76 protein-coding genes and 2 pseudogenes (1 of these 78 running past the window's edge) are annotated in these 57671 nt (G+C 44.5%); 73 read left to right on the top strand and 5 right to left on the bottom strand.

The genetic code is table 11. The features are described from left to right. The first annotated feature begins 110 nt into the window (after positions 1 to 110). The 9 genes from RS881_RS30510 (at position 111) to RS881_RS30470 (ending at position 6321) form a co-directional block, all read left to right on the top strand. Positions 111 to 1007, top strand: a complete 897-nt coding sequence (locus RS881_RS30510; RefSeq protein WP_315814198.1) for an RHS repeat domain-containing protein — start codon at positions 111 to 113, stop codon at positions 1005 to 1007. Positions 1008 to 1375: 368 nt separating this feature from the next. Further along, positions 1376 to 1744 carry a hypothetical protein gene (locus RS881_RS30505; RefSeq protein WP_315814197.1) on the top strand — a complete coding sequence of 123 codons (369 nt, stop codon included), beginning with the start codon at positions 1376 to 1378 and terminating at the stop codon, positions 1742 to 1744. Between the two features lie 138 nt (positions 1745 to 1882). Then, entirely contained in the window at positions 1883 to 2092 is a 210-nt protein-coding gene (locus RS881_RS30500) for a hypothetical protein (RefSeq protein ID WP_315814196.1), read from the top strand. Positions 2093 to 2261: 169 nt separating this feature from the next. Further along, the gene (locus RS881_RS30495) at positions 2262 to 2507 is read left to right on the top strand and encodes a hypothetical protein (RefSeq protein ID WP_315814195.1); all 246 of its coding nucleotides are present in this window, start codon (positions 2262 to 2264) and stop codon (positions 2505 to 2507) included. 422 nt (positions 2508 to 2929) lie between these two features. Continuing rightward, positions 2930 to 3124: a hypothetical protein gene (locus RS881_RS30490; RefSeq protein ID WP_315814194.1), complete on the top strand. Its 195-nt coding sequence runs from the start codon at positions 2930 to 2932 to the stop codon at positions 3122 to 3124. Beyond that, complete coding sequence (locus RS881_RS30485) at positions 3121 to 3414, top strand: hypothetical protein (protein WP_315814193.1); 294 nt, start codon at positions 3121 to 3123, stop codon at positions 3412 to 3414. Before RS881_RS30490 ends, RS881_RS30485 begins: the two co-directional genes overlap by 4 nt. A gap of 668 nt (positions 3415 to 4082) precedes the next feature. Further along, a complete protein-coding gene (locus RS881_RS30480; RefSeq protein WP_315814192.1) occupies positions 4083 to 4439 on the top strand; it encodes an IS1 family transposase in 357 nt (118 codons plus the stop codon). Between the two features lie 118 nt (positions 4440 to 4557). Continuing rightward, positions 4558 to 5733 (top strand): RHS repeat-associated core domain-containing protein, encoded by a 1176-nt coding sequence (locus RS881_RS30475; protein WP_315814191.1) that lies wholly within the window; start codon positions 4558 to 4560, stop codon positions 5731 to 5733. A gap of 213 nt (positions 5734 to 5946) precedes the next feature. Then, a complete protein-coding gene (locus RS881_RS30470; protein WP_315814190.1) occupies positions 5947 to 6321 on the top strand; it encodes a hypothetical protein in 375 nt (124 codons plus the stop codon). 441 nt (positions 6322 to 6762) lie between these two features. On the opposite strand, the gene RS881_RS30465 is transcribed toward RS881_RS30470, so the two are convergent. Continuing rightward, a complete protein-coding gene (locus RS881_RS30465; RefSeq protein ID WP_315814189.1) occupies positions 6763 to 6933 on the bottom strand; it encodes a hypothetical protein in 171 nt (56 codons plus the stop codon). A 301-nt stretch (positions 6934 to 7234) separates the two neighbouring features. Between RS881_RS30465 and RS881_RS30460 the strand changes: the two genes are divergently transcribed. The 26 genes and pseudogenes from RS881_RS30460 (at position 7235) to RS881_RS30340 (ending at position 22028) form a co-directional block, all read left to right on the top strand. Then, positions 7235 to 7717, top strand: coding sequence for a hypothetical protein (locus tag RS881_RS30460; RefSeq protein ID WP_315814188.1), 483 nt, complete (start codon positions 7235 to 7237; stop codon positions 7715 to 7717). After that, positions 7666 to 8097 (top strand): RHS repeat-associated core domain-containing protein, encoded by a 432-nt coding sequence (locus RS881_RS30455; RefSeq protein WP_315814187.1) that lies wholly within the window; start codon positions 7666 to 7668, stop codon positions 8095 to 8097. The genes RS881_RS30460 and RS881_RS30455 overlap by 52 nt, the downstream gene beginning before the upstream one ends. Then, positions 8094 to 8696 (top strand): hypothetical protein, encoded by a 603-nt coding sequence (locus tag RS881_RS30450; protein WP_315814186.1) that lies wholly within the window; start codon positions 8094 to 8096, stop codon positions 8694 to 8696. Before RS881_RS30455 ends, RS881_RS30450 begins: the two co-directional genes overlap by 4 nt. A gap of 173 nt (positions 8697 to 8869) precedes the next feature. Next, on the top strand, positions 8870 to 9208 hold the full coding sequence (locus RS881_RS30445) for a hypothetical protein (protein WP_315814185.1): 339 nt from the start codon (positions 8870 to 8872) through the stop codon (positions 9206 to 9208). 192 nt (positions 9209 to 9400) lie between these two features. Continuing rightward, positions 9401 to 9748, top strand: a complete 348-nt coding sequence (locus RS881_RS30440; protein WP_315814184.1) for a hypothetical protein — start codon at positions 9401 to 9403, stop codon at positions 9746 to 9748. A gap of 292 nt (positions 9749 to 10040) precedes the next feature. Next, the gene (gene istA / locus RS881_RS30435) at positions 10041 to 11012 is read left to right on the top strand and encodes an IS21 family transposase (RefSeq protein WP_315814183.1); all 972 of its coding nucleotides are present in this window, start codon (positions 10041 to 10043) and stop codon (positions 11010 to 11012) included. Between the two features lie 19 nt (positions 11013 to 11031). After that, positions 11032 to 11592: a Mu transposase domain-containing protein gene (locus RS881_RS30430; protein ID WP_315814182.1), complete on the top strand. Its 561-nt coding sequence runs from the start codon at positions 11032 to 11034 to the stop codon at positions 11590 to 11592. Between the two features lie 177 nt (positions 11593 to 11769). Then, positions 11770 to 12437: pseudogene (gene istB, locus RS881_RS30425) on the top strand (IS21-like element helper ATPase IstB); the annotation flags it as partial. Positions 12438 to 12635: 198 nt separating this feature from the next. Further along, positions 12636 to 12938, top strand: coding sequence for a hypothetical protein (locus RS881_RS30420; RefSeq protein ID WP_315814180.1), 303 nt, complete (start codon positions 12636 to 12638; stop codon positions 12936 to 12938). Between the two features lie 26 nt (positions 12939 to 12964). Continuing rightward, positions 12965 to 13120, top strand: a complete 156-nt coding sequence (locus RS881_RS30415; RefSeq protein WP_315814179.1) for a hypothetical protein — start codon at positions 12965 to 12967, stop codon at positions 13118 to 13120. Positions 13121 to 13198: 78 nt separating this feature from the next. Then, positions 13199 to 13471 (top strand): hypothetical protein, encoded by a 273-nt coding sequence (locus RS881_RS30410; protein ID WP_315814178.1) that lies wholly within the window; start codon positions 13199 to 13201, stop codon positions 13469 to 13471. Positions 13472 to 13496: 25 nt separating this feature from the next. Continuing rightward, positions 13497 to 13754 carry a hypothetical protein gene (locus RS881_RS30405; RefSeq protein WP_315814177.1) on the top strand — a complete coding sequence of 86 codons (258 nt, stop codon included), beginning with the start codon at positions 13497 to 13499 and terminating at the stop codon, positions 13752 to 13754. A 172-nt stretch (positions 13755 to 13926) separates the two neighbouring features. Beyond that, entirely contained in the window at positions 13927 to 14433 is a 507-nt protein-coding gene (locus RS881_RS30400) for a hypothetical protein (protein ID WP_315814176.1), read from the top strand. Positions 14434 to 14535: 102 nt separating this feature from the next. Beyond that, complete coding sequence (locus tag RS881_RS30395) at positions 14536 to 14937, top strand: DUF6392 family protein (protein ID WP_315814175.1); 402 nt, start codon at positions 14536 to 14538, stop codon at positions 14935 to 14937. A gap of 501 nt (positions 14938 to 15438) precedes the next feature. Then, positions 15439 to 15714 (top strand): hypothetical protein, encoded by a 276-nt coding sequence (locus RS881_RS30390; RefSeq protein WP_315814174.1) that lies wholly within the window; start codon positions 15439 to 15441, stop codon positions 15712 to 15714. 69 nt (positions 15715 to 15783) lie between these two features. Next, positions 15784 to 16095, top strand: coding sequence for a tyrosine-type recombinase/integrase (locus RS881_RS30385; protein WP_315814173.1), 312 nt, complete (start codon positions 15784 to 15786; stop codon positions 16093 to 16095). Positions 16096 to 16145: 50 nt separating this feature from the next. Next, entirely contained in the window at positions 16146 to 16433 is a 288-nt protein-coding gene (locus RS881_RS30380) for a site-specific integrase (RefSeq protein WP_315814172.1), read from the top strand. Between the two features lie 290 nt (positions 16434 to 16723). Continuing rightward, positions 16724 to 16984, top strand: a complete 261-nt coding sequence (locus tag RS881_RS30375) for a hypothetical protein (RefSeq protein WP_315814171.1) — start codon at positions 16724 to 16726, stop codon at positions 16982 to 16984. A gap of 23 nt (positions 16985 to 17007) precedes the next feature. Then, positions 17008 to 17247 carry a hypothetical protein gene (locus tag RS881_RS30370; protein WP_315814170.1) on the top strand — a complete coding sequence of 80 codons (240 nt, stop codon included), beginning with the start codon at positions 17008 to 17010 and terminating at the stop codon, positions 17245 to 17247. Between the two features lie 2 nt (positions 17248 to 17249). Then, the gene (locus RS881_RS30365) at positions 17250 to 17525 is read left to right on the top strand and encodes a type II toxin-antitoxin system RelE/ParE family toxin (RefSeq protein ID WP_315814169.1); all 276 of its coding nucleotides are present in this window, start codon (positions 17250 to 17252) and stop codon (positions 17523 to 17525) included. Between the two features lie 176 nt (positions 17526 to 17701). Next, positions 17702 to 17923, top strand: coding sequence for a hypothetical protein (locus RS881_RS30360; RefSeq protein WP_315814168.1), 222 nt, complete (start codon positions 17702 to 17704; stop codon positions 17921 to 17923). Positions 17924 to 17952: 29 nt separating this feature from the next. Further along, entirely contained in the window at positions 17953 to 18120 is a 168-nt protein-coding gene (locus tag RS881_RS60135; RefSeq protein ID WP_350340262.1) for a hypothetical protein, read from the top strand. Between the two features lie 340 nt (positions 18121 to 18460). Further along, positions 18461 to 19045 carry a DUF2310 family Zn-ribbon-containing protein gene (locus tag RS881_RS30355; RefSeq protein WP_315814167.1) on the top strand — a complete coding sequence of 195 codons (585 nt, stop codon included), beginning with the start codon at positions 18461 to 18463 and terminating at the stop codon, positions 19043 to 19045. A 201-nt stretch (positions 19046 to 19246) separates the two neighbouring features. Continuing rightward, positions 19247 to 19540 carry a hypothetical protein gene (locus tag RS881_RS30350; RefSeq protein ID WP_315814166.1) on the top strand — a complete coding sequence of 98 codons (294 nt, stop codon included), beginning with the start codon at positions 19247 to 19249 and terminating at the stop codon, positions 19538 to 19540. Between the two features lie 1277 nt (positions 19541 to 20817). Then, positions 20818 to 21276, top strand: a complete 459-nt coding sequence (locus RS881_RS30345) for a hypothetical protein (protein WP_315814165.1) — start codon at positions 20818 to 20820, stop codon at positions 21274 to 21276. A 431-nt stretch (positions 21277 to 21707) separates the two neighbouring features. After that, the gene (locus RS881_RS30340) at positions 21708 to 22028 is read left to right on the top strand and encodes a hypothetical protein (RefSeq protein ID WP_315814164.1); all 321 of its coding nucleotides are present in this window, start codon (positions 21708 to 21710) and stop codon (positions 22026 to 22028) included. 930 nt (positions 22029 to 22958) lie between these two features. Here the strand turns inward: RS881_RS30340 and RS881_RS30335 are convergent. Beyond that, the gene (locus RS881_RS30335) at positions 22959 to 23405 is read right to left on the bottom strand and encodes a hypothetical protein (RefSeq protein WP_315814163.1); all 447 of its coding nucleotides are present in this window, start codon (positions 23403 to 23405) and stop codon (positions 22959 to 22961) included. Between the two features lie 468 nt (positions 23406 to 23873). On the opposite strand from RS881_RS30335, the gene RS881_RS30330 reads away from it, so the two are divergent. Continuing rightward, positions 23874 to 24605 (top strand): hypothetical protein, encoded by a 732-nt coding sequence (locus RS881_RS30330; protein ID WP_315814162.1) that lies wholly within the window; start codon positions 23874 to 23876, stop codon positions 24603 to 24605. Between the two features lie 338 nt (positions 24606 to 24943). Further along, positions 24944 to 25561, top strand: coding sequence for a hypothetical protein (locus tag RS881_RS30325; RefSeq protein WP_315814161.1), 618 nt, complete (start codon positions 24944 to 24946; stop codon positions 25559 to 25561). A 430-nt stretch (positions 25562 to 25991) separates the two neighbouring features. On the opposite strand, the gene RS881_RS30320 is transcribed toward RS881_RS30325, so the two are convergent. Then, positions 25992 to 26348, bottom strand: coding sequence for a hypothetical protein (locus tag RS881_RS30320; protein ID WP_315814160.1), 357 nt, complete (start codon positions 26346 to 26348; stop codon positions 25992 to 25994). A 2136-nt stretch (positions 26349 to 28484) separates the two neighbouring features. Continuing rightward, positions 28485 to 29809, bottom strand: a pseudogene (locus tag RS881_RS30315) (MFS transporter). A gap of 303 nt (positions 29810 to 30112) precedes the next feature. Here RS881_RS30315 and RS881_RS30310 point away from each other — a divergent pair. From RS881_RS30310 to RS881_RS30300, 3 genes are all read left to right on the top strand, one after another. Continuing rightward, on the top strand, positions 30113 to 30904 hold the full coding sequence (locus RS881_RS30310) for an AAA family ATPase (protein ID WP_315814159.1): 792 nt from the start codon (positions 30113 to 30115) through the stop codon (positions 30902 to 30904). A 211-nt stretch (positions 30905 to 31115) separates the two neighbouring features. Beyond that, positions 31116 to 31559, top strand: a complete 444-nt coding sequence (locus RS881_RS30305) for an SUKH-3 domain-containing protein (RefSeq protein WP_315814158.1) — start codon at positions 31116 to 31118, stop codon at positions 31557 to 31559. A 320-nt stretch (positions 31560 to 31879) separates the two neighbouring features. Beyond that, positions 31880 to 32257, top strand: coding sequence for a hypothetical protein (locus RS881_RS30300; protein WP_315814157.1), 378 nt, complete (start codon positions 31880 to 31882; stop codon positions 32255 to 32257). 177 nt (positions 32258 to 32434) lie between these two features. Here RS881_RS30300 and RS881_RS30295 read toward each other — a convergent pair whose 3' ends face one another. Next, positions 32435 to 33118 (bottom strand): hypothetical protein, encoded by a 684-nt coding sequence (locus tag RS881_RS30295; protein ID WP_315814156.1) that lies wholly within the window; start codon positions 33116 to 33118, stop codon positions 32435 to 32437. Positions 33119 to 33528: 410 nt separating this feature from the next. On the opposite strand from RS881_RS30295, the gene RS881_RS30290 reads away from it, so the two are divergent. From RS881_RS30290 to RS881_RS30130, 33 genes are all read left to right on the top strand, one after another. Continuing rightward, the gene (locus RS881_RS30290; RefSeq protein WP_315814155.1) at positions 33529 to 34458 is read left to right on the top strand and encodes a hypothetical protein; all 930 of its coding nucleotides are present in this window, start codon (positions 33529 to 33531) and stop codon (positions 34456 to 34458) included. A gap of 262 nt (positions 34459 to 34720) precedes the next feature. Continuing rightward, positions 34721 to 35497 (top strand): ligand-binding sensor domain-containing protein, encoded by a 777-nt coding sequence (locus RS881_RS30285; protein ID WP_315814154.1) that lies wholly within the window; start codon positions 34721 to 34723, stop codon positions 35495 to 35497. Continuing rightward, entirely contained in the window at positions 35464 to 36555 is a 1092-nt protein-coding gene (locus RS881_RS30280) for a ligand-binding sensor domain-containing protein (protein ID WP_315814153.1), read from the top strand. The genes RS881_RS30285 and RS881_RS30280 overlap by 34 nt, the downstream gene beginning before the upstream one ends. Next, positions 36500 to 36832 (top strand): two-component regulator propeller domain-containing protein, encoded by a 333-nt coding sequence (locus tag RS881_RS30275; protein ID WP_315814152.1) that lies wholly within the window; start codon positions 36500 to 36502, stop codon positions 36830 to 36832. The genes RS881_RS30280 and RS881_RS30275 overlap by 56 nt, the downstream gene beginning before the upstream one ends. After that, on the top strand, positions 36832 to 37203 hold the full coding sequence (locus RS881_RS30270; RefSeq protein WP_315814151.1) for a triple tyrosine motif-containing protein: 372 nt from the start codon (positions 36832 to 36834) through the stop codon (positions 37201 to 37203). Before RS881_RS30275 ends, RS881_RS30270 begins: the two co-directional genes overlap by 1 nt. 26 nt (positions 37204 to 37229) lie before the next feature. Continuing rightward, positions 37230 to 37409 (top strand): hypothetical protein, encoded by a 180-nt coding sequence (locus RS881_RS30265; RefSeq protein ID WP_315814150.1) that lies wholly within the window; start codon positions 37230 to 37232, stop codon positions 37407 to 37409. Continuing rightward, positions 37409 to 37948 (top strand): sensor histidine kinase, encoded by a 540-nt coding sequence (locus RS881_RS30260; protein WP_315814149.1) that lies wholly within the window; start codon positions 37409 to 37411, stop codon positions 37946 to 37948. The genes RS881_RS30265 and RS881_RS30260 overlap by 1 nt, the downstream gene beginning before the upstream one ends. 100 nt (positions 37949 to 38048) lie before the next feature. Continuing rightward, on the top strand, positions 38049 to 38891 hold the full coding sequence (locus RS881_RS30255) for a response regulator transcription factor (protein ID WP_315814148.1): 843 nt from the start codon (positions 38049 to 38051) through the stop codon (positions 38889 to 38891). 80 nt (positions 38892 to 38971) lie between these two features. Next, positions 38972 to 40036, top strand: a complete 1065-nt coding sequence (locus tag RS881_RS30250; protein ID WP_315814147.1) for a LacI family DNA-binding transcriptional regulator — start codon at positions 38972 to 38974, stop codon at positions 40034 to 40036. A 298-nt stretch (positions 40037 to 40334) separates the two neighbouring features. Further along, complete coding sequence (locus tag RS881_RS30245) at positions 40335 to 40646, top strand: hypothetical protein (RefSeq protein WP_315814146.1); 312 nt, start codon at positions 40335 to 40337, stop codon at positions 40644 to 40646. Continuing rightward, entirely contained in the window at positions 40631 to 41152 is a 522-nt protein-coding gene (locus RS881_RS30240) for a CHRD domain-containing protein (RefSeq protein ID WP_315814145.1), read from the top strand. The genes RS881_RS30245 and RS881_RS30240 overlap by 16 nt, the downstream gene beginning before the upstream one ends. A 33-nt stretch (positions 41153 to 41185) precedes the next feature. Beyond that, on the top strand, positions 41186 to 41509 hold the full coding sequence (locus tag RS881_RS30235; protein ID WP_315814144.1) for a hypothetical protein: 324 nt from the start codon (positions 41186 to 41188) through the stop codon (positions 41507 to 41509). Between the two features lie 5 nt (positions 41510 to 41514). After that, positions 41515 to 41946, top strand: coding sequence for a TonB-dependent receptor plug domain-containing protein (locus RS881_RS30230; RefSeq protein WP_315814143.1), 432 nt, complete (start codon positions 41515 to 41517; stop codon positions 41944 to 41946). Beyond that, positions 41928 to 42650, top strand: a complete 723-nt coding sequence (locus tag RS881_RS30225) for a SusC/RagA family TonB-linked outer membrane protein (RefSeq protein WP_315814142.1) — start codon at positions 41928 to 41930, stop codon at positions 42648 to 42650. Before RS881_RS30230 ends, RS881_RS30225 begins: the two co-directional genes overlap by 19 nt. Then, a complete protein-coding gene (locus RS881_RS30220; protein ID WP_315814141.1) occupies positions 42614 to 43078 on the top strand; it encodes a hypothetical protein in 465 nt (154 codons plus the stop codon). The genes RS881_RS30225 and RS881_RS30220 overlap by 37 nt, the downstream gene beginning before the upstream one ends. A gap of 5 nt (positions 43079 to 43083) precedes the next feature. Then, entirely contained in the window at positions 43084 to 44232 is a 1149-nt protein-coding gene (locus RS881_RS30215; RefSeq protein WP_315814140.1) for a SusC/RagA family TonB-linked outer membrane protein, read from the top strand. Positions 44233 to 44237: 5 nt separating this feature from the next. Further along, positions 44238 to 44393, top strand: a complete 156-nt coding sequence (locus RS881_RS30210) for a hypothetical protein (RefSeq protein ID WP_315814139.1) — start codon at positions 44238 to 44240, stop codon at positions 44391 to 44393. After that, the gene (locus RS881_RS30205; RefSeq protein ID WP_315814138.1) at positions 44393 to 45862 is read left to right on the top strand and encodes a RagB/SusD family nutrient uptake outer membrane protein; all 1470 of its coding nucleotides are present in this window, start codon (positions 44393 to 44395) and stop codon (positions 45860 to 45862) included. Before RS881_RS30210 ends, RS881_RS30205 begins: the two co-directional genes overlap by 1 nt. 3 nt (positions 45863 to 45865) lie before the next feature. Beyond that, positions 45866 to 46093: a hypothetical protein gene (locus tag RS881_RS30200; protein WP_315814137.1), complete on the top strand. Its 228-nt coding sequence runs from the start codon at positions 45866 to 45868 to the stop codon at positions 46091 to 46093. An 85-nt stretch (positions 46094 to 46178) separates the two neighbouring features. Next, positions 46179 to 46331: a hypothetical protein gene (locus tag RS881_RS30195; RefSeq protein WP_315814136.1), complete on the top strand. Its 153-nt coding sequence runs from the start codon at positions 46179 to 46181 to the stop codon at positions 46329 to 46331. A gap of 129 nt (positions 46332 to 46460) precedes the next feature. Then, positions 46461 to 49013, top strand: a complete 2553-nt coding sequence (locus tag RS881_RS30190) for a SusC/RagA family TonB-linked outer membrane protein (RefSeq protein WP_315814135.1) — start codon at positions 46461 to 46463, stop codon at positions 49011 to 49013. A gap of 12 nt (positions 49014 to 49025) precedes the next feature. After that, entirely contained in the window at positions 49026 to 49406 is a 381-nt protein-coding gene (locus tag RS881_RS30185; protein WP_315814134.1) for a hypothetical protein, read from the top strand. Positions 49407 to 49521: 115 nt separating this feature from the next. Further along, on the top strand, positions 49522 to 50754 hold the full coding sequence (locus tag RS881_RS30180; RefSeq protein ID WP_315814133.1) for a RagB/SusD family nutrient uptake outer membrane protein: 1233 nt from the start codon (positions 49522 to 49524) through the stop codon (positions 50752 to 50754). A 247-nt stretch (positions 50755 to 51001) separates the two neighbouring features. Continuing rightward, entirely contained in the window at positions 51002 to 51247 is a 246-nt protein-coding gene (locus RS881_RS30175) for a hypothetical protein (protein WP_315814132.1), read from the top strand. After that, positions 51178 to 51561, top strand: coding sequence for a sugar-binding domain-containing protein (locus RS881_RS30170; protein WP_315824657.1), 384 nt, complete (start codon positions 51178 to 51180; stop codon positions 51559 to 51561). The genes RS881_RS30175 and RS881_RS30170 overlap by 70 nt, the downstream gene beginning before the upstream one ends. 38 nt (positions 51562 to 51599) lie before the next feature. After that, the gene (locus tag RS881_RS30165) at positions 51600 to 52997 is read left to right on the top strand and encodes a glycoside hydrolase family 2 protein (RefSeq protein ID WP_315814131.1); all 1398 of its coding nucleotides are present in this window, start codon (positions 51600 to 51602) and stop codon (positions 52995 to 52997) included. A gap of 108 nt (positions 52998 to 53105) precedes the next feature. Then, the gene (locus RS881_RS30160; protein WP_315814130.1) at positions 53106 to 53924 is read left to right on the top strand and encodes an alpha-L-fucosidase; all 819 of its coding nucleotides are present in this window, start codon (positions 53106 to 53108) and stop codon (positions 53922 to 53924) included. Further along, positions 53924 to 54547, top strand: coding sequence for an alpha-L-fucosidase (locus RS881_RS30155; RefSeq protein WP_315814129.1), 624 nt, complete (start codon positions 53924 to 53926; stop codon positions 54545 to 54547). Before RS881_RS30160 ends, RS881_RS30155 begins: the two co-directional genes overlap by 1 nt. Positions 54548 to 54908: 361 nt before the next feature. Further along, entirely contained in the window at positions 54909 to 55331 is a 423-nt protein-coding gene (locus RS881_RS30150) for a hypothetical protein (protein ID WP_315814128.1), read from the top strand. Between the two features lie 347 nt (positions 55332 to 55678). After that, the gene (locus tag RS881_RS30145; protein ID WP_315814127.1) at positions 55679 to 56005 is read left to right on the top strand and encodes a hypothetical protein; all 327 of its coding nucleotides are present in this window, start codon (positions 55679 to 55681) and stop codon (positions 56003 to 56005) included. Further along, the gene (locus RS881_RS30140; RefSeq protein ID WP_315814126.1) at positions 55969 to 56592 is read left to right on the top strand and encodes an alpha/beta fold hydrolase; all 624 of its coding nucleotides are present in this window, start codon (positions 55969 to 55971) and stop codon (positions 56590 to 56592) included. The genes RS881_RS30145 and RS881_RS30140 overlap by 37 nt, the downstream gene beginning before the upstream one ends. Positions 56593 to 56659: 67 nt before the next feature. Continuing rightward, positions 56660 to 57547, top strand: coding sequence for a rhomboid family intramembrane serine protease (locus tag RS881_RS30135; protein ID WP_315814125.1), 888 nt, complete (start codon positions 56660 to 56662; stop codon positions 57545 to 57547). Further along, a protein-coding gene (locus RS881_RS30130) for a rhomboid family intramembrane serine protease (protein ID WP_315814124.1) crosses the window boundary here: on the top strand, positions 57535 to 57671 show its start. Its footprint extends 214 nt past the window's final position; only the first 137 of its 351 coding nucleotides appear in the window; it begins with the start codon at positions 57535 to 57537; its stop codon lies off the right edge, out of view. The genes RS881_RS30135 and RS881_RS30130 overlap by 13 nt, the downstream gene beginning before the upstream one ends.

Here is a 57671-nt window from a genome sequence, read left to right as displayed (position 1 = left end):
GCTTTGCTTAAAAAGTATAGCTGCCGCAGGAGGTTCTTTTATTTTGGGCAATCTGATGGGCCCTCACCACGATCAGCGACCGGAAAATTGGTGTATATTCGAATGGCTCTTTGACATTGCCAGGCGGATTTACGATCCCCGTAGTAGATTACTACGATCCCGAAATGCTGGCGGCTAATGACTATTATCCTTTGGGGATGTTGAGCAGGACTATTGGAAACTCGGCGAAGTACAAGTTTGGGTTTAATGGTAAGGAGAATGACAATGAGGTGAAGGGATTGGGTAGTCAGCAGGATTATGGAATGCGGGTGTATGATCCGAGGATTGGGAGGTTTTTGAGTGTGGATCCGTTGACTAAAGGGTATCCAATGTTAACACCATATCAATTTGCAAGCAACAGGCCGATTGATGGGGTCGATTTGGATGGCAAGGAGTGGAGTAAGACTGAGACTTATAATCCTGAGACAGGAGTTGTTAATGATCATTTTCAAGTGAAATTGAACATTCAAAATGAAAGTATGACAAAAAATTTGCCTTTAAAACAATTAGCTGAAGCGTTGGCCAAAGATTTTAAGCCAGCTGTTAATGTTTATGATGATAAGAGGAGAGTTCAGTATTCTGGCGATATTGAAATTACTTTTGGCACTCAAACTATCGATGGTTTTGGAATGAGACTAACTGACGATTATATGCCTTTTAGCAAAGCGAAATTCACGGGAACAACAACTGAAAGGAATTCTCAAGTCAACACGTCTTCGATTTACGCAAATATTTATAATAATAATTCAAAACAATATGTAGCTAGAAGCTCTGAAAAGATTTCAGGTACGATTCTTCACGAGATGTTTCACCAAGCATCAACAATGTCGCACCCTCAGGGGCCAGTTAATGAAGCTCCGGATGTAGACTTGGTTCCATTATATCTGGACTACAGGAAAGGTCTTAGACTTATAACTGATAATGATTTGGTGGATCCATGGAATCCTCCTAAAAGATCGAACTTTTAACTTATCTGCCAGCCGGGGAGCCGATATTAATATGATAATTAGGAATGTTTTAATGTACGGAAATGTTCCTGTAAACTATAAAAACCTGGTGATGCTAATTTGAACTTGGCGAGTCCTGATCAACTAAATATGGCAAGACAGAATATTGATAAGGACATACAGAATGGCAACAAATAATACTTAAACAAAATCTATGCTAAGGAAGTTATTTATAAGTCTGTTAGTTATTTTTATGTTCCTTAAAGGGTACACTCAAATTGGCAATGAATGTCGTCAAAAAATTGACAGCATGTCGAATGTGGTTATATCTCTAGTCTTGAGAAATGACGGAATGGCGCCGAAAACTGTTTTAGGAGAAGTAGTCCCATTTGAACAAAACAGCAAAGGTTCAATCTATACTGACAAAAAAGCAATGTGGGTTGTATGAAAATTCAAAGGAATATTTCAAAAGTAGTGATAGTGATTTTATCAATTTACAGATAAGGGATATGGCAGGCATTAAGTTAGAAATAGATCCTACTAAGTTTATAGATATTCGAATTATTGCTGATCCTGCGCATTATGATAATGGCTATTACGTTTTTTCACGGCCCATATTTTCAATGAATTTTAAGTTTGCTATTTTAAAAGTATGCTACTTTATGGGAGAGAATTTTCTCTGGGCAAAACATTATGTATACAAAATAGAAAGAAACAGTTTAAAGGAAATGAAGATATTTTGCCAATTAACAGGGTAGTGGGCAATGGGCAGTGTCCAACTTATCACCTGCTTAAATTTTAAATATCTAAAGGATTGGTTATTAGCCAGCCCTTTTTTTGTTACAACCATTGAAGGGAAGCTGAAATGTTTCCTTTTTTCATTTTAAACTGTAACCATGTCAACCAAAACTGAACTCAATACAGATAATCCTGAATACTTCACCTGTCAGTATGAACAACTGCAAATAGCAATCCTCGGAGGATTGAAAATAGAAGGGCTGGACAGGATGCGGGTAACCCTGAAGATACTTTTCAAAAAGGAAGGAGTGGAGGGGCAACGGACCACTTTTTACCTGAATGACAATGTATTCCCCAATCCATTTTAATAACTTCACCATATATGAGTCGCTTAATTTTTGAATCAAACAGATATTTTACCTTATTTGATGTTTATGTGAGCCATGGGCAGCTTTTATTGCGGGCACAGAAAAATGAAACGTATTCCCATAATATTGATATAGTTTTTTTAGCACAAGATATATTCAGCTGTACACTATGCTTTATGGTGTTTCTATAAGGGAAATAGATAAAAATGAAATCACTAGCTACAACTCAGTAACGGAATATCTAAGCTATGACAACAAGCATTTATTTGAAATATCGAGTGGGCAAGAAGTTTATTATTTAGCTGCGTCTTTTCTGAAGGTTTTTGAAAATGACTTAGACTTTAATGAAACAAGTCTTGGCGTTCTAGAGTACAAAGGGCGCGATAACGAAATAGCAACCAGTATTAAAAGCTAACGGCAGTGGGCAGGGCAACCTTCACGACCTTTTGATAAGCAGGCGCCCGAATCCCTATCTGGCGCAAGTATGCAGGGTCTAGCCTTGTGCGGCAGAGTACTTGTGCCTGGATAAATAGCTCGACCGCTGGTAGTAATATCAGCAGTCTTTTTTGTTACATAGATTTTGTTATTTTTATTAATAATCTCAATATCTATGTTCTCTAAATACAAGTTCCGGAACCACAGTAGGATATGCAGACATTAGAGGGATGACGTTTGGCCAGTTTGATGCTGGACATAGAGGGACAGCTTTTTTTAGGGATGAAATTCTTAAATTGCGGAGTTCAGGAGTTAATAACTGGAAGACGGTGTACTTTAATATAAATATTGGGGGTAAGGATCTATCAATTGGAATAAATCTTTGGACAAGAACTATTTTTCATGAAGGACCTGGAATATTTAGATAAAATAATGAACGAGAATATCATTGCAAACATTTATCGAGTTGGCTTATTGCTTGGATATTATTCTACAGAATCTATATCTCAATGGGCGGAATTAGAGGTTGTAAAAGGCAACCCCAATACAAACCTTATAGAACTCTTATTTGAAGGTAATCAACATCCCCAAAAATGATTAGTATACTAAGAGATATTGGCCAAAACAATTCCGAAATTGTCAATGAATTCTTTCTTGGCTTTTATAATTCTACCCTAACTAGCAATGAACACAATTGGTTTACAATTGCAGGTGAATTAATCAGATATTACAACTTAGATGAATTCTCTATTTCAGATTCAGGTAAACTATATATTAGTATTTTAACAGATGATTTGTCATTGCGAAAAGGAAAATTAGGAGCTCTACTTAATATGCCAGAGGATTTACAAGTCTTCTTAGGGGAGCATAAAAATTTGATGAAATAATAAACACCTATCATCTACCCCTACCAGTAATATCAGGGTAGGCAGTGTGCCGATTGGGCAGTGTCGGCAGTGTCCAACTTGTCACCTGTTTAAATTAAAAATATCTAAAGGATTGGTTAAAACCCGCTCCTTTTTGTTATCAACCAATTCGAATATCTTATACCCGAAGCGAAACTGTAACTCAAACCTCTTCATCTGGAACAAGAGGAGGTGTGTATGGATATGCGAGAGAAGAAGTAAAAATTATTCGATTACCATAACTAGTACACAATGATATTACTGTCAGGGTTTTCAGCCAGTGCAGCGATAGCAGTAATTGCTGTTTGTTTTATTTTTCAGCGATTGTCTATCTGGTTTTAATGGCTATATTAGTTCGCGTAAACTCGGTAAAATTGTTTCTAAAAGAACAGCGGAGTCAATCATTCATAAGGTATTTATGTATTTTGCTAACATTGTACTTGCTAACTACTGTGCTGGTTTGCGGCATATTGTTTTTGAAATATAGAATCTCAGGCAAGGGGCTACTTGAATAGGTTGCCAGGATACGGCAGTGTACCGATTTGCACCTGGCTATGAATTGTAACTATTGCGAAGGAAATTGTATCAAGAAAGGCTTTTGTAGATCGACACAGCGGTATCGATGCAAGCATTGTAAAAGATACCAGCAGATGAACTATCGCAATAAGAAATACAGCGCAAGTCTCGACGGCGAAATTGAAATAGTAAGTAAGGAAGGGGTTGGAATAAGTTCTATTGGCCGAATCTTATCACTTCCGATAGCTTCTGTTCAAAGACAATTAGAAAAGAATGCCCTGAAAGCAACGGAGCCTGTATTTAATGAGACAAACCAGGTATATGAAGTAGATGAGTTGTATACCTTAATCGGCAGAAAGGATAAACCCTGTTATATCATGTATGCAATTAACCGGAGTACAAAGCAGGTGATCGGATTTATACGCGGAGCACGTACCAGGGAAAATATCAACAAAGTCATTCAAAAGCTAATTGGCCGCTCAACAGGCTAATGATCCGGTAAATGTCAGACCCGCAAAGTAAAAGACACTATTGGCTCAATAACTCAACATGACCGCAGATTGATTTTTAAATCAAAAAAAATTGGAGTAAGGGAACCACCTGGGCAATGTGCTGACCACCATCAGCGACCGGAAAATTGGTGTATATTCGTATGGCTCTTTGACATTGCCTGGCGGATTTACCATACCAGTGGTCAATTACTATGAACCCGAAATGCTGGCGGCCAATGATTATTATCCTCTTGGGATGTTGAGCAGGACGATTGGCAGTTCAGCTAAGTACAAGTTTGGGTTTAACGGGAAAGAGAATGATAATGAGATTAAAGGAGAGGGGAATAGTATTGAGTTTGGTGCAAGAATGTACGACCCAAGAATAGGTAGATGGTTTTCTGTTGACCCATTAAGAGAAGTTTACACAAGTTTATCGCCCTACTCATACAGTGCTAACAATCCCGTTAATGTTCTTGACGATGAAGGAAACATTTTAAAAGATAAGAACGGTAATATTATTGCTACGAGTACAGGTACATTTTCTTCTTCTTCAATGGCTGTTGGATATAGTGTTGAAAAATCAACTGGAAATATTACAACCAAAGAAGTTTACCGAAAATATGAGGTAGTCAAAATTTATGCTGATGATGGCACACCAATAGAGGCTTTGAAATTAGTCGAATCTTACGTTGTTGTCTCCCAATATGATAAAAAGGGTAATCTTCTTTCTACTGCAAAAGATGACCTTGCGAAACATGGTTATGAAGCAGTATCTGATTGTCATGGATACACATTTGCTAAAGGTAAATTATGGATTAACGATGACCAAGTAAACACTTTGTTAGACCATGATGGATATTCAAGAAATGTAAGTGAAGGTTCAGCAGATGCAGCCATATTTAAGAAAGGTGGAGCTGTAGTACATTCTGCTGTTAGAAACAAAAATGGAACTTATTCTAACGATGCAGGAACTTTGACAGTTGAAAAGAATGTTTCTTTAGATAAATCTTCAAGAGGGTTAACAGACATCAAAGGAAAAGGAAATGTTGAATTTGTTGATAAGAAAGCAGCGGACAAACAAGTTGATATAAAATCAGGGACAGTTGACAATGGTGTTCGATATACAACAGAAGCAGAAGTCAAGAAAGCTCTAACCCCTTCTTCTGTTCCCGGTACTGCACCCAAGCCAACAACAAGTGTTCCTAAATTTGATTTCAAAATACCGCCTCAACGGGCAGCAGTAAATGCAACGTATGTTAAACCTCCTATTATAATACCTTTAAAGAAGCCATAAGATGAAGAATGTTTTAATAGTTTTAATATGCGTATTGAATTTAAATTGCGGCGGGCAGTCGCAAGAAAATATGCGTAAATATTTTACCAAAGAAAGTGTAAACTGCGATTTTCAAAACAATGAAGCAAAGAAGTATTGTAAGTTGATTTTTGCAAATGATAGTAATACTGTACTAAAATGTAATTATTTTTTTACTTTAGTAATTACAGTGATTTGGAAAAAGTTGAAATGATTGAAGAGTTACTAAGTTATGAAGGAGATACAAACTGGTGTTCGGTTAAACCAAAGTGTTATGATACCAAGCGGTCTCAAACTGTGCCTGCTCAAGCCAAAGTTTATTCAACCCAAATTGAGGCTTTATTTATTATTAATCATATTATTTTATCAAACCCTTATTCATTTTCTGCTTTTCCTATACTAAGAAATAGAGAAGGAACGTCAATCGAAACAGTTGATGGAGCATTAGTAAAACAGGCATACTCTCTATACAAGAAATGGCTATTGTTGGTTAAGGAAAACGGGCTGCGTAATGTTGTTAGTAAAGGCATTTTACCTTTAGACGATAGTGCGGAAGTGTTTTGGTTCTAATTGTGTGAAGGAGCCGCTTTCGCCGCCCCCTGTTATCATTAGTTTGTCGGCAACGAGAATCTGAAAGAATAAAAAAGATGAAACGTTGTGCTTCGTACCGTAGCAAGTCCGGTATTTGCAATTTGCAACGAAGCATCAGCTTCAAAGAAGCCCTGCAACCTTCACAACGTGTTGACGATTAGCGATCCGGATATCCGGATCGCGGAAAAATAAGATTTACACTGTAAGGTGCACTTAAAAAGGTGAACCTGTACAAAGAAACAGGCCAGCATATAGAGTTAACGAAGCTCTTTGTGTCGGTCTGTTTTATTTTCAACCGGCGGGTAAGACAAAGGAGTGTAATCTTGAACATCCTCTGATTAAGCTGGGTCTCAAAAGCACAAGCCGGGCTATTGATAAAAGAAGACCAGCCAGTAAAAAGTCTGCTTACAGTTGGCTTACTTAAAAGCCATAGCAACAAGCGGCTTTCTTGTTGGTGGCTGTCCGGCTGACCCTGGCAGTTGCAATCTGCTGATGGTATTGAGCAGGATCGTACTGTTGGCCGCCCAGGGCCTCGACAGCAGTAAGCCCCTTTAAAGCAGCTAATGGACGGCTGGCATAATCTTCGACCATTTTAGGCATATGTCGTCTCAATGCTTCGTGATCGGCTATAGGGTGATGGTAGAGGTAATGGTACCTGGCTTATTTATTGACAGACTCGCTCATGGGATTGGAAAACGCAATATCGCGATGCGCTGGGCTTTAACCTTAACTACTTCCACGGAGATTATAAGCCGATCAATGCGGGGTGACGCCATTCGCCAATTACCGGCCCAACGGTGGGGTAGGGCTGCCCGACAGTGTATACAGGCCCTTGTGCGATTGGCAACCTGGTAGCCGATAAGGCGGAAAGATTACGAGCATCAAGTGGAATGTGTATGGAAAGATCACGGAGATCAACCGGAATGTTACAGAAGCCGACCAGGTGACCATACAACGCAAGCGGTATACCTACGATGCGCAGGGCAACCAGATCAGCAAGGTTTTCAAATGGTACAACAAAAAACCAACCCCCAACCGGTGGGAACTGGATTATACCTGGTATGTACGGGATGCACAGGGTAATTTGTTGAGCACGTACACGACCGTTAATACAGATACGGCAGGCGGGAACCTGGAGGGCCTGTACCTGACACAGGCAGACGTACAGTTGTATGGCAGCAGCCGGCTGGGTAGCTTGTTCCCGCAAAACAGTCTTGTGGACAATGCCCAAACCAATAGCAGCCCCTGGATCAACCCGGATTACCGGGGCACGACGCACTACCGGGCAACCGGCAGTATGAATTATCGAACCACCTGGGCAATGTGCTCACCACCATCAGCGATAAAAAGTTTGGCGTATCTTCGGGAGGCGTAGGTTCTTTGATAGACTATTATGAGCCGGACATGGTGAGTGCCAATGACTACTATCCCTTTGGGATGCTAAGCAGAGTAGCTACTGCCAGTACGGGAACGAATTACCGTTTTGGGTTTAATGGCAAGGAGAATGACAATGAGGTGAAGGGACAGGGCAGTCAGCAAGATTATGGTATGCGGATTTATGATCCGAGGATTGGGAGGTTTTTGAGTGTTGATCCGTTGACAAAGGATTATCCCTGGTATACGCCATATCAATTTGCTGGTAACACTCCAATACAAGCAATTGATCTGGATGGATTAGAGCCTTGGTATCCTGGAGGAGGAGGATATGCCCCTGGACAAGAACACATTACAGAGCCTTTTTACCAAAATCGATGAAACACAAGCCTGGTGAGCTTTCTGCTTATTTAGATCGACTGAATCGCGCTATGATTCATATATCAGCAAAGGTAACTCCGTTAATTGTAATTGGTGCAATTGGACTTTGTAATCCTGCCGTAGGTATACCATTAGCACTTTCTTATTTAACTGGAATTCCAGTTCTTCCTGCTCCTCAAGCAATGACTGGTAGTGCAGGTGTAAGGGCAGCAATTGAAATGGAAGAGGCGCTGGCTGAATCACCTGCTATTGAAAATGCAGGAAGAGCCATGCAACAAGAAGCTAAGGCTACTTCTACTATAAATAATGTACAGAGACAGGCTGCCGCAGCTAATAGTAAAACAGCTATTCGTAAAGAATATGCTCAAAGTGTTTTTAAAGCAGCGGGAAAATCAGACAGAGATGTTAATAATCTCATGAATACAATTGATTATAATAAGACAGTCAAAGAAATTGTTTTAAACCCGGGAGATAAAGTATGGAAGTTCGAAAGGAGCAGGAGGGGTATAGAACCGGAAAAACACTTTTTACAGATGCTTATGGTGCTGATGCTGGGGCGACAGGCGTTGGCTTTGGAGATTTTTCAGGATATAAATTAGTAACTTACGAAGTGACTAAAAGAACTTCAGTAATGGATTCCACCATTCGATACACAAAAACTAAGCAATATTTCAGTACGGAATTACAAAATAATATTAAATCAATAGCTGAAGAATGATAGAAAATGATATAAAGTTGATAGATCAAACAATAAGTTTGATTAAAGACAAAAATGACAATCAAAGCTATTTTAGCCAAAGCAGCCTTCATAAGTTTGAGTTTCGTTTTTTTATGTATGGATATTGTAAGATTTGAGATTCAAACCACTGAAAGAATATCAGACCTGACTGCGGATGCAATAAGCCAGTTGTTTACGTTTGGTGCATTTGAGTACTATTATAGAGATTTTCGCAATATTCATGAGAAGTGTTCAGATTTGTTTCACGTATTGTCCAACTATAATGAGCAACTAAAGAATCATGATTTGCCAGGCTTGATTAGTATTCAAGATAGTAATTGGGTTGATTTTTTTAGTAAAAGTATAGCCCATTTAATTTCATCAAATAAGTAGGGCAGTGTACAACTTGTAACCCTGCAACCTCTACGATCTTTCTACAATAAAGCGTCCGGATATCCGGCAGTGTCCAACTTGTCAGCTGTTTAAATTTAAAATATCTAAAGGATTGGTTAAAAGCCAGTCCTTTTTGTTATAACCAATTCAAGGGAAGCAGTAATGTTTCCTTTTTCATTTTAAACTGTAACCATGTCAACAAAAACTGAACTCAATACTGATAATCCTGAATATTTTACATGGAATTATGAACAATTGCAAATTGGCATACTGGGAGGTCTAAAGATAGAAGGGCTGGACAGGATGCGGGTAACCTTGAAGATTGAATGGAAGCAACTGGCAGTAAGACATAACGTGGACTTGTACAATGATACTGCTTTGGAAAAACTGGTGAGGAAATGCGCAGAGCGGTTTTCTTTGGGCACTGCTTACATGGCAGAGGTGTTTGCAGCACTCATAACTACCGGCTTGGTGGGCTTAAAAAGCAGGTTAAAACGTGTAGATACCGGAGCATGGTACCCCCATTCCGTTTTATGGTAACCCCTCATTCCGGTGATGGTAACCCCACCCCTCGGCTTCGTTTTTATCCTCCTGGATTTTATATCTCCCGTAACTTTTTCCCCTCTTTTTTTGGTGCACTGTAATAATTTTTCTTTTCCCCGCACTGTCATTCCGGCACATGGTAACCCCTTTCGTTACCCACTTGCGTAATAGTCATTCCGGAGCATGGTAACCCCTTCAGCAGAAGCCTCCAAAGAGTCAGTGCTATTTGTATTCATTTGCCCTTTTTAAGACGATTAAACAGGGAAAATGGCTCAAAAAAGCAGTTGATATGAACCAGATAAAACAAGTCAAACAATTAAAGCAAGACGGCGTTCCCATAAAGGAAATAGTCCGTCGAACGGGTATCAGCCGTAAAACGGTTAAAAAATACTTGCGCAAAATGGAAGTCATCGATGATGATGATAGCCAATCATTATTAGCTAGTGATAAAGAGCTGGCAGCGGTTGTTTATAACAGCGATGATACAATCATCCGTGGTAAACGCTTCGAAGCCCTGCTGGCTCACGTTGAGCAGGCGCAGAAAGAACTACACAAAACCGGTGTTACCAAACAGTTGCTTTGGATAGAATATTGCCAGCAAAATGAAGAACCCTATCGCTATAGCCAGTATTGCTACCTGTTTAGAAAATATTTGAAAGACACTGACCCCGCTTTCCACTGGGAATATATTCCGGGAGAGTTCATGCAAGGTGATTTTGCCGGAAAGAAGCTCAGTTATGTAGACAGGCAAACTGGCGAAGTGATTGCCTGCGAAGTCTTTGTTGGTGTATTGCCCTTTAGCGGACTGATATTCTGCAAGGCTGTGCCATCACAAAAAACAGCCGACTTTGCCCATTGCATTAATGAGCACCTCAAGTACGTTGGTGGCGTTACCAAAACCATCCTGTGTGATAACTTCAAAACAGCCGTAAAACGCGCCGATAAATACGAGCCTGCCTTTACTGATCTTTGCAACCAGCTTTCTGAACACTACAATACCACGCTCAGCGCTACCCGCCCGAAAGAACCTACCGATAAGGGAATGGTGGAAAATGCAGTGAACATAGTCTATACACATATCTATGCCCGGTTGCGCAAAGACGTGTTCCATAGCATCGAATCGCTCAATCATCACATCCGCCTGCACCTGGATGTCCTTAATCGAAAACCATACAAGAACAGTTCGGAGAGCCGCATGGACATCTTTATGCGCCAGGAGCTTCCCGTGTTAAAACCGCTTCCCCGGAGCCATTCCGGGTGAAAAAGGCAAACAGGTAACGGTGCAATCAAACTATGCCATCCAACTCACCGATAACATGCATTATTACACGGTTCCATATCAATATGTCGGATACAAAGTATGGGTGAGCTATGATAGCAGGACAGTAGAAGTATTCTGTCAAAACGAACGCATTGCCTTCCATGTGCGCAGCAGCAACGAACCTAAGTTTAACCGTATCCATGAGCATATGCCTGCCAATCATCAGCATATGGTTGAGCTACGGGGATGGACGGTAGAGCAACTGCTTCAGAAAGCCGGATGGGTAGGCGAATATACCCGGCAGGCAGCCGACCGACTGCTGCATAGCAGCATATACCCGGAACAGAACTACAAGGCCTGTCACGCCATGATACGCCTGCAAGACGCATATGGGAAAGATCGTCTGGAAGCGGCCTGCCGCAGAGCAGCCAACGTTCCCAGGCCAACGCTGAAAATGATCCGTAATATCCTTGAAGCCGGACTGGATAAACAACCATTGCTTTTTGATGAAGAGCAGGACGAACAAAAAGAACAGTTGCCTGAACACGATAATATCCGAGGCCCTGAAAATTACAAATAGGGATCAAAACGATGATACAGCTATTACACACGCCAGCCCTCCGACGCCTGCCGCGGGCTTGCACTGTAGGAAGCATATGATTTTACTACCGGTATTGAATGAATGCTTTTATCAACCAATCATATGCTTCCTACAGCGCCAAACGATATTTTTAATCACTTATAAAAATCAACAACAATGAACACGACACAAACCCTTGAGCAAATGCAAGACTTAAAGTTAAACGGCATGGCAGCCAGTTACCGATGCCAATTGGAACTGCCGGTTAACCAGCAACTCGAAGGACACGAACTACTGGCTCATTTACTACAGGCTGAACAACTGCACCGTACCAACGAACGCATGGAATCCTTGTTAAAAGCCGCCAGGCTGCGTTTTAATGTCACGCCCCAGCAGATAGACTGTAGCCCTGAACGTAACCTCACAAAAGCCACCTGGAGCAGTTTACTGGAAGGCAACTACATCGGGGCCGGAGAAAATATACTGATTACGGGCGCTACCGGTTGCGGCAAAAGTGTAGTTGCCTGCGCCCTGGGACACCAGGCATGTATGATGGGCATTAAAACGCGCTATTTTAACATGAACCGGTTGATTGAAGCCATCCTCATGGCTAAAACTGAAGGAAGCTACGTAAAGCTGTTAAACCAATTGGAAAAGGTACCCCTGATCATTCTGGATGATTTTGGCTTACAGCATATCAACAAAAATATAAAGCTGGCATTACTTCAAATCATGGAGGACCGGTACGAAAAAAATCGCTCATCATTACCTCTCAATTACCTGTATCTGCATGGCATGATTACCTGGATGAACCCACCCTGGCAGATGCAATCCTTGACAGACTGACAGCCAGATGCCATCGAATTGAATTAAAAGGAGAATCACGCAGAAAGAAAAATAATAGTCCTTATCCCCCAAATCATATCTTTGAAATCTTCAAAATAGCTCTTTCTCTTTTGGGCCTTCTTGCAGGGGGGATCATGCCCGGAATGAGGGGTTACCATCAGCGGAATTTACAGGTTAAAACGGAAGCTAGGGAACCTATGAAGCCGGAGAGAAGGAGAGAAGTGGAGCGCTTTTTACAACAACCCGGATTACTTCAAAGAAGCAATGACCTAATAGGCCAGAGTGGGGTAATTGGAGAGGAAACCAACAGATTACTCATGTACCTGGTATTCACCAGCCGGAAAAGAGAGCAGCCTCTACACATTATCAGTTTAGGCAGCAGTGGAACAGGTAAAAGCCACTTGCAGGAGAAGGTAGGGGAACTTATGACTCCGGAAGATAAAATTGAGATCACAGCTTTGAGTGAGAATGTTTTTATTACTTCGGCAAGCAGGAGTTAAAGCATAAGCTGATACTGATTGAGGATTTGGATGGCGCACAGGAAGTACTATATCCCCTGCGGGAACTACAGAGCAAGAAGGTGATCAATAAAACCGTGGTGTTTAAAACAGCCAATGTAGAAGCCCAAACCACCACTTTAAGAGTAGAAGACCCTGTATGTGTAGCAGCATGTACTACTTAGGAGGCTGTATATGAAGACAATGCCAACAGGAGTTTCCTGATCTATTTGGATGAAAGTCAGCAGCAAAATAACCAGATTATGGACTATCAGCGTGAAAAGAGTGCTGGTAAGATCAATACAGCACAGGAGAACCAGGTAAAGCAGTTTTTACAGGATGTACAAAGGGTATTGCGGCCTGTAGCTGTCAGGAATCCCTATGCAGAGGATATACAGTTGCCGGTGAGTGTATTCAAACCCCGGAGGACAAATGCCCATTATCTGGTTTTTATAGAAGTCATTCTATCACCAGTTTCAACGGGAGCAAAAAACAGATGTACATATAAGAGAGGTTTATATCGAGACTACTCCTGATGATATACAGGAAGCCATTCAACTGATGGGGGAGATATTGCTACGCAAAAGTGATGACCTGTCAGGGACTTGCAGGAGTTATTTTGAAGCACTGAAAAGCTGGCTGGCAGATGCAGAATCCCCTACCTTTGCCAACAGGCAGGCCAACAAAGCCCTGCATATCTCTTTAAGCACTGTAAAACGTCATCATTTAACCCTACTCAATGCCGGGTACCTGCAAAAGACCTATGGGGAAGATAACAAGAGTTTCTCCTACACCGTAGCAGATCAGGGAACGCATTAGCACCGGGCGAAGCCAAAGTTTTTGATTTGCCAGCAGGTTTGGGGTAAGTACTTAAAAAGAATTCTGTTGGAGAGGTTGTAACTGAGGCTGCAACAAAAGTTTTGGTAGTGAGAGGCAGCCAAGAAGCAAAGGCATTCATTAAATCCGCGTATCCAGTAAATTAGCATATATTATGGAAATAACTATTGATCACTTAAAATTAATCCCAGATAGAGAGGATTATTCCGAGTATGAAGAGGATGATGTCGTGGGTGTTCTTTCAGATGCATGCTTATCAATAGACCAAAAGGGAATAGCTTTATTTTCTACTATTTTTTCCAAATGGGATGTCAGATTTAATAAGGTGGATTTTTCGTACGATTTTAATTCAGTTGCTTCAGACCTCGATTCATTATTACATTTTTTGGGACATAAAAAAAGTAAATTCATACTTCATTTTTATGAGCTTGATAGAAGAGTAGAATTGGAATTTCTGAAAGATAGGTTGGTATTTCAAATTACTCAATCAATTATTGATGATGTACTTTTTGCCGGAACGCTTGATTCATTTGATTTTGAAAAGAAAATAGAAAAAGTAATAGAGTCATTCAAGCTAATAATAACTAAATGCTTTCCCCAGGCATTAGAAAAATTCATAAAAACTGGTTTTTTATTTGGAGATGTGGATTGGCGGCAGTGATCGGCAACGGCAGTGTACCGATTTGCACCTGCTTAAAAATTAAAAATACGGCAGGATCAACAAATTCGTCTACGACAACAAATACAACAACAGGAATTTAATATGAAAATTATTAACTGGATTGAAAAAAAAATACCTGAATTAAGGACTGATCATGAGTTTAATGAATACTTTAATGGGAAAGATCTCGAAAAAGGTTTGGATGTGTATTTCTTATACAATCCAGAAAAAGGTATTGATCTCGTCATTGATATTGGTTTAAGTGTTACTACCATACACTTATTCTCTGGGAAAACCAACGACGGGAAATTGTATGCTGGCTTCATTCCTTATAATCTATTATTTAATATGTCCCAAAACGAAATCCGATTAACTTTTGGAACTCCAAACAGAAGTGGTGGGGGCGTAGATATAATTGATCCAATTCCTTTTGGGATAAATATTATTTTCAAAGTCATAGTTTACACATACAATATTCCTCCAACAAAGAAAGCATTGATATGATCACATTTGCTTCGCTAAGGCTAGAGCCTACTCTCAATGCCAAATTACAATAAGGCGAGAGGGGGCAGTGTTCCAACCGTCACCTGAACTATGAACTGCCAGTACTACAAAGGCATTTGTATCAAGAAAGGATTCTATAAGTCGGCTCAAAAGTATCGCTGTAACACCTGCAGCCTATACCACCGTAGTCAATACTTGTACAAAAAAACCACCTGGCAACCAATGAACAGGTAAAGCTCATCAATAGTGAAAGCATTGGAATAAGTTCCATCAGCCGGATAACAGGAATACCCAAAACATCCGTTCAAATGGGAGATAATCTTAAAACATTTAATAGACTCATAAAGGAAGGCGCGACAGAATCCGAGGCCGCGCTAGGTACTTTTACAGGAATAGCAGCAAAAGACTAAAGTTTTCCAATGCTAAAGTAGAAAACAAAGTATTAGGTGAAAATGGAGAATATATATCTGTTGACGTTATCTTTACAAAAACACAACAAAAATGGTTACAGAGGCAAAGTTGAAAGAGTTTGGGTTTACAAACTTTCTTCATCTTCAAAAAACTGCAAGAGATGGCAAAAGTCGCCTTATCTATACGACAAGTATAAGGTGTGGTTGTTTAACTGTACTTCTTGTTCAAAATTCTAACACTTGGACGATTGATAAAATAACTTTTGATGGCGATAAATTACTTTTCAAGGAAATCTTTCCCCTAAATCCATCACTGGAAGACATCTTTAACTTCTTAATTAAGCAAAGAGAACAAGATTCCGAATAGGGCAATGTACCAGTACATCAACAGCAGTGGTAAATATGTGCTGGACTATATAGGGAAAACAATGTGGCTATGGGGCAAAGGGACAGGGCTATTATTGCCGTATTCTATGGCTGTGGTCTGCGAAAGATGGAAGGCACTATGCTCAACCTCACAGATATTGACCTGCAAAAGAGACTGCTGTTTGTAAGGAAGGGCAAGGGCAATAAACAACGTTATGTGCCCATTGCTGCCAGGCATGCAGAAGATATACGGCGGTACCTGGAAGGCATTGAGAAGCAGTTTGGCCTGCATACTTTGAGGCATAGCATAGCTACCCATTTATCCCTTAGTGGTATCCCTATAGAAGAAATCGCCCGTTTTCTGGGGCATAGTAGCCTTTGACAGCACACAGATTTATGTCCACCTGGCTCATGAACTTAAAAACCAAAAGGATGGATCACTTTAAACAATACCTGCAAGCCAAGAGGCATACCCCGAGAACCATTGATGAACACCTGTTGAATGTAAGCCGGTTTATGGGCTGGCTAACAGAACAGCAGCATATAGAAGTACAGGAAATCAGGTACAATGATCTAATGACCTATATCCAGTATGAGAAAACAAAGGGCATCAGCATGGAGACCATCAACCTGCGACTCACCAGTATCCGTAAATACCTGGACTATCTGAAAGAGCAGGGAGAACTGGAAAAGAACCCTGCCAAAAACACTCCAGGTTAAGGGCGAACTGCAAAAGGTGATCAAAAATCCTTTAAGCAGGACAGAACTGGATAGCCTATACTACGGGTACAGCCAGCTAAAGAAAGAAACCCACCGGCAACAGCAGGCAGATCAGGCACATGGCAGGAACATTGTATTACTGGGTTTATTGGTATTTCAGGGGTACTGTTTACATCCCCTCCACCAGTCAGGGCAAGAACAGGGTATTGGAATTATCCTAAAAACAGATCATGCCCCTGCACCAGTATTTAAGCGTCATAAGAAGCCATTTAAAGCCCCTAGGAGAGGAATTGATGTCCGGAGGTGTCCGCAATACCATAGCCCATTTATTGCCGGAATTACAGGGTTTAAACCCCATTGCCACCAATGCCCTGCATATCCGGGGTTCAGTGATCATGAACTGGCTCAAAATCCACCCCAAAAGACAGGTGCAGTACATGGCTGGCCATAAGCATATTTCCAGTACTGGAAAATATGCTGCCAGGAGGTGGAGGATTTACAGGATGCCCTTGCAAAACACCATCCTTTTGGATAATCATTTAAAACCTTAAATTTGTTGAAAATGAGCATAGTTATGGAAGTCACAAATATCCGTCAGAAACTACATCAGTATGTAGACAAAGGTGATGAAAAGCTGTTGAAGCTACTGTATGCTATAGCTAAAGAATACACCGATGATGATGATTTTGAGTACGAGTTTACCGATGAAGAAATAAAGCTATTTGAGGAACGCAGAGCTAAGAGATTAAGCGGGGAAAGTAAAACTTATAGCTGGGAGGATGCTAAGGCCATCATTACTGGCAAAAAGAAGTAGTAATGAGTTATACGCTGGTATTACAGGCGGAAGCCATTATTGATATTCAAGAAGTTTATGAATGGTATGAAGAACAGAAGGCAGGGTTAGGAGATGAGTTTTTAGGTGAGTTGGAAGTCGGACAGAACAAAATATGTAATCATCCACAGTATTATTATTCGGTACATGAATACTTCCGGAGATTGAAGATAAACAGATTCCCTTATGTAATTGTGTATGAAATAGAAGAAGATACCATTATTGTGAATGCTGTAAGGCACACAAAAAAAGAAACCTAAATACTGATAACATAGGATATAAGCTTTAAACAAAAATCTACTATTCAAAAGATAGTAGATTTTTTCTTTGATGAAGCAAAGAAGTTCTTTGAAATTACTTGCACTTAAAGTTTTGGTATAACCGCAACTTGATTTTAATAATTAAAAAGGCGCAGTAAGGGAACCACCTGGGCAATGTGCTCACCAGCATCAGCGACCGGAAAATAGGTGTATATTCGAATGGCTCTTTGACATTGCCTGGCGGATTTACCATACCAGTGGTCAATTACTATGAACCCGAAATGCTGGCGGCCAATGATTATTATCCTCTTGGGATGTTGAGCAGGCAGATCAGCAATGTTAACGGGAAGGAGCATTGCCGGTTTGGATTTAATGGCAAGGAGATGACAATGAGGTAAAGGGATTGGTTAGTCAGCAGGATTATGGCATGCGGGTCTATGATCCGAGGATTGGGAGGTTTTTGAGTGTGGCCCCGCAACCCAAAAACTATGAAAGTCCATATATGGCATTTGCTAATAATCCAATTTGGATATTAGACCCAAATGGAGCCGATTCCATTTTTATAATCAAAATGGAACGGAAAATAGGCCTGTAAAAATGGCAGGCACCCATACATACTTTTAATGCATCCAAACGAAATCAATATGATGAACTACTTGAAAAAAAGTAAGGAATACAATGAAAAGTTGAAGAAAGCGAGAAAAGAAGCATTTGATGCAATAGAACAAGAAAGAGAGCAAGAAAAAGAAGCGGTGAGCTGCCCAAGGAATTTACATAAATTATACTATGAGTCATCGTATTGCAAGATTAAGGTTCGAGATTCCCAAAGATGCTCAACTTGATAGTGACATTATGTTGGATGTCCTTCGAGGCTTAAAAAGATAGTGGCCTATTAATTGATTTTTTTCGGGCATCCTATATATAATGGACAGTATGTGGAGTTTTATGGAGTGTTGATCGATGAGGAAGCGATGGCTGTGGGTCGATATGACAGGAATGTTCAATTATTATTGCAAGTATTAAAAGAAAAGTTAGATATCAAGTTCGATTATGTGATTGAGTCAATGATAGAAGGAGAGGTTGAAAAAGAGATAAGTAGGGTATCGGGTTATATCTTATATCAAGGTGGAGCTTCTCCTATAAGGTCCCTTGATAATTTCTTTCCGGTTCCTCTGTATTTATTGCCGCCCACATCAACAGATGGTACTAATTATTATAATTTTATTTCTTGGGTGAATGATTATGAAGCAGTATATCGATTATGGTTTAGAGGAAATTTTGATGATGTGTATTTTCTGAATTTGCTATCTAATTATGAAAGCTCACTATCTCATCACGGAATCACATTGTGTGAATTGGTGACAAGAATTACAGGTAAAAATTGCTATTATTATCTATTCAGATATGACGACAGTGACAAATTTAAAGGCTGCCCTAAATGTCATCGTTCTTGGAAATTAGATGAAAAGTTATTGGGCATGTTTGACTATAAGTGTGACCATTGCTTGTTTATATCATAAAGTAGCCCCAAAACGGCAGTGTACAACTTATCACCTGCTTAAATTTTATATGCTTAAAAGACTGATATTGAGCCAGCCTTTTTGTTTTTGGTGTAGTTTTATAACTGATATAGAAGCATGGCCAAGAGGTCTGGTGCAGTTCAATATTTTAACTGCATTTACCAAACAGTAGAATTATAATGTACATTAAATAAAATAGCCATGAGCTTAAAAAATGATTATCCCAGATTGTTCCAGTTTTTTGGAGGCTATTTTCCAGATGCGGACTTTGATGGAATTACTGATCAAGAGGTTGTAAACAATTATATTATAGAATTTAGCAAATCCGAAAAATTCAAACTTGAATTAGAGCAATTGAAAAAGGAATTGATAACCTTAATGAGCAATATTGAACCTTATTGGCAAGAAGTCAGCCAGGATGCTAATAGGTACTTTAGGAGTCCTGCTGATACTTTAGAATGGCTAGATATGATTAAAGGGGAATTATATAAGTAAGGTAAACAGTGTTACGATTGAAACCTGCTTAAAAATAAAATACGTAAAGGAGTTGAATAACAGTCAACTCCTTTGCTGTTTAAGGGTGAAAAAGGTGTGGATAGAAATGCTTAAAATGTGGTGGTCAGCTGAAAAACACCTCCTACATTGCGTCGTAAAATCTATCGTGTACCCATTGGAGCCTGATCTGGTTTAATAACAAGGAGAATGACAATGAAGTAAAGTGATTGAACAGTCAGCAGGATTATGGGATGAGGGTGTATAATCAGGTGTACGAAGTGGACGATCTTTACACGTTTATCGGCAGAAAAGATAAGCCCTGTTACTACAATAAAATCACTTCAAGTCCTGACTAATAGAGATACGAAATCCAATTTAAGAATGGCTACTCATTATGCACATAGATATTTTGCCCTTGGCCATGGCCACCAACGACACGATTTTACTAAAGGAGAATTATCTGACTGACAGGAACGGATAAGCTAGTAAACGCGCGGATATTATTCAATGACAACCTTAAATACTATACTGATGTATGTGTTCAATTAAATTAAAAATCTTATTCATTCTTATTATATCATTTACGGCATGTCGTGAACAATATAAAGAAAAACAATATTTGAAAGTGACCGATACAAAGCTATCTATCGATATAAAGAGATAGGAATCTTTAAGAATAGTTATTTCGTTTTAAAAAGAAAGATTGATCACAAGGAGAAGAAAATTAATTCAAACAATCATAGTTTATTTTTTGATGACGATTATTTATATTACTATTTAAATGGAAATCCTGGCAAGCCTCGCTGGGTCTATATTAAAAACTGTAAAAATAAAAATTATGAATTCGTTTACGACTCCATCCCTTCGCTAACTAAATTAAAAACAGAAGACTTAGAGGAAGGCCTGTACAATTTTCAATCTGACAACCTTGTGAAGATGTTTAATCTCACAGAGCTAAAAAGTCTTCATGAGTTAGAATCCGGATTTTATTTTATTACTTATCCTGGTATATTTTATTCCCAAAAGAAAGGCTTGAATATTTTATTGATTCTGTCGGTAAATAAGGGGACAGTGTGCGGCAGTGTACCGATTGAAATCTGCTAGAAAATAAAATATGTAAGGGGGATTACCAGGGCGCTACTTTTACCGGGGCAACCGGCAGTATGAATTATCGAACCACCTGGGCAATGTGCTGACCGTCATCAGCGACCGGAAAACTACCACTAAGAATACCTGATTAGTTGCTTACATTGAAAAATTATTTAAACTAAAATTGCATGTTAAAATCTTTTTATCTTTTAATTATCAAGAACACAATTGTAGGAATAACATTGTTGACTTTGCTTTTTGGATGCCAGGTAAGCCCTTTTGAATATCAAATAAGTGATTCCTATGCAGGGCCTTGTATTGTATTTGTAATGGAAAACGAAAAATACAATTCAATTAATGACAGTGTAATATTGGAAAATGGTTTAGGGGTAATAGGAGGTAACGTACTGGGGAGAAATTTTCTCTTTAAATCACTTGAAAAGGGCAATTTATTTGAAATAGTGGAAATCGGAGCCGAGAACAAAGTCACGGATAGTGGCCGCTATGTTTTCCAATTGGCTAAAGGATCAGAGAATAATAATTGTTCCAGCAACATTCGAACTGTTACCTTTTTGTCGGAAGTAAAACGGCATTTTTCAATTGGAGCGATAAACCTCGTGATGAGTTCTCATATTTTGATTCAATAGGAATTGATTTGTGTAATTATTATAAAAGCCACTTATAGGGGCAGTGTGGACAGTGTACCGATTTTCACCTGGCATACGGTTTCTTTTGCACATCCAATAACCAGGAAGATGGTGTCTCTTGATATTAAAGATAAGATTCAGATATTAAATTCTGGAGTTACTAAGAACAGAAATAAACAAGAAATTTCAGAGCAATTTGCTGAAAAACTAGAAAAGCTATTAGTAGTTTCTTTTTTTATTAATTAAGTAGTATGAAATTGACAGCCACCATTTTTTTTATTTTATTGCAAATTGGAGTTCTGCTATCTTGCTCTTCGGATAAGGCGATTTACCGTCAACGCTTTCCGGGAAACAAAAAACTATAGTAAAGGAAGGGGCTTATCGCGGGCTTGAGTATGTTAGTATAACTCAAAAAAGCCCGGGGTAAAGTTTTGCTAGAAATATTCATTGAATTTGGGTATAAAAATGATTCTTCTTTTGATATTAGAAAGCTGGAGCATAGTCGACTTGGTAAATATGTTAGGACTTGGCATACAGTAACTGACACAGCTGGAAGTCTTAAAATGTTGGAGAAGGAATTGATTCCAGCGTTGCAAACAAGGCGTGTTAAGCAAAGCTTTACTCCAATGGCAAATGAAGATGCTGAGCTATTGCAAAGCGTATTCACAGAGTTAAATAAAAAGGGGGCGCGTCATAAGATTAAATCGGAGTATATGTCTAGAATTATAGGCTGGGTAAATTCCGGTAACTAGAGGTGGTGGTGTAGAGAGAAGGTGGCGTATGATCCGTAGGGTGTTAAACCCTTTATCTGCGGCTTGGAAGTAGGGCAGTGGCAGGATCTCAGGCGTATACATTACCATCAGAACTTGGTTGGGATACAAAAGCCGATCAAAAGGCTATTCGTGAAGGGTTTCACTATAAGCCTATAACAAAATTTGCAACAAACGGAGGCGTGTTCCAAGGCAATAATGATGTAGAATTCCGTAGAAGTGAAGCTCGTACCGATAGGGATCATAGACGTAGAAGGAATAGGGATAAATAAAATATATTTAATAATATGTCTATAGATAACAGGTTATTGTGGTACAAAGACCGCTGGTTGCTTTTCAATAAGATTGTAATTAGCATTGGTTTTTGTTATTTGTGATATTGTTTGTACTCTCAGTTACAACAAAAAATCACTATAATTTTTCTTTCTATTACCGGTCTTGTTTTTATATGTCGGGCTTATTAACTTTTTTTTACTGGGGGGCAGGTTTGGCGTCTTATCTATTGGAGTCTGGTAATTATGTCTACAGCACTGATAGATTTAGATTGCTTGTTTTTCGATTAGCTATAATTGCAGTCATCCTTTTACATTTAGTTCTCTTTATGATATGCCTGGCTGAGTTTAGGATATGGCAGTGGTGGTGATGATCGGCAGTGCAACCTCTACAGCCTTTACACAATCAGGTGTCCGGATTTATACAAGAGGAGGGAGTTGGTTGGCCAGGCCACCCGGAGGGATCGGGCCTGGCTTGATTTTTATGTACTTCTGCATCAAGGCAAAAGAAAAGCCGCTCTGCCTGCCAAGGCACTTACCCGGCGTAAGTAGGTAGCGCTGGGGTAGTGTGCCTGGGTACTTGTGCCCTTAACTAAAAAAATGACCTTAAGCAGGTTGAGAATTGAACACGACCCTTATGTTACAAACTGTGCCCTGCATAGCTCAACCTGTTTAAGCGCCCATCGTATAAATCAAATATTACCCCTACTCCTTTCTTCGATCGAATAGTAAAATAATCCAGCTCTTTTGTATTACTGCATTCCCACAAAAGGGTTCTTGAATTTAGTAAGTATATAAACTCGTGGATCTGGGTATTGCCGTTTATTACAGCCGATTCGCCAAAATCATTTTCATCAATAAGGACATTTATCGTTTTATCCTTAAAAAAATTGATGGCGATTCCGTCAATAGTATTTTTGTAATACCCTAGCGATAGTATTCCATAAAAGAGGTATCCTATATTCTCGTCTCCTGTATTTTCATTCGGTATCCCCAAGGTATCCTTAACAGATGCTACCGACATGCCTATGTTGATTCCATGAATCACGCCTGTATTGAGAAAATTCAAAATATCATTACCAGTCATGAACAAATAATTAGTTGGATCAGCAATTTAATCATTTGAACTATTACTGCAGGTTATTACTAGCCATTTTGGCTCATTGCAATGCTTCAAAACCTTTGGAACAACTCCCATTTTCCTACCTGGCTGTCAATTTTATCATACCTATAAACCAGCTGCCTGCTCCGATAGACACAGCCCCCTTACCATTCCTGTTGCCTGTTACCGTGTAGTTTTATAATAATGGCTCCTGGCGGCAATGTACCGATTGAAACCTGCGAGAAAATAAAATATGTAATGGAGTTGATTAATAGTCAACTCCTTTGCTGTTTAAGGGTGAAAAAGGTGTGGATAGAAAGGCTTAAAATGTGGTGGTCAGCTGAAAAACGCCCCCTACATTGCGTCGTAAAATCTATCGTGTACCGATTGGAGCATGATCATATAAACAACCTTATTATGAGTCGAAGAAGGAAAATTAAGTCGAGGATATTTGTGATCTTATCAGTCCTCCTGAGTTTGAGTTGCAACGAAAATAGAAAACAAAATATTCTTGAAGTTAAAACAAATGAAGGGGTACTTGCCAAAGGTCCAACTTTAGGAGATTCAGCTTTTCATGGAATAGTAAATCATTATGATTCAGATACTAAAGAATTCATAGGATATTCCATTTACTCTTATGGCAAGGAAACAGGGCCATATGTGAAACAGCACAAAGGCAATACAATTGATAGTCTTTCTATTGACAATCTATCCAGAAGTGGGTACGAATATTTGTATGATTCAGTCGGTAAGTTAGTGTATAAATCTTATTCGCTTAATGGACGTGTAGTTGGTCCAGCATGGGATTATTCGGTGGTAAAAAAATGGCCAGACTTCTATTTTTATAACTTTGAAGGGGATATAATTTACGAGGCCAAATATGACAGTTTGGGCAAATATGAAAGAGGAGAGTTAATTAACATTAAAGTGCACGAAAGAAACGTTGACGGTAAAGATAGGTCTTTGCTTTTTTTGTACCTCATTTTGCCGAATGATAAAAATTTTTATGAATTGGCTGTTCTTGATAATCGACGAAAAACGGTTTCTGCCAGGAGAATAGCGCAAAAGGGCTTTTTCCTTGAATCAATATTAGAACCCTTAGATTCTAATCTCCATTATGCGGTTGTATATCATGAGTTTGATATAAAAGGGAATGAACATATAATTATCCAGGAAATTCTTTAATTTTTGGCAGTGTCGGCGGCAGTGATTGAAACAAATTATCTTTGAACGTGCCAAACAATAAATTACGAAGTGAATATTCATTGCTTGAATGGCAATGATTTGGATATCCAAAGTCATTACCGTCAAAAGAAGTATCGAGACGATATTGTTGTTGAAATAGATAGCGTCTATTTTGAAGTGTATTTTTCTTGCCGCATGCATTAGAATATGAAATGACAATCCAGGGATATTACTCCTTGCCTGGTCTAATTCTTCTTGATGATATAACTTTTGATAAGATCTGAAAAGCCATATCCAATCAATTTTGAAACGCAAAAAGCCATTCGGCCTCCAAAATAATGAAGAATAAGATTGAAAGAACTTTGTTCTGGTTTAAAGTTGACGAAGGGGAGTTGCTTCACTTAAATGAGAAATACTTTGCTATAGCTACCCTTTTAAATAGATTATTAAATGACAGGTATCGAAGTGATCCCATTAAGTTTATCAATATTTATTTTGCAAATAATAAATACTACGAAAAGTATCCAGCAATTCCATCGGACTATGTGCATTATTTCAAAAAAAATGGCGGGACACTTGCATACTATGGCTTATTTGATCTGACTAAATTCAATTCGCTTAGTGTTCAAAGACAAAATGACTATATTTGGGAAAAGGCCTGCAGATACTTAGAATATGCTGCTATTAGCATTAAAAATAATGATCTTATTGATGCTGTGAGGCATGCCTTCCAAGGAGGCAAGGAAATCCATTTAAATCCTGACTACAGATTGGTTGAATCCGAGGTCATAATTTATGGCCAACTGCTTAAAGCTGCAATTTGGGTTAATTTTAAAGCCGATGGGATGTATTCAAAAATGACATTGGAAAAAGGAGATCAAATCATTTTCGAGAAAAGCATAGACGAAACAAAAATGGGATTGAGTTTTTTTTTTTTGAAATGTATAAAAGTATAAGCGCAGATGGAGATATTATTATTATTCAAGGACATAAAGACATAGAATATCTTCCTATGCAAGTGCCTATCCCAAAGGAAGTGGTAGCCTAATTTCGGCAGTGTTCCGATCGTCACCTTCATTAATTTAAGATATGCAAAGGAGTTCATTAGCAGTGAGCTCCTTTACTTTTGAGGGTTGAGAGGGCAATGTAGAAAGGTATTTCAGTGCGGGCGATCCGGCAAAAATGTAAAGAAGGATGTTAATGGGAGCGCTGAAGGAGAAATGAATATTTTGAAGACAGGGCAGCGGCAGCTCTTTTTAAAGAGACTAGCTAATTATTCCAGGCAAGCACCCCACGCGCAGGGCCGGGCAGTTCCTTGCGCCACCTATTTTAATTTTTGGCAGGCACAAAAACCGGAACACTGCCCACTTTACCCTAAAGCCTGTTTTACTTTTGATAATCTTCAATTGATTTAATATTCTCTGTTTCCAAAATTGCCCCATCGTAGATCGATACCAGGTTAGAATAATTAGGATTATCTGCCAGTTTTGCAACAATAAGCCCTCTCATGCATCTGTCATCAAACATGCCACCTACATCTGCAGGGTTATAGGCAAATGGAGGATTGTTGAAAATTTCATCTATTGTTCTTAAGTTATTATATCTTTCGTAATAGGGTTTTGCTATTCTGTTGAAATACATTTCAATTGTTTCTGCTGCTGCATCAAGATCAATGTCTTCAATTAAGAGTATTTCCATTAAATTATGTACAACAATTTTTCCATCTGGACTATTAAACCCCAAGGGTATTTCCCATTGTAATCTCTGTTGAATTACTTTGGGTCTTTCTTAATTCCTTTTCCACCTCTTTTTGTCGAATATATATAAATACCTCAATTGAAAAATGATCACTTCGATTATGTAGTACAATATGAAAAATATTATCGTAGTCTCCTGTTGATTTTAGGTACCAGTTTTGGGATTTGCTATATGCAAACCCATTTTCGATAAACAGGGGATTCAATAAACTAGATACTATTTCCCTGATCTCTTTTGCTTTATATGTAATCAACTTCATCTTCCTGGTGTTAATCTTGGGTGTTATTAGTTATTGTAGTTTGCACATTTTTCCTCTCGGCTTTGCAACAGAACCGGGTGCTACTTTGTACGCGCCTTTATTAATTGATTCGTATCTTCTAGATCCACAAAATACTCATACTTGCCCAGGGCTCCAATTTTTAGAACTTTCACAATTGCTGGGACCGTCCCAGTTAGCCTAATGCTCATAACAGAAATTATCGGGGTTTTCTTTTTAATTTTATGCTATCATGTGCATCCTCCCAGGATGAGGACTTATCTGTTCCCTAATTGCCGCTTCGTCATAACCATGTTCATTCTTAACAAATTTAAGAAAAATGGCCCCGCTCTCACGAACGGGGCCATTGCATCATAACACCAGGTCAATACAGGTGATGGCATGCATTGCTGTATATACTTACCAAACATTGACATGTTGAAAATCAGGCTACCTAACCGTTAGCTCCTAACAGTTCAAGCCAAGGCCCTTGTCCCGGCCAAAACCTGCCTTCCACTCCCCGCTGCATCCGGACCCTTGTCCACGTTCCTGGCGCAAGTAGGCAGCCCCGTAACTGTACCAGGCGTACTTGTGCCGTCGAGCCCTGGTGGCTGGCTCACCAAAGCTTTTTAACAGATCACAGCAGCAAAATGAAAACCAGTGGCAATAGCCCTCAGCCGGTAGCCATCAACAAACTGCTAATGGCGAAACCTTAAGACCAACTGCTAAAACCCAACCGCTAATAGCCCAACCTGGCCGCTAAAAGCAAAAGCTAATAGCTGATACCTAAAACCTGACTGCTGACTCCTAAGGCTCACAGCTCGTAGCTCGTCGCTCCAAGCTGGTATTCCCAAGTGTTGCACAACACTCCTCGTACATCAACCGTGCTTAGGGGCCCCGTCCACACAGTCGATCAGCTTCTTTATTGATACTCCGCCAAACCCCTCAAAAGACATCCAGCGAAGCAAAAGTTCATAATCCGCGAAACCCACTTAATCCTTGCATCTGCGATTCAATCCGCGAAATCACTTTAATCCCTTAATCTGCGATTCTATCCGCGATTCTATCTTCGATTACAAACATACGACATCAGGATACCCGTTTCCAATACCCCATTGCCGGTTTATGTCGTTTCGGCTATAAATTGACTACAATGACGTCGATTTATAGCGCTTTCGACATAAAATAGCCGAAACGACAAAAACACATTTGAAATGGCCTGGCCTTTGTCGTACGTTTGCCCTGCAGTGTTACTGAAAAAGAAAAGAAAGCATAAGGACCAGAAGCAAAGAACAGAAAACAACAGTAAAGAATTTACAAAGATCAGAGTAATCAATAATCAGTAATCAATAACCCTTCCCTATAGCTACAGTATACCTTCCCTATGGATTGAGTATGCTTAAAGCACTAAACACAAAAACAGCCCATTTTTGCACCAAGTGGCAGGGAAGCTGGCGCCTCCCACCCAAAGCAACAATGGATGTAGATAGGTTGCACCGCGGGCAACCGTTTCACAAAGTTCTTTGATCCGGTGGTCTTTTGCACCGCGCTGCTAACTCACCAGGCTTTGCCGAAGGCGCCTTCCGTAAAGCCTCAAACGTTCAGCAGTGCACAGTGACAGAAAGACTGCCTGACCAAAGAACAGCAACCCACCTTTAAGAGGCAGCTTGCGCCAGGGGGTGAAAGGTTTGCCCCCAATATCGATCCGCCACCGTCCAGGATACGGGCAGGGTAAAATCTTTGTACAACAGCAAAGCGACGTTGACTGCAGCGCCTATGAAAATGAATGGACAGGCAAAAAGCCTTCACAAGGAGTGAAGACTTTTGCACCTGTCCAACTTTACAAACTACAAACGATCGTTGTATTACCTGGGTCGTTTTATGCCAATAACGGCAATCACTATCCCCAGGCCACTTACAACAGCGGCACTTAAAAAAGCAGTTTTGAATCCTGCATTGAGTGCTGCTGTTTCGGGTAATCCATTCAGGGCGGCGCTTTTGGTTACTGCAGCTGCGATCACGGCCACGATGGCCAATCCCAATGCCGATCCTACCTGGTAACTGGTATTTACAATACCGGAAGCCAATCCCGTTTCTTCTGGCCTGGCGCCGGCCATAGCAGCCATGGTACAAGGTATATAGGCAAGTGACATACCGAGGGCGCCCAATAGCGAGGCCGGTAAAATATGCACAATAAATGTACCCTTCTCCGGAACATTGCTAAACAACAATAACGATAATGTCAGCAATAGTAAACCGGCCAGTAGATTGGCTTTAACACCATATTTGGCCACCAGCTTGCCCGTTAGCCCCACCATTACGATCATAATGGCAAGAGTCATGGGCAACAAAGCCAATCCACTGTTGAAAGCATTTAATTGAAGCACCTGTTGTAAATACAGGTTCAGGAAAAACCACAAGGGGATCCAGGCGGCTGCCAATAATGCCATCACGCTATTGCCGGCAGATAGGTTGGGCGCCTTAAAAATGGGCAGCGGTAATAAGGGCTGTTTCTTTTTCCGTTGTATGGAAATAAACAGCACCATTAAGAGCATGGCTACGGCCAGCAATGCTATTGTTTGAAAAGATCCCCAGCCGGCATTTTCCGCTGATACAATAGCGTATACCAGCAGGATCAGGGAAGCCGTGGCCAGTATGGCTCCTGTCCAGTCAATTTTACCCCTGGATTTGCTGCCTGCCATTAAATAGGTTTTGCACAGCATTAGAACCAGTAAGCCTATGGGAATATTAATATAGAATACCCATCTCCAGTTCATCCATTCCGTGATGACGCCTCCCAGGAATACGCCCGCTGATCCGCCTGCGGCTGCCGAAGCCCCCAGAGGCCAAAAGCTTTGCCCAATTCTTTCGGATCGGTAAAGGTGGTCATCAACAGCGTCATCGCTGCGGGAGCGATCAATGCAGCGCCTAATCCCTGTATAGCCCTGCCTGTATTTAATGATCCGGGCGACCAGGCCGCACCGGCCAGTAAAGAGGCCCCCGTAAGGATAGCAAAACCCCACATAAATATTTTGCGGGCGCCCAACAGGTCCGATAACCTGCCACCTAATAATAAGATGCCGCCAAATAGTACTACATAAGCATTAAAGATCCACTGAAGACCACTTTGGGTATACCCAAGGTCGGTTTTGATGGCTGGCAATGCCACGCCAATGATGGAAGTATCCATGATGACCATAAACTGCGCCATACATAGCAGCGCAAGGGCAGTCCATCTTCTCTCGTAAGCGAGCTTTGAAACTGAGTTGGTTGTTTGCATAAATAGTTATTTTCGGATGCCATAGACATTGCAGCATCCTTCCGCTGATTTAATGATAAATTGAAAGATTGTATAATTTGATACTATACCCCCGCATTCCTTTTCGGCAGGTGAGCCGGCAGGCATCAAAAGTAGTATTGACAGTAAGGGGCATCCTTACACAATTGCGTATAAGATTTATATTATTTCCGGCGCAGAATATTACATTTGGGTATGCCGTTTATTAAGTCACTCACCATCGATGCCGGGAGACAGCACCCATTTCCTTATAATATACCCGCTATTCAATTCGCGCAACAAATAGCCTTCCATGACCGGATAACTATTTTTGTTGGCGATAATGGGACCGGCAAATCCACCTTGCTGGAAAGTATCGCCCTCAGCCTGAACCTTCCTTTGACAGGCGGAATGATTGGTGGGCATAAAGGCTTTGAAGCAGCCAGGATATTAAGACCATTTGTGAATTTTGAATGGAAAAAGCAAACCAACAATGGGTTTTTCTTCCGGGCAGAAGATTTCAGCGATTTCATCAATAGCGTAGAAAGGGAGCAGGAGAAGATCATGCGGGACCTGGATGAATTAAAAGGGAAGGTGGATGATGCCATTATTGAAAGAATGAGCGAAAGCATGAACTACTCTCTCCATGCCATGCGTGAAAAGTATGGCGAGAATATGCAGGCCTATTCACATGGAGAGGCCTACCTGACCATCCTGCAGGCAAGAATACTGGACAAAGGGATCTACCTGCTGGATGAACCCGAAGCTGCCCTCTCGCCTTTAAAACAACTGTCGCTGATGGCATTTATTCTCCAGGTTTTAAAAAGCAACAAGGTGCAATTTATCATTGCTACCCATTCACCTATTTTGATGGGCATACCGGAAGCTACGATCTATGAAATACGCGAAGACGGGATGCAGCAGGTGGGGTACAAGGAAACCGATCATTACAGGATCACTAAAACCTTTCTGGATAACCCCGCACATTACCTGCGGCATTTGGAGTAGGGCACTAACGTCCTGCATTCTTTCCTACATGGCGTGTACAGAGTAGAACAGTAGGAATACAATACAGCAGTCAACCTTAAACAAACAATATGCAGAAAAAAAAAGCAGATTATTTAAAGCACGTCGAGGCTGATCCAGAAGCTGAAGAAATAACACCACATTAGTGGAACCACACTTCAGGATATCTACTTTCACATAAAAACAAACAGCATTGGACGACACTATTTTATCTATATTAGATTCCGCAGGATGGTATGAGAATAGAAGTATCAATATAGCGTATGAAATTGATGACCTAAAATTAGAGGGATTCACACTCCCAAATGAAAATCTAATTTTACTTTGGAAGGAGTTTTGGAATTTGAGAATAGAATTTACTTTACCTACAGGAGAATTTAGCGATATCGAGCTTAGTATCGAAAAAGGTAGACGTTCACTCGACACTGACGATGTGAAAGCATACGAAAGGATTGTGAGCAAAACACTTATCCCGGCAGGGCTACTGCATTTTGGCAATGCACTTCTGCTCATTTCCTTAGACTTATGCTTTTATATGGTTATGGAGGAAGGAGTTTATCAAGTGGGTGAATCCTTTGAAGATTTCCTGGATGTAACCATAAACCGAAAACCTTTACTTAAGTTTCACTGGCAATAATGGCAATTGTGGAAATGTTGGTAGATTGAGCAGTATCTAGCTTTTCACCTTCAAAAATATTAGTTATACAAAGGAAGGGCACAAGCACCCAGGCACACCAATCCCGCACTTCATACTTGCCAGTATGGCGGATCATGCAATGGCCGATAAACAACCTGGGGCGCCTTTTTTACATTCCTGATGAACTTAAAAACATTCACACACCATCTAATAATGATGCACTCCATCAGGATATAATACCGAGAGACTCAAACACGACACAACAGCGATATCAAGAATTGTTAAAACAAATTATCACTGAACGCGCTAAATAACAAATTATGAAAGTGAATATCCACTGTTTAAATGGTAATGGTTTGGACATCGAAAATCATTACAATCAAAAAGAATATCGAGACGACATTGTTATTGAAATAGACGGCATGTATTTTGAAGTATATTTCTTCTTGCCGCATGCACTAGAATATGAAATGACAATCCAGGGATATTACTCCTTGCCTGGTCTAATTCTTCTTGATGATATAACATTTGATAAGATCTGCAGTGCTATTAATAAGTTACTCGACTTTAATTATTTTGATCAATTTAAAGGGTCTAGTAACGGTCCCGAATTTGATAGATTTTTCAGAAAATGGCTTAGCGACACTGGTTCCATTCCTAGAGAGGACCGTTCAGTTGTTTATGCGCTAAGAGAGTAGGGCAGTGCAGGCCCTGTACAACTTAGGCAGCGACCAACCTGTCACCTGTATAAAATTTAACTATCTAAAGGAAGGGCACAAATGCCCTGGCTCACAAATCCCACCCCGGGGCTTTACACCAACTAAAAAACCGGGCCTGCATGTACTGCCTGCCCGGTATGTAATCCTATCTTTCCGTTATAGTTTTACCGCCTTCAGGTAGTCTACTTTGTAAGTAGCTTCGGCAGCAACGCCCTTTACAATTTCAAAGCCCACCTTATCGAGGGTTTTAATAGGACCAGCCTCCATGGTGGCTACCAGGTTGTCGTTGATATAAAACTGCAACTTACCATCGGCCAGGGTAACCTTCAACTTATTGGATTCATTCAAGGCGCCTTTGATGTGCGCAGAAGTGGTCCAGGGAACCAGGTTGGTATTGGTGGTGTTCACTTTCTGATAAATCCGGAACTCTTTATTGCCCACCTGAAAGGCGAGGATATAATTTTCATCGGCTACCGCAAAGAGCAAACCTGCTTTGTCGTAATCATGGCCTTTTACGTGCGTTTGCTTAATTTCAATTGCCTGCCTGGTATGCGCAGCAGTAAAAACATTGGTACTAGCCCAGGTTTTAAAAATAGCCGCCGCACTACCGCTATGGGTCAATACAAAGTGACCATCCGCGATCGATTTTGTTACCTGACCACTGGTGCCTGCTTTCCAAATGGCAGTCGCTCCATTGTCAAAATTATCCTGAAATACTACTTCCTCGTTCTTGCCTCCGTCATCATCGCCTTTGTCTTTACTACAAGCGGAAATCAGCAATGCACTCATGGTAAAAACAGCGACCGAAAACTTGGAAATACTTGCGTGAAATCGATTCATACTAATAGTGTTTTGATCCCGTATTACCAGGATAGGTTTGGTTGGTATTTGATTAGAGCCACGCTTAGTCAATTTTAATGCCAGCTTTAATAACCCGGAAGAACAAACTGTTCATTTTATTAAAATACTCACTTACCATGAAGCGTGCGTTATTGACCGTGAGTATTGGTAGGAATGGTTGACAGGGATTGAGACATGGGTGCACTACTACAATGGGTGGTACTGTATACAGGCCTCCCTGTTCTCCGGCATTATGCTACAGCTGTCCAAAACACTTCCCGTCTTCCGGACTTTTCCGACTTGCGGACTGTTTTCTTCGGGTCTGGTTATTACCAAGCTCGTACCATGTTCGACCTTTCTTCGACCCAGCTCGTCGAAGCCGACCCTTAGTAAATGCGCATTAACCATTAATGAGTACCGAACATGGGGCGAACAAGGGCCTACCAAGTGGCGGCCAATGGCCTGGCCTTGACCGGATTTCAGGCTTCGGAGGGCTATTGTATATTATTTTTCGTAATTTCAGCGTATGGTCATCCGTCATGAAAAAGCGTTTACAACCTATTGATCTACCGCCACATTTGGAAGAATTCCGGAAGAACTACCTGGCCGCCACCGAGGTAGAAGCCACCTTGTGCGGTATCATTACCTGCTACAAGATGTATGGCGCTTATTTTATCCGCACCAAAAGCTCGCTCACGGGTAAAAGGGTCCAGCAAGACAAACGTTTTGCCCGCACCCGGCACAATGCCAGCATACTGGCCGAGGCATCGGCATGGGTTAGCCCGGTGTACAATAGCCTGACGGAAGACTGGCACTGCCACGACCTTTATCGTAAGTTGGTAGGACTGGGGGTAAAGCTGCTGCACCAGGGCGCCACGAAAGCAACCCTACAACAAACAGCCTGGGATGAACTGGCGCGACTGGGCTATAAAACGGTATGGCCGCAATGGGAGCTACCACCAGAGCTGGAGAAGTGGAGGGAGGAAGACCGAAAGTCCGGAAGTCGGGAAGACGGAAAGAAGTTGGAAAGTCGGGAAGACGGCCCTGATTGTTATGGGGAGGGAAGTCCGGAAGTTGGTGAACCTGTATTTGGAGAACAGCTTACCAAGGAAGGAAACCGGAGGGCTGAATATCTGTCTTCGGAAGATGAGGCTATAAGTGTAGCGCGCGGAATGGGGCATGAACAGCCGGTGCATAGATGGATAGTGAATGAGAAAGGTGAACTGGTGCAGGAAGTTGCTATGCCGCCACCAATGACATGGATTAATAAACACAGTAGGCTGAGTTCCGCGAATAGGGCAGGAAACCCTCTTCAACATCCCTTTGACAAGCTCGTTTAGAACAGGGTGAGCCGCTCTTGGAGAGCGACCCACCCTAAAGACGCCTTCGACAGGCTCCTTTAGACTACAATGTCAAGTTGAGCTTGTCAAAACCGCCTTAAGACGCCTTCGACGGGCTCAGGCTGACAGTCGACAAGTACTGGGTGACATTACTCCGCCTGACAGTCGCTAGGGTCACCCATTTACGCAATCGGTTGACCAGCTGAAAGGGCAAAATATTCCAGCTGCAACTACACATTCTGTTCTATCTTCCACCCGGTAAATGGATCAGTGGATCTTGAACCGGGGTATGGTAGTAACTGCTTACACACGATTATACACTGCTGCACTGCATTGTACAAACAAGTACAAGTGGCTGTTCTATATCCTCCTGCTTATAAGTAGCCTCCCCATCCAGGCGCAGGATGCCTCGCTCAAATTCAAACACCTCGGCATTGCCGATGGCCTCTCTCAAAGTTCCGCCTATTGCCTGTTTCAGGATAAGAAAGGTTTTATCTGGATCGGCACCACCGATGGCCTGAGCCGCTATGACGGCTACAACTTCCGCCATTTTAAATACGATCAGCACAATGCGCACAGTATTGGCAGCAATGAACTGCAGGCCCTGGGGCAAGACAGTGCCGGCAACCTGCTGGTAGGCACTTCCGTAGGGCTCGACCTGTTTGACCACCGCACAGAACAGTTTTACCCCATTGCCGTTAAAGGAGATGAAAAAGCCATCCGCTACATAAAAACCATTTTTACCGATAGCCGGGGTACCATTTGGGTGGGCACGGCACGCGGCCTGGCCACCTACGACCAGGCCAACAGGGTATTGGTACCTTATACACAGGCGGGCATTACCAACCGGCAGATTGTTTACTCCATTGTCGAAGATGCCCGGCGCAACCTTTGGTTTGCTGCCGGTACCGGCATCATACAGTATGATCCACTTAAAAAACAAGCGATCCCAATACCACCTGCCTTAACCAACTACCCCCTCTATAGAAAAAGCAGTGTATTTTTTTGGCCATCGATAGCGCACAAAACCTATGGATAGGTACCGAAAGGGAAGGGGCCCTTTGGCTCGATCTGAAAACCGGTGAAGTTGCCAGCCTGTCCACCGGCGATGGTCAACTGAAGGTGAGCAATGACATGATCAGGGCCATCGGCTTCTACAAAGGAAATACCTGGATCGGCTCGCGCAATGGGCTTTACATTGTCAATAGCCGGCGAGAGGTGATCAAACACTACCAGGTGAATCAGTATGATCCAACCTCCCTGTCGGGCAATTCAGTATTGTGTTTTATGCACGACAATGCCGGCAGCTTTTGGGTAGGTACTTTTGCCGGCGGCGTAAGCATTGTACAGCCGGGCAACAACAATTTCAGTTATATCAATGAACGCGTAGGCAAGGATGCGGGGCTCAACTATCCGGTAGTAAGCCGTATACTGGAAGACAAGAACAACCAGCTGTGGATTGCCACTGAAGGGGGCGGCGTTAATATATTCAACCGGCGTACCGGCCAGTTCAGCCACCTCCATGTAGATCCTGCCTCCAATCACCTGGTGAACCAGGAAACCATCAAGGCCATCCAGTTTGACGAAAAAGGCAACCTGTGGATTGGCACACTGGAAGGCTTGTTCTATTACGAACCTGCTGCCAGGCGTATGCAACGCATAGAGATACGCGAAAAGGAAAACCGGCGCCTGGATGAAATGATCTATGCACTGGGCTATTGGCAGGGAACATTGTGGATAGGCGCCAAGGGCGGACTGTTTAAGCGGCAAGCCGATGGAACACTGGTGCGGTACCGCCACCAGGCCAGGGACAGTACCAGCATTATCTCTGAAAATATCAATGCCCTTCTGGTAGACCATGCCGGCGGCGTATGGATCGGCACCGAGCTGGGGCTTTCCTGGCTGCCACCCGGCCAGGCCCGGTTTGTAAACTACCTGTATGAGTATGCCAAAGTGTTTAATAAAAATGCCATCCTGTGCATGTATGAAGATGCTCATGGCAATGTGTGGACAGGTACCCGGGGTGGGGGGAGTGAAGGTATTGAACCGGCAACAGCAACGTTTTTATACACTGGATACCCAATGGGGCCTGGCTGATGACATTGTACATGCGATCATGGAAGACCGGCAGGGCAATTTATGGATCAGTTACAACCAGGGCATTGCCCGCATTACGCCTGGGAAAACGGCCCCGCCCTATGATAAAGCAGGGATGCAGGTAACCAATTATTCCGTGAACAATGGGCTCGGCACGAATGAATTTGGTCCCGCCGCCATCCGCACCGCTTCGGGACAGATCATGTTTGGCGGCATGAAAGGGATCGTGGCTTTTCAACCCGAAGAAATGGTGCTGAACAAAGTACCGCCCCCGTAGTGATCACCGAACTGCTGATCAAGAACAACCCCGTGACCATTGGCGAAGCAACACCCCTGCAGCAGTCGATCACCTACACCGACCATATTACCTTGACCTACGACCAGGCCTATTTTACCCTGCACTTTGCGGCGCTCAATTATATCAACCCGCGCACCAACCAGTATGCCTATAAATTGGAAGGCCTGGACAACGATACCCAATGGCATGCCGTGGGCAACCAGCAGGCCGCCAGTTATACCAACCTGAGCGCCGGCAACTACACCTTTAAAGTAAAAGCCGCCAACAACGATGGGTATTGGAATGAACAATACACCACCTTGCACATTACGGTATTGCCCCCATTTGGAAAACCTGGTATGCTTATATAGCGTATACACTGATCATCGCCGGCTTATTGTACCTCTTCAATTTCTATTCAGTAAAAACCACGCGGCTGAAAAATGAGCTGGCCCTGCAGGAAGGCAACCGCCTCAAAGACCAGGAGCTGATGCAGCGCAAGCTGAGTTTCTTTACCAATATTTCGCATGAGATCAAAACACCGCTGACCCTGGTACTGGCCCCCTGGAAAAATTGATGGCGCTGGTACAGGGGCGCGACAAAGAAACAGCGCAACTGCAATTGATGCAGCGCAATGGTGAGCGCCTGTTGCGGCTCACCAACCAGTTGCTCGATTTCCGGCAATTTGAAGCAGGTGGCATGCCCCTGGAAGTGAGTGAAGGAAACATCACCGCTTTTATTCAGGAGATCCTGCAATCCTATGAAGGGTATGCCGCCCAACAGCAGATCGGCTTATCGTTGGAGACCAACACCACCAACGCGATGGTATGGTTTGATGGAGATAAGCTGGAAAAGATATTGTACAACCTGTTGTCCAACGCGTTTAAGTTTACCCCGGCCGGCGGTCTGATCAAAGTATCCTTACATACAACAGCCACGCATACTACTATTGAGGTGGAAGACAATGGGGCCGGCATTGCGCCGGACCGGCTGCCCAGCATTTTGATCCTTTTCACCATTACAATGATACCGGCCGCCAAATATCGGGTACAGGCATTGGCCTCACATTTACCAAAGCGCTGGTGGCCCTGCACCAGGGCACCATCGAGGTGGTGAGCCGGCAAGAAACAGTACAGCAAAAGGCAATACCCGCTTTACCATCAGCCTGCCCGCCGATGCTGCCCCCTATGCCCCTGCGGAAAGAAAACAACTGCGGGTGATTAGGGAAGCGCCAACCCCGGTACCGGTGATGACAACCGCTAATATATTGCCTTCACCTCAACAGGAAACGATGGACCAGCCGCCTGTGCTGCTGATCATAGAAGACAATGAAGAAGTGAACAGCTTGCTGCGCGATCATTTTGCCGGCCGGTTTACCATCCTGTATGCACTCCATGGTGAGGCAGGCTGGGAGATGGCTACAGAGTCAATGCCCGATCTCATCATCAGCGATGTGATGATGCCCGGCCTGAATGGCAATGAGCTCTGCCACCGCCTCAAAACCGACCTGCGTACCAGCCATATTCCCATCATCCTGCTCACGGCCCGAAGCGGATTGCAGGCGCAGCTGGAGGGATTGGAAACCGGAGCCGATGATTATATTACCAAACCCTTTCACCTGTCACTGATCGACGTGCGGGTGCAGAACCTCCTTCAATCGCGCCGCCTGCTGCGCGAACGGTATAGCCGCGACCTGACGCTGCAGCCATCGGCCCTGGCCATTACGCCGGCCGATACTATCTTCCTGGAAAAACTGATCAACTATATAGAAGACAACCTGATGGAACCCACCCTGCAGGTTGATGAACTGGGCAAAGTGGTGAACATGAGCCGCACCACACTGTACCGGAAATTAAAAGCGCTGACCGGCCTCTCGGCCATTGAATTTATCCGCGACATCAAACTGAAAAGAAGCGCGCAATTACTCCAACTAAAGGAATACACCGTTAATGAAGTGGCTTATATGGCCGGCTTTACCGATGTAGATTATTTCCGCAAATGTTTCAAACAGCAGTTCGGGAAGACGCCGTCGGCCTTTGTGCATGAGGCGGACAGTTGAAATGTACACCCACCACTAGCCTGATTTTCAGCGCATTTGCAACAAATGACCGGTATTTTTGCACGATTTGACCGGGTAGTTTGCCTGCTGCTAAGGGTATTTTTGGAGCGACCAAAACCCATTGCCATGGCATCCCCGCAGTAGCCACCATCAAAGACATCGCCCGCCAACTGAACGTCGCCACCTCTACAGTGTCGCGGGCCTTGCACAATAACCGGAGTATCGGCCTGCGCATGCGCCTCAAAGTGCAGCAGCTGGCCCGGGAACTGGAATACCAACCCAACCAACACGCCATTGCCTTTAGGGAACGCAAATCACATATCATCGGCCTCATCATCCCCAATCTGCGCGAGCATTTCTTTTCGGAAGCCATCAGTGCCGTTGAAAACCTGGCCATGCAACACCAGTACCAGGTGCTGATCGGTCAGTCGCACGATGAGGTGCTGCGCGAACAACGCATCGTAGAAGCCATGAAGAAACAGCGGGTCGATGGCCTCCTGGTTTCGCTGAGCAAACAAACCCTGCAATACGATCATTTCCTGGCCCTGCAAAACCTACAGATACCGGTGGTATTCTTTGACCGGGTGCCCAACCGGCCCGATGTACACAAAGTGTATTTCAATATGGAAAGCGGTACGCGCCAGGCGCTGGACCACTTACTGGCCGCCGGCCACCGCCGCATTGCCCTGCTCAATGGACCCGAATGCATGCCCTCGACCATTGAACGTACGGAAGCCTATAAAGCCATATTAAAAAGCCGGCAGATCAGGGTAGATAAAAGCCTGATCGCCTCGACAGACCTTACCCGCGAAACCACCTTTCGCGCTATGGAGGTGATCCTATCGCGCAAACCGGCACCTACGGCCATCCTGACGATGAATGATTATGTGGCGCTGGATGTGATCCAATACATCAACCGGGCAGGCCTGCAACTGCATAAAGACATTACAGTGATCAGTTATGCCAACCTGCCCATTACCAATTACCTCCAATCGCCGCCGCTGGCTTCGGTAGAACAGTATCCTTATCAACAGGGTGAATCAGCCGCCGCACTGCTGCTGGACCTGCTGAACCGGAAAGATACACCCCGCGCGCGCCAGGTAATTATTGAAGGCAAACTGGTGGTCCATAAGCCTTACCATTAACCCATTTACTGAACTAGGATCCATTGCCCTTAACCCTTTCCTATAGAACCTGTTTCCATGTCGTTGAATTAGGCAGACAGCCTGTACTTGTCGACGTCCCAGGGTGAGCCGCCCTTAAAGGGCGACCCACCCTAAGAAGGCTTCGACAGGCTCAACCTGACATCGTAATCTATTTGCTTTATAAACGTCAACATTAAGTCATCAACCAACACCAAACTGTATGCACGATTACACTATTCCCCACCTGGCACCTTACACATGTGCCGGCATTGATTCACCCCCTGCAAATTGTAGCCATATGATAATTACCAAACAAGCCTGGGTACTGAGCACACTGTGCTGCCTGACCCTGTTTTCGTGCCAGAAGGAGGATGCTGTTGAAGAAACAGCCTACCTGCGCAAGTACTGGAATGAAATGGCGGGCAGTCAATATGAAGTGCCCGTAACCCGCGGCACGGAATTGAAAGCACGCTTTTTCCTGAACCTCATGACAGATGATGTTTTTATTACGACATCCTGGTCAATGCCGAAGGAAAAGAGGAAGCCCTCACCGGCGCCGGCCTGTACAGCGGCACAGCCGCCAGCACAGGCACCTTGCTGGCCGACCTGAAACCCACCATCAATGGGCGGCACCTAAAGGGCAGTATACAGCTCACACCCGATCAGGCGAAGCAACTGATGGACCAACCCATTTTCCTGAATGTAAACTCAGCGGCCAGTCCGGGTGGATTGGTCCGCCTGCAGCTGGACAAGAACATCGACTGGTATACAGATGTAGCCTTAACGGGCGCCGCTGTAGTACCCGCTGTGAATACCACGGCCAGTGGTAAACTGGTACTGCGCATCACCACCGATAAAGTATTGCATTACCAGTTTTTCATCAATGGCGTAGAAGCAGGTGATGTATTGACCGAGGCACACCTGCATACAGGAACCGCCGGCGCCAATGGCGCGCTGGTGTACAAGCTGGCCAGCGCAGGTGCTGATTACAATACCGTGAAAGCTGCGCCCGGCCTGGCCGACGGTATCCTCACCGCCATCAGGACCGGCATTGGATATATAGATGTACACACCGTTAACAAACCTTCCGGCCTGCTGCGCGGTCAGCTCCGGTAAGCTTCGATTTACTCTCCAAAACTTACAGCAACCATGCAATTTCAACACAACAATAAGTTACTGCGCCTGGGTAGCGCTTGCCGCTGCCTGGCGGTGGTACTGTGCCTGCTGGCGGCACAAAACAGTGAGGCCGGCACCTGCCATTGGCAACAGGACAAAACAGATACGACCAGTAAAAAGATCAAGGGTAAAGTAACAGATGCCGACGGGCGCCCCTGGCTGAAGCCGATATTACCAATAAGACCAGCGGCGAAACCGTACAAACCAACCGCACCGGTGATTTCAACATTGCCGCTCATGCCGGTGATGAACTGGCTCTGCAACTGGAAACCTATAACCCTGCCAGTTATACCGTAACGGGATTGGAAAAAACGGCCATCCGCGTACAACTGCAGGAACAAACCCTGGCCGCCGCTAAACAGGTGCAGCTGCCGGGCGGTATCCGCAAAGCCGACCAGGTAACGGGTTCCTTTGATGTGATCTACAATAAGGAGCTGATCAAATCGCCGGTGGTAGACATTACCAATGCCCTGGCAGGCCGGCTCACGGGACTGTATACCCTGCAACAGGGTGCTACGCCCGGCAATGAGCAGGCGGCTTTGTATGTTCGCGGCATGGGCAATCCCCTGGTGGTGATCGATGGCATTCCCAGGCCCTATACCTTATTGAACCCTGCGGAAATTGAAAGTGTGACGGTGTTGAAAGACGCCCTGGCCGCTAACCTGTATGGTATGCGCGCTTCTAATGGGGCTTTGCTGATCAATACAAAAAAGGCGTGCCCGGTAAACAGGTGATCTCCTTTACAGCACAATATGGCATACAGCAAGCCACCGTGCGGCCCAGGTACCTGGATGCGTACGATTATGCTTCACTGTTTAATGAAGCCCTCGCCAATGATGGCAAGCCCCTTCAATATACTCAGGCCGACCTGGATGCCTATAAGAAGGGTACCGACCCCTTTGGCCATCCCAATATAGACTGGCAAAAAAAAAAGCTGCTGCGCGATAAGACAAGCTTTGCCCGCTACAGTGCCGATATTTCGGGCGGGGGTAAGTTTGCCCAATATTACCTGGCCCTTGACCATGTGAGCCAGCAAGGTATTTTCATTAAGGACAGCAAAAACAGTTACAATACCAACAACGATTACAAGCAATACAGCATCCGTTCAAACGTAACGATGAATGTAAATGCAAGCCTGAAAGCCTACCTCAACGTATTTACCCTTATTAGAAATGGTACCCAGCCGGGCACTACGACCAGCAGTATCTTTTCCAACTTCATCAACCTGCCCAACAATGCATATCCGGTATTGAATCCCAATGGATCGTATGCCGGCACCAGCGAACGCACCAATAACCTCTATGCGGGTACCGTAAATTCAGGTTATCGCAATACCTACAACCGGAACCTGTATGCCGATGTGGGCCTGCAACAAGCACTGGATATTGTAACCGCCGGTTTGTGGATAAGGGGAAGGCTTCGTTTGGTACCGACCTGACGGAAAACATTGACCGCTCGAAGACCTTTGCCACCTATAAGATGAACGTAGATGCCGTAACGGGCGATACCACCTATACCAAATTCAACAACGATGGTACGCAAAACAATAGTGGCAGCATTGCCACCCAAACGCGCAATAACTTTTGGGAGATCACCCTGGGTTATGACCGTGCACTGAAAGGAGGGCATACCCTGACCGGCCGCGCCATGGTGAGCGCGCAGCAGTATGGCACCGATGCCGACCTGCCACTGCAATACCAAACGTATTCGGTAAATGGCACCTACAATTACAAGGGACGGTATGATGTAGAGCTGGCTGTGACGGCCAACAAGCAAAACCGCTATCCCAATGGCAATGACCGGGGATATTCCCGGCTGCGGGCCTGGGCTGGACCATCAGCCAGGAAAGCTGGTTTCCAAAGTTGAAAGTCTTGAGTAGCCTGCGCCTGAAATCGTCTTATGGCCGTACCGGCAAGGACGACCTGGGTTATTATGTATACAGTCAGTTTTATGCCAGCAGTACGGCCTATAACCTGGGCGTAACGCCAACGGGTACCGGCGGCGTATCGGAAGGTACCCTGGCCAATCCTGGTATTACCTGGGCCAAAGCCGATAAACTCAATATCGGCGCCGAAGCCCTGTTGTTCAGGAATCAACTGCGCGCAGTACTGGAATATTACCGCGATACGTATTTTGACCTGCTGCAGGTGCGTGGTCGTTCGCAGGCCTTCCTGGGCACCAGTTGGCCTGCTGAGAACATAGGCAAGAACCGCTACCAGGGCTGGGACCTTTCGCTGCAATATGAAGCAGCTGCCGGCCAGGTGAAATACTATGCCGGCTTGAAGCTGAGCACCCGTAAGTCGGAAGTGATCTTCCAGGATGAGGTAGACCGCAAATACGATTGGATGCGCCGCACCGGACAAAAAGTAGAACAGGTATATGGTTATATAGCCGATGGTTTTTATACCGCCGATGATATTGCCCGGAAAACGCCTACCCTGGAAGGTTATACTCCGGTAGCCGGTGATATCCGTTACAAGGACCTCAATGGCGACCAGGTGATCAACCGGTATGATATGACAGGTATTGGCAATACACGCCCCTTTATCAGTGGCGGCCTGCAGGGTGGGGTAGAGTATCAGGGTATTTCCCTGAGCTTCCTGTTGCAGGGCACGGCCAACCGCGACCTGCTGTTGAACCAAACGGATTATGAGTTTCAGCCTTTGGCCAATGGCGGTTATACACAGGCGCAGGCGCATCACCTGGGCCGCTGGACACCGGCTACGGCCGGCAGCGCTACGTATCCCCGGCTGACGGTGGGTAATAACGTCAATAACCAAAGCGCTTCTACTTTTTGGTTGCACAAAGGCGATTACCTGCGGCTTAAGAATATAGAGCTGGCCTGGTCAATACCGCTTAAATGGATACAAACCATTAAGCTGAGCAGCGCGCGGGTATTTGTGAACGGCTTTAACCTGCTCACCTTTACCGAGGTAGACCGTCTCGATCCGGAATACCCCTACGCTACGGGTTATCCCAACCAGAAAGTATTCAATGCAGGCATTAACCTCAAATTTTAATTACCATGACCTCCCTTTATAAATACCTGATATTACTGGCGCTGATTGGTACCACAGTAGCCTGTAAAAAGTCGATCGAAGATTTCCCGCAGGAACGCTGGGAAGAAGAGGTGGTGTTTGACCCGCGCGATAGTGTGGGCAACTATGCCCGTCAGTTTTGATGAATATCTATTCCTACCTGCCCAACCATTATGCGGGTGTAGGCAACAATGCGCTGATAGAAGCAGGCACGGATGATGCCGTGTACCGTTATCCCGGCAATACCGTGGAGATATTCGTGAATGGCCGCTGGACATCCTGGTATATGCCTGATGATGTATGGAGCAAATACTATACGGCCATCCGGCGTGTGAACCTGTTCCTGTCTAAAATAGATATTGTACCGATCAAGATAGTTGGTCTGAAGGATCAGTGGAAGGCTGAAGCCAGGTTCCTGCGGGCCATGTCCTATTTTGAATTGACCAAACGCTGGGGTGGTGTACCCTTATTGGGCAATGCCACTTTGGGCCTGAATGACAAGGTCGATTTTGCACGCAATAGTTATGAAGAATGTGTGCAATACATTGTAGCGGAGTGTGAAGCGATACAAAATACCCTGATCCCCGAAAACGTGATTGCCGATGGTGACTGGGGGCGTATTACACGCAGTGCCGCCATGGCCCTCAAAGCCAGGACCCTGTTGTATGCGGCCAGTGCCCTCAACAATACCAACAATGACATCACCAAATGGCAGGCGGCGGCCAAGGCATCCAAAGACATTATGGACCTGGGCACACATTCGCTGGCGGCCAACTTCACTACACTGTTTACTACCCGCCGCGCGCCAGAGATCATACTGGGTTATCAATCGGCCACCAGTACCAATATAGAAACCAACTATGGCCCTATTGGTTATTCGGGAGCCGGTGTAGGTTCGGGACTGATGAATCCCAGTCAGAATTTGGTAGACGCATTCCCCATGAAAAATGGCAAGGCTATCCAGGAGACTGGTTCGGGTTATACACCACAAAATCCCTATGCCAATCGTGATCCCCGCCTGGCCGCTACCATTTTGTACAATACCGCTACCTGGCTCAACCGCCCGGTGGAATTGTATGCTACGGGCCGCGATAATGAGGGGTCTCAAACAGGGTATTATATGCGCAAGTTCATGGGGGCCTTTACCACCAGTGCGGGTTATTCAGCTACCAACCACAATGCCATGATCTTCCGTTATGCCGAAGTATTGCTCAATTATGCCGAAGCCCTCAATGAAAGCAATACCACCGCGCCCGAAGAAGCCTATAAAGCCATTGAAACCATTCGTCAGCGGGCCGGCCTTACCCCTTTTACCATTTCACGGGGATTAACGCAAGACAGCCTGCGCAACCTGCTGCGCAATGAACGAAGGATTGAGCTGGCCTTTGAAGAGCACCGCTTTTGGGATATCCGCCGCTGGAAGATAGGCGCCGCCGTATTAAAGAATACGCCGGTGCGGGGTGTAGCGGTAACCAAAACAGGCACCACCTTTACCTACGATTACAACCGGATAGCTTTGACCACCGTATGGGACGACAGGATGTACCGCTATCCCATCCCGGTAGGTGAACTGGAAAAAAGCAAACTATTAACCCAAAATACCGGCTGGTAAGACGTGGGCAATTTATTCAATCAACCATTTCAATTCACTGCTATGTATAAAATAACCTCCTGGCTGCTGTTGCTGCTTTGCGTGGCCCAGGTAACATTGGCCCAGGGCAAGCTGGTAAAAGGCACGGTAACCGATGGCAATACGCCCCTGGCAGGCGTAACGGTTGCGGAAAAAGACAACCTGAGCAATTCCGTCGTGACCGACGAAAAGGAACGTTCACCATTGTATTGAAAAGCAACAATACCCCTGCACTGGTATTCAGCAGTGTGGGCTACCTGGTGTATACACTGGAACTAAAGGTAAAACCACCGTGCAGGTGGCGATGCAAACCACGGCTACAGATATGAATGAAGTGATGGTAGTGGGGTATGGCCGCAAGAAAAGGATCACCAATACCGGTGCTGTGAGCACCATAACGGGGCGGAAATACGGCAAAGCCCGGCGGCCAGTTTACAAAACTCACTGGTAGGCCGCCTGCCCGGCTTTTTGCGCAGCAACGCAGTGGTCAGCCGGGCCGTGATGGTGCCGACTTTTACATACGGGGTATCAGCTCGTACAATAGCAATGCAGCCCCCTTATTATTGTAGATGATATTGAAGTGAACTATGACCAGGTAAAAGATATTGACCCCAATGAAATTGAAAGCTTGTCCATCCTTAAAGACGCATCCACCACCGCTGTGTATGGCGTAAAGGGCGCCAATGGGGTATTGGTGATCGCTACCCGCCGGGGTAAGGAAGGCAAACCCAAGGTGAACTTCCTGAGTGAAGTAGGATTGCAGCAACCAACGATCTATTTCAATTTCCTGCCGGCTTACCAGGACCTGTTGCTCATGCGTGAAAAATCGCTGGCCAGCAAGGAGAACCCCGTAGGCAATTTCCCCGACCTCTATGCCGATGAATCCATCCAGAAATACAAGGACCACAGTGATCCGTACAGTTTCCCCGATGTGAACTGGATCGATGTACTGAGCAAGAAGAGTACCGTGCAGTTGCGCGACAATATCTCTATCAGCGGGGGTACTAAAAATGTGAAGTACTTTATCTCGGGCGGTTATGTGTACCAGGATGGCATTATGAAGAACTTCAGCAAATCACAGGGGTTCAACAGCAATTATTACTACAAGCGCTATAATTTCCGCAGCAACCTGGATATCACGGCTACCCCTTCCACTACTTTCCGGTTTGACCTGTCGGGCCGTTTTGGTGAAACCAATGAGCCTTATATTGCTGATGCCAATATGAGTGGCGGGGCCTGGCCCATTTGGAGGCAGATCATGTCGGGCGTATTGCCTTCGTATGGTTATCCCATTTACAATCCCGATGGCTCGTATGGTGCCAAGGGTGGCTTGGCCATCAACCCCGTGGGTATGCTTACCCTGAATGGGTATGACCGAAGTTTTGACAACAACTTCAACATGAACTTTACGGGCAACCAGAAGCTGGATTTCATTACCCGCGGGCTGGCCCTGCATGGTACCGTGGCCTTCACATCCTATGCCATCGATTACAAATCACTTACGCGAAATAATTTCCCGGCCTATGATTACAATAGCACCACGGGTGAGTATACCCTGTACAATACCAATAAGGAGCTGTACCGCATTCCGCCATTGACGGCTGCCAACGCTACAGCAGGCGGCACATTGCCCAATACCAGCAAGCGCATCAATATGCAGGCCTCGCTTACCTGGGACCGCCGCCTGGGTGATCACAGCATCAACCTGCTGGCCCTGTACAACCAGTATTCTTATACCACCGCCGGCAATGCACCCGCCTTTACACCCGAAAACTTTAAAGGCTATACCGGCCGGCTTACCTACAACTACAAAGAGCGGTACATGCTGGAAGCCGTAGCCGGTTACAATGGAACGGACCGTTTTAAAGCCAGCAAACGCTATGGCTTTTTCCCGGCCATCACAGTGGGATGGAATATCAGTGAAGAGCCCTTCTTTAAGGACATTGCTTTTGTGAGCAACTTTAAAATAAGGGCTTCCTGGGGTAGGGTAGGCAGTGATAAGATGAATGGTTTTCAATACCTGTATGAAGAAGTGTATGGACGTACCAATAGCACCAATTACAACAACAACTATTCCTTTGGTGAAAACCATGTAACCATGCCCTATATCGTACCCAGCTCCCTGGCCAATAGTGATGTGCGTTGGGAAACGGAAGAGCAAAAGAACCTGGGTTTGGACCTGAGCCTGTTTAAAGGCAGGATCAGTGTGAGCGCTGATGTATTTGACCGTTATCGGTATGATATTTTGGACAAACCCAAGAGCACGCCCTCCTTTGCCGGATTGGGCAGCACCCTGCCTGCGGTGAACCTGGGGCGGGTGAACAACAAAGGTTTTGAAGTAGAAGTATCCGTAAACCAGAAAGTGGGGGCCTTTAATTTCTTTGCCAAGGCCAATTATACCTATGCCAAAAACAAGATCCTGTACAGTGATGAGGTAGCGCCTGCTTATCCTGCACTGGCTACTACGGGCAAGCCCATTGGCCAGTTCTTTGGGTATGTGTGGAGTGGCCGCTTTTACAATGACCTGTTGGATATTGATACCAGTGCCAAAGTGGATGTGGGCAATGTACTGCCTGGCGCCCTCAAGATGGTAGACATTAATGGCGATGGCCGCATTAACGATGGGGACCGGACAGCGATTGGCAATCCCAACCGGCCCAATACCTATTATGGTTTCAGCATGGGCCTTTCTTATAAAGGCTTTGATGTATCGGCCATGTTTCAGGGTACGGCCGGCAGCAGTTTTTATACCGATATGTTTAGCCTGGGGGTGAATGTAAAAACAATGAACATTCACCAAAAGCGCTGGACGCCTGCTACCGCCAATACGGCTGAATTTATGCGGCTGGGCGAAGGTGGCGGCCTGGGTGGCGCTTTGAGCACCTACTGGTTGCGGTCGGCCAATTACCTGCGGTTGAAAAACGTAGAGATCGGGTACAAGCTGCCCACGGCCATCAGCAAGCGATTGCGGGTGGAAACGATCCGCTTTTATGCCAATGGCCTGAACCTCCATACCTGGTTCAAACTGAAGATCTACAATATAGATCCTGAAAATACGGCCGAAGGTACTTCCGCCCTCAACAACTATCCCCAACAAAAAGTATTCAACGCTGGTCTCAGCATCACCTTTTAAAGCCCTACACACATGAAATACGCAGCCTATATTTTTCCCGCGGCTTTCCTGTTCAGCTTGTTCCTGGCGCCCGCCTGTTCCAAGAAGGGAGCCGATTTTCTGGATAAAACAGAATCCGGCACCATCAATGAGCAGATCACTTTTGCCGATAGCATACGCACCATGGAATTTCTGACGGGCCTGTACCAGGGCATTCAAAACAATTACAAACAAACCAACCTCACCAATTACGGCAGTATGGCCGATTGTACAGATGAGGGGGAGCTGATGTGGACCGGGGCCACCAATTATCCCATTCCCATCAACCAGGGCAGTTTGAACCCTTCTTATGCCTGGGTAACCGGTTGTTGGTCGCACTGGTACTCCCGCATCCGCAACAGCAATATCTTTTGAAGAATATCAGGAAAGCGCCTTTATCGACTGCCATGCAGGTGCGTACCACCGGCGAAGCCCGTTTTATGCGGGCCTGGTATTACCACCAGCTGGTACGTTTTTTGGTGGGGTGCCCTTGTTGGGTGATACCCTTTACTCACCCGATGATCGCATCAGCAAGGGCCGCAATAGCCTGGCAGATTGTATTCAATACATCGTAGCTGAACTGGATGCTGCTGCACAGGCCCTGCCCGATGAAATGGTGGGCATTGATTTTGGCCGCGCTACCAGGGGCGCAGCCCTGGCCCTGAAAGCAAGAACATTGTTGTATGCTGCCAGTCCACTGTGGAACGGCGGCTACAACGACAACAATGGCTTTACGGCTACTGCCGAACAAAAAGCCCTGGTGAGTTATCCCACCGCCGATGCCAACCGCTGGAAGGCCGCCGCTGATGCCTTTAAAGCCGTGATCGACCTGGGTAAGTACAGCCTGTATGAAGAGAATACGACCGCGCCGGGATACGGTTTCTACAAAGTATTTCACCTGCGCACCAATACCGAAGGCATCTTTTACATGATGGACCCGCCCAATACCCGGTTGGAAGGCATGTGGCTGCCACCTACCCGCGGCGGACAAGGCGCTTCCTATCCCAGTCAGCAATTGGTAGATGCCTTCCCCATGAAAGATGGCAAGGCCATTACCGATGCTGCCAGTGGTTACAATCCCGCCAATCCCTACATTAACCGCGACCCCCGTTTTTATTATAGCATCCTGTACAATGGCGCCCTGTTTAGGGGTACCAGCACCACGGCACAATCCGCCCTGTTTACCTATTTCGGCGCTCCTTCTGATGGGATGGGTGTATCGACTTACACCACGCGTACGGGGTATTATTGCCGCAAGATGCTCAACAATGAATCGACCGGTAATACCCAGCGCAGCATGGCCGAGATACGGTATGCCGAAATACTGCTGAGCTTTGCCGAAGCCACCAATGAATACAGCGGTCCTGCACAGGACGTATACGATGCCGTGCAGGCCATTCGTCGCCGCGCCGGCTTATCGCCTTTTGAACTGCCGGCCGGACTATCCAAAGAAGCCATGCGCGACTATATCCGCAATGAGCGGCGTATTGAACTGGCCTATGAGAACCAGCGCTATTTTGATACCCGCCGCTGGAAGATCGCCCATGACCCCGAAGTGGTTATTATGCGTGGTATTAAATGGACCAAAGAAGGCAGCAATTACAAACGGGAAGACATTGTAGCCGATCCCCGTGTGTTCAATCACCCCGCCATGTACCTGTTTCCTATTCCGGCCAGTGAGATGGGGAGGCAGCCACTGTTGGTGCAGAATCCGGGATACTGATCGTGAATCGGCAATCGGCAGTTGGCAATGCTTTTGCTACGAAGCGCGGCAATCAGTCTCCCAGGCTTGCGGGTTGAATCCTGAATGCGTTTGCAACGAAAGGCACAAGTACGCCAGGTTCTGTTGCATTTACCTCGATGCCTGGTTGCCTCAATAACGACCACCTGGTGAAGCGAATTATTCAATAGAATACCATCAAACAAAAGAAAGCTTACATGAACAGACGAACTGGGTTAGTGTTGGGCGGATGCTTATTGTTTATCCAATCCCTGTCACAAACAAGCCGTACCCGGCTGGAAATACCTTTAATGAGCAATGGCAGTTTAGTAAGCCAGGCGCGGAATGGTCGCCCATCACCATTCCGCATACCTGGAATAAGGTGGACATGCAAACCACCAAGAACTTTTACCAGGGAGTAGCCCAATACAAAAAGCCTTTACGCCCGATACCGCCTGGCGCAACAAACGCCTGTTCCTGCGCTTTGAAGGAGTAGGGGCCGTAGCCGACCTGTACGTCAATGATAAATTGATTGGTCAGCACAAAGGCGGTTACAGCGCTTTTGCCTATGATATTACGCCGGTGATACAATGGGGGCAGGAGAATGTCTTGCTGGTAAAAGCCAATAATGAAGCGCGTGAAGATGTAATACCCATCAACCACCGGTTGTTTGGCGTGTATGGCGGTATCTACCGGCCGGTGCAATTGATAGTAACGGAGAAACTGCATATTGCTGTAACCGACAATGCATCACCCGGCATTTTTATCCGTCAGCGCCAGGTATCCCCACCAGCGCCACCATCAACGTAACCACCAAGCTGGAAAACAAACTGGGCACGCCCAGCGGCGTGCAGGTGGAGACCACGGTATATGATGCCAAAGGCAAGCTGGTTAAAACCAGTACACAGGCAGTAACCTTGCTACCGCAGGGGCTGCAGCATATTGATCAAACCTTTACCCTGGCGAAGCCGCATTTGTGGCAGGGACTGGATGATCCCTACCTGTACCGGCTGACCGTGCGGGTAAAGCAGGGGACTGTTGTGTTGGATGAAGTGAGCCAGCCATTGGGCATTCGTACAATGGAGATCATTGCCCGCAAAGGTTTTTTCCTCAATGGCAAACCTTATCCCTTGTATGGCGTATGCCGCCACCAGGATTGGTGGGAGCAAGGCAGTGCCCTGACAAATGAACAACATGCTGCCGACCTGGCCACCATCAAAGAAATAGGCGCTACTACTATTCGACTGGCCCATTATCAGCAGTCGGAATACATGTATGCCAAAGCCGATAGCATGGGCCTGATCATCTGGGCCGAGATACCATTTGTAAATGCCGTGAGTGGCAAAGAAGCCGACAATGCCAAACAACAACTGGTAGAACTGATCCGCCAAAACTTTAACCATCCTTCCATTTATGTATGGGGATTGCACAATGAAGTATATGGTAAATCGGCCGCCGATTACACCACTGTACTCACCGCCGCCCTGCATGAAATAGCCAAAACCGAAGACCCGGACCGCTACACCATCAGCGTAAATGGTTATGGCAGTATGGAACGTTACGAAAACCAGCTAGCGGATATCCAGGGCATGAACCGCTATTATGGCTGGTATGAAGGTAAAACTCCCGACCTGGAAAAATGGGTGACCGGCCTGCAACAAAAATATCCGGATCATAAAGTGATCCTTTCCGAATACGGGGCCGAAGGCAATATTTACCAGCAGGATGAGCAACCGCCTGTCAAATTTGACCCCGTGAACAGTCCTTATTTTCCCGAACAGATGGAAACCCGTTTTCATGAAATACAATGGGGCCTCCTGTCCAGGCAAAATTACCTGGCAGGTACCTACCTGTGGAATATGTTTGACTTTGCCGTTCCCCTATGGAATCGCGGCGGTATCCCTTCGCGCAACCTGAAAGGATTGGTGACTTTTGACCGTACGATCAAAAAAGACGCCTTCTATTGGTACAAGGCCAACTGGAGCAAGGAACCGGTATTGTACATTGCCGACCGTCGGTTGACACAACGTAAAAATGCCCATACCACCATTACCGTATATTGCAATACCGGCAAACCCGTATTAACCCTGAATGGGAAAACAATTGATGCCGTAAAACAAGGAACCACCGCTGTACATTATATTTTTGACAACGTGGAATTGCAGCAGGGCGTAAATAAGGTAGTGGTTGCTGCTGGTGGAGGTGAAAGAGCGTTGAAAGATACAGTGGAATGGACGTTGCAGTGAGGGGAGGAGAGTGGCAAGTGGGGCGGCAGTTGAACTTTGAAAATTGAATATTGAGCATTTAACATTTAGTATTTCTTTTGAACAGGCACTCATCATAGTCATACAAACATGAAGCATTTACATAAACGAATAGGAATTTTATTGGTTATTGCCTTGTTGATCCAGGACACCATGGCACAACAAGCGGTACCACGCAAAACCTTACAATATGGCGCACAGTATACGGGTAAGAGAAAAGACAGCGCCATGGCTAAGTTCCGGGCCAACCGCTTTGGGCAATTCATCCATTGGGGATTGTATGCCATACCCGGTGGTACCTGGAATGGGAAAACCTATAACTATGCAGCGGAGTTCTTAAAATCAAGTGCTAAGATCCCTTCTGCTACCTGGGATTCGCTAATGTACCAGTTTAACCCCGTTCATTTTGATGCCAGGGCCTGGGCCAGGATGGCGAAGCAAATGGGCGTTAAATACATGACCATTACCACCAAACACCATGAAGGGTTTTGTTTATGGCCTAGTCAGTACACCGATTTTAATATTGGCAATACCCCTTTCAAAAGAGATATCCTGAAAGAACTGGTGGAAGCCTACAATGCCGAAGGCATCGATGTGAACTTTTATTATTCAGTACTCGACTGGCATCATCCCGATTGGAAATACGATATCAAAAATGCCGCTGATCAAACGCAATTCCTGCGCTACCTTGATTTTGCCTACAACCAATTGAAAGAACTGGCCACGCGGTACCCCACAGTGAAATGTTTTTGGTTTGACGGTACCTGGGACAATAGCATCAAGAAAAACGGCTGGTGGACCTGGGAAGTAGAAAAGATGTTGAAACAAGCCATTCCTGGTGTGATCGTGAACAGCAGGTTGCGGGCCGATGATTATGGAGCACGCCACCGCGACTCAATGGCGAGCTGATGGGTGATTATGAATCAGGATATGAGCGCCGCCTGCCCGACCCCGTAAAGAATGTACAGGTAACCCAAATTGATTGGGAGGCTTGTATGACCATTCCCGAGAACCAATGGGGCTATCATAAAGATTGGAGCCTGTCGTACGTAAAAACGCCTCAGGAATTGCTGGAAATGCTGACGCTAACGACATCGCTGGGCGGTAATTTCCTGCTCAATTTCGGTCCACAGGGTGATGGCGCTATCCGGCCTGAAGAAAAGCAAATAGCTACTGCCATTGGCGACTGGATGAAGCTCAATGGCGAAGCCATCTATGGCGGCGATTATGCCGGCTGGAAAAAGCAGGACTGGGGGTATTATATCCGGAAAGCGGGTACGAATAAAGTGTATATGGTAGTCTTCAACCAACCTGTTGGTGGCATTGCCCGCCTCCAGGTGCCCGATAAGGTGAAGATCAGCAAAAGCTATTTTTTAGACGCGCCGTCGCAATCCTTGCAGCTAAAAGAAACCCAAAAGAACCAGTTCAATTTGTACCTGCCGCCGGCAAAGAAAACGGGGCCTTACATCATTGTATTGGAAACCGTGACCGGCGATAAGGAAGGGCCGGCCTATCAGGAAGCGAAGACGTAAGGGATAATATTTTTCCCAACCAGCCTGCCATTTTACCAATGGCAGGTTTTTTATTTTAGATTGCGTCAGGAAGGGTACAAGACCAACGCTGCATGGCCAGCTATTGTAAGTGCCATGCCAGGCAGGGCGGCTTTTCTGTTCTTTTGCCTTGATGCAAAAGAACAGAAAGATCAAGTCTGGCCCGATCCCTCCGGGCCGCCAGACTGGCCTGCTCCTCCCCAGGTGAAGCATTCGTTATTGTATTAGGCGACCTGTAGGCTTGAATGACTGGTAAACTTACCGTTCAGTTGAGGTACAAGTACGCCGGCACACTTATCAAGAATGCAAGTATCAGGAAAATGCAAACGAATAAATATATAAGATGTCAAAAACTGCAGCACTTTTTATCAAAACAACAAATCTTGATTTCAATAAATATGATGAAATTCTGGATCGGCTTACAAGTCAAGGCTGGTCAATGAACAAAAATGGCGCTATTGTTTATATGGTCGAAGACACATATGAATGGATCGCCTCACCTCTAAATGAGATCAATTATATCAAAAACACAGTAAAGCAAAGCATCAACAAAAATCTTGCGACATGTATTGATATGCAATTTGTTGATGGCTTACATAATATAGGCATAATGTATATTGATCCTTCAACTCTAATGATCTCAATTTCAGAAAATATAAAACTGCTGGAAAACATTCCTATAGCAGACTTTTCGTGGTACATAACAAAAATTTCATCAATCTATAAGACAATCGACATCTCTTCGTTTGAATGCCTTTACAATTAATACCTCAAACTAGCGCAAGTATAAAGGGTAGCCTTGTGAAAGGTAGTACTTGCACCTGGAAGATTTACGCTTTCTGAAGAGCATATTTTTGGTGAAAGAAAGGGCTACCTAACCTGTGGTTGATGGATCCGATTATAAAATAAGGACACAAGTACACTTCCGTTCAAAACCAACGCTGCATACCCGCGCCAGGGAGAATAATTTGGCTGACTGTTCCATCCGCCAGCCGCTAATTATCATGAATTATACGCACGAACAGTACTACCTATACTATCTTTAAATTTGACGACCAGACCATCTACAACGCAAATAGTGACTATGATGAGCGATAACGAAGAACAGGAGTTTTGCGAGATACCCTTATCAGCCAGGATCGTTATGAAATGTTTGGCGGCGTAAAGCTGTTCTTTTATGACAGGGCATCCATTCAGGCCGGGTTTGGACTGGCAGGACTACTGGAGATCGGGGAGGTTACCGAGAATTATCCCTTCTTTCTCATTACCTGCAAAAAGACGGGGAAGCAACTTACATTTTGCGATAACTGGCACAAGGTACTCTTTTGCACAAATCCTATGCGGTATCATAGCACCAGGGAGGGTGCATCCTTTGAAGATACCGCCGCCACCTCAAAAAACGTATGGTATTTTGTACATCAAAAGATCAACTGCCTTTAAGTTGTAGCACCCAATATCCGGTAACCGGCGCCAGGTCTTTTGGGTACGATGGCTCCAACAATATGACGGAGTATCCCTATGGGGCCAATCCCGAAGCAGGCAAATGGGCTCAGGTCAATGGCATTAAGATCTATTATGAGATCTATGGCCAGGGACATCCCTTGCTGTTATTGCATGGCAATGGGCAGGCTATAGGCGAATATGAGCAGCAGATCGAATTCTGTAAGAAAGATTACCAGGTGATCGCCGTGGATACCCGTGGTCAGGGTAGATCAACTACAGACAGCACGCATTATACCTATCATTTATTTGCCAAAGACACTTCATCCAAAGCCCCCAACGATATCCGGCTGATGCATCTATTGGAGGAGGAACCCAATATGCGCTTTGAAGACCTTCGCACCATTCATTGCCCGGTATTGGTAATGGCAGGCGAAAATGACCTCATCAAAGAGCAGCATACAAAAGGTATTGCGCAGCATATTACCCGCGCTCAATTGCTTATTTTCCCCAAGGGCACCCATTATATACCACAGGAAAATGCCAAACTTTTCAATAATACCGTATTGGATTTTCTGAAGCAGTAGGAATGGGCTAAATAATCAGTCATCGACTGGTAAAAACGCTTTAACTTACCGCCTTCAAACTCAATTGATGGCAGCAAGTGTTTCCCCTACGTATGTGTTGGATTATCCTTTAGAAAATGTACCCCGTGAACAATTTCAGGTATTGGCGGTGGAAGCTGCCAACCAGCTGAATTGGCCTATCCGCCAGCTTAGCCAGGCGGGCGTCATTATCCGTACCGAGGGCAGTTTGTCGGCTCCGGAAGTAGAACTTAAGATCAGGATATCCGCTACCACGGCTCATTTCCTAAGCAAGGCTACCGGCACGGAACCAGTAGAAGGATCGTACATTGAAGAAACCATTGTGCGCATGCTCACCACCATGCAGCAGCTCGGACCTGCATTAACACCCGAAGTACTGGCCCAAAAATACGAGGCGCTTAAACCGCAATTTGTTGCGCCTGGAAAAGACGAGCTCTTTGCACCACCCGGCACCAAGGGGCAGCAGATGAGCAATTTGATAGCGGCCTTCAAGCCCACCCGCGGCAACTTCGTTACACCTATTCTGATTGGCATCAACGTACTCATATTCATTTTGATGGCCATTGATGGCGCCCATATCCTGCAGCCGGATAGTGAGGTATTGATAAAATGGGGCGCTAATTTCCGTCCCATGACCTTGGATGGCCAATGGTGGCGGCTCATCACCTGTTGCTTTGTACACATCGGCATCTTCCACCTGGCACTGAACATGTATGCACTCACCTATATCGGCGTGGCGCTGGAGCCGTTTCTTGGACCGGCCAGACTGCTGACTGCTTATCTATTGACAGGCATTGCATCCAGTACAACCAGTTTGTGGTGGCATGACCTTTCCGTCAGCGCTGGTGCATCGGGTGCTATTTTTGGCCTGTATGGTGTATTCTTCGCTATGCTGACGACCAGCCTGATCGAAAAACACAAAGAATGGCCTTATTGAAAAGTATTGGCTTTTTTATTGTGCTCAACCTGGCCATTGGCAGCCAGGGCAGCATTGACAATGCGGCGCATATTGGTGGGCTGGTGAGTGGCCTGCTCATTGGCTATGCTTATATTCCAGGGCT

Source organism: Paraflavitalea speifideaquila, from assembly GCF_032395985.1.
In the GTDB taxonomy this organism is placed as follows: domain Bacteria; phylum Bacteroidota; class Bacteroidia; order Chitinophagales; family Chitinophagaceae; genus Paraflavitalea; species Paraflavitalea speifideaquila.
Note: the sequence above shows the minus strand (reverse complement) of the source record. Positions and strands in the feature narration are given on the sequence as shown.

Coding starts and splice junctions, on each gene's coding strand:
- RS881_RS30440 (WP_315814184.1), top strand. CDS start 9,401: ATGTCAACAAAAACTGAACTCAATACTGATAATCCTGAATATTTTACA.
- RS881_RS30345 (WP_315814165.1), top strand. CDS start 20,818: ATGTTAAAATCTTTTTATCTTTTAATTATCAAGAACACAATTGTAGGA.
- RS881_RS30400 (WP_315814176.1), top strand. CDS start 13,927: ATGGAAATAACTATTGATCACTTAAAATTAATCCCAGATAGAGAGGAT.
- RS881_RS30500 (WP_315814196.1), top strand. CDS start 1,883: ATGTCAACCAAAACTGAACTCAATACAGATAATCCTGAATACTTCACC.
- RS881_RS30185 (WP_315814134.1), top strand. CDS start 49,026: ATGAAATACGCAGCCTATATTTTTCCCGCGGCTTTCCTGTTCAGCTTG.
- RS881_RS30480 (WP_315814192.1), top strand. CDS start 4,083: ATGAACTATCGCAATAAGAAATACAGCGCAAGTCTCGACGGCGAAATT.
- RS881_RS30420 (WP_315814180.1), top strand. CDS start 12,636: ATGAAGCCGGAGAGAAGGAGAGAAGTGGAGCGCTTTTTACAACAACCC.
- RS881_RS30150 (WP_315814128.1), top strand. CDS start 54,909: ATGTCAAAAACTGCAGCACTTTTTATCAAAACAACAAATCTTGATTTC.
- RS881_RS30350 (WP_315814166.1), top strand. CDS start 19,247: ATGAGCTTAAAAAATGATTATCCCAGATTGTTCCAGTTTTTTGGAGGC.
- RS881_RS30155 (WP_315814129.1), top strand. CDS start 53,924: ATGGGTGATTATGAATCAGGATATGAGCGCCGCCTGCCCGACCCCGTA.
- RS881_RS30175 (WP_315814132.1), top strand. CDS start 51,002: ATGCTTATTGTTTATCCAATCCCTGTCACAAACAAGCCGTACCCGGCT.
- RS881_RS30390 (WP_315814174.1), top strand. CDS start 15,439: ATGGTTACAGAGGCAAAGTTGAAAGAGTTTGGGTTTACAAACTTTCTT.
- RS881_RS30385 (WP_315814173.1), top strand. CDS start 15,784: ATGGGGCAAAGGGACAGGGCTATTATTGCCGTATTCTATGGCTGTGGT.
- RS881_RS30245 (WP_315814146.1), top strand. CDS start 40,335: ATGATAATTACCAAACAAGCCTGGGTACTGAGCACACTGTGCTGCCTG.
- istA (WP_315814183.1), top strand. CDS start 10,041: ATGAACCAGATAAAACAAGTCAAACAATTAAAGCAAGACGGCGTTCCC.
- RS881_RS30490 (WP_315814194.1), top strand. CDS start 2,930: ATGAAGGACCTGGAATATTTAGATAAAATAATGAACGAGAATATCATT.
- RS881_RS30370 (WP_315814170.1), top strand. CDS start 17,008: ATGGAAGTCACAAATATCCGTCAGAAACTACATCAGTATGTAGACAAA.
- RS881_RS30445 (WP_315814185.1), top strand. CDS start 8,870: ATGACAATCAAAGCTATTTTAGCCAAAGCAGCCTTCATAAGTTTGAGT.
- RS881_RS30210 (WP_315814139.1), top strand. CDS start 44,238: ATGACCTCCCTTTATAAATACCTGATATTACTGGCGCTGATTGGTACC.
- RS881_RS30300 (WP_315814157.1), top strand. CDS start 31,880: ATGAAAGTGAATATCCACTGTTTAAATGGTAATGGTTTGGACATCGAA.
- RS881_RS30260 (WP_315814149.1), top strand. CDS start 37,409: ATGGCGCTGGTACAGGGGCGCGACAAAGAAACAGCGCAACTGCAATTG.
- RS881_RS30405 (WP_315814177.1), top strand. CDS start 13,497: ATGGGGGAGATATTGCTACGCAAAAGTGATGACCTGTCAGGGACTTGC.
- RS881_RS30335 (WP_315814163.1), bottom strand. CDS start 23,405: ATGACTGGTAATGATATTTTGAATTTTCTCAATACAGGCGTGATTCAT.
- RS881_RS30205 (WP_315814138.1), top strand. CDS start 44,393: ATGAATATCTATTCCTACCTGCCCAACCATTATGCGGGTGTAGGCAAC.
- RS881_RS30410 (WP_315814178.1), top strand. CDS start 13,199: ATGGACTATCAGCGTGAAAAGAGTGCTGGTAAGATCAATACAGCACAG.
- RS881_RS30450 (WP_315814186.1), top strand. CDS start 8,094: ATGAAACACAAGCCTGGTGAGCTTTCTGCTTATTTAGATCGACTGAAT.
- RS881_RS30295 (WP_315814156.1), bottom strand. CDS start 33,118: ATGAATCGATTTCACGCAAGTATTTCCAAGTTTTCGGTCGCTGTTTTT.
- RS881_RS30140 (WP_315814126.1), top strand. CDS start 55,969: ATGGTATTTTGTACATCAAAAGATCAACTGCCTTTAAGTTGTAGCACC.
- RS881_RS30495 (WP_315814195.1), top strand. CDS start 2,262: ATGCTTTATGGTGTTTCTATAAGGGAAATAGATAAAAATGAAATCACT.
- RS881_RS30310 (WP_315814159.1), top strand. CDS start 30,113: ATGCCGTTTATTAAGTCACTCACCATCGATGCCGGGAGACAGCACCCA.
- RS881_RS30160 (WP_315814130.1), top strand. CDS start 53,106: ATGAAGCATTTACATAAACGAATAGGAATTTTATTGGTTATTGCCTTG.
- RS881_RS30395 (WP_315814175.1), top strand. CDS start 14,536: ATGAAAATTATTAACTGGATTGAAAAAAAAATACCTGAATTAAGGACT.
- RS881_RS30285 (WP_315814154.1), top strand. CDS start 34,721: ATGGATCAGTGGATCTTGAACCGGGGTATGGTAGTAACTGCTTACACA.
- RS881_RS60135 (WP_350340262.1), top strand. CDS start 17,953: ATGCGGGTCTATGATCCGAGGATTGGGAGGTTTTTGAGTGTGGCCCCG.
- RS881_RS30365 (WP_315814169.1), top strand. CDS start 17,250: ATGAGTTATACGCTGGTATTACAGGCGGAAGCCATTATTGATATTCAA.
- RS881_RS30290 (WP_315814155.1), top strand. CDS start 33,529: ATGAGTACCGAACATGGGGCGAACAAGGGCCTACCAAGTGGCGGCCAA.
- RS881_RS30380 (WP_315814172.1), top strand. CDS start 16,146: ATGGATCACTTTAAACAATACCTGCAAGCCAAGAGGCATACCCCGAGA.
- RS881_RS30235 (WP_315814144.1), top strand. CDS start 41,186: ATGCAATTTCAACACAACAATAAGTTACTGCGCCTGGGTAGCGCTTGC.
- RS881_RS30325 (WP_315814161.1), top strand. CDS start 24,944: ATGAAGAATAAGATTGAAAGAACTTTGTTCTGGTTTAAAGTTGACGAA.
- RS881_RS30465 (WP_315814189.1), bottom strand. CDS start 6,933: ATGGTCGAAGATTATGCCAGCCGTCCATTAGCTGCTTTAAAGGGGCTT.
- RS881_RS30485 (WP_315814193.1), top strand. CDS start 3,121: ATGATTAGTATACTAAGAGATATTGGCCAAAACAATTCCGAAATTGTC.
- RS881_RS30135 (WP_315814125.1), top strand. CDS start 56,660: ATGGCAGCAAGTGTTTCCCCTACGTATGTGTTGGATTATCCTTTAGAA.